Origin of the sequence: Streptomyces sp. NPDC047085 (genome assembly GCF_040643735.1) — a bacterium.
Lineage (GTDB): Bacteria > Actinomycetota > Actinomycetes > Streptomycetales > Streptomycetaceae > Streptomyces.
Genome location: NZ_JBEYUW010000010.1, coordinates 55,704 through 110,197 on the forward strand (window position 1 = coordinate 55,704; position 54,494 = coordinate 110,197).

Sequence of the window (54,494 nt, forward strand, 5' to 3'; positions counted from 1 at the left end):
CCACTTCCCCTTGGAGGTAGTCGGTGAGCCGCCGCATCGCCGCCGCGCCGTCGTCCTCGTCTCCGGGCAGCGGTCCCGAGGTCGGAAAGATGTCGGCGACGAGCTTCGTGACCAGCTCTCGGTCGGTCCGGGGCAGTCCCAGCAGGTGCGTGATCGTGTCGCGGGGGAAGGCCTCGGCGACCGGGGTCAAGTCGACGACGCCGTGGCTCAGCGTTTCGATCACGGGTTCGAGCAGGTGGTCGCAGAGACTGCTGAGCCACGGCTCCCGACGCCGTACGTGCTCGGCGAAGCGCCGGGCCACTGCCGCACGCATTCTCGTGTGCCGGGGAGGATTCTGTGAGCTCATGACGCGGGACAGCACCGGCGCGGCGTGTCCGGCCGTCCCTTGGGAGGGCCGGGGAGCACGCGGCGCGAGGAAGAGCTCGCGTTCGGTCAGGACGCGCCGGCAGTCCGGGTATCGCGTCAGGAGGTAGGCGCCGCTGCGGCACCGATACACCGGTTCACTCTCACGCAGTCGTGCGTAGACGGGGTACGGGTCGCCGGCGTGCACATCCGCAAGGGCATCGACGGAGCCGATGATTCCCATGGCATCAACCCCCTCGGGGTGATGAACGCAGGGCCTCGTGCAAGTCCATCCCCCATTGACCACTCCGAACGGGTGACATGCGACTCGGCGCACGCTGGGGGTACTCCAAATGGGTGATGCGGTGCCGTCCGTCACCCCGTTGAGCTGGGACTACGTGATGCGACACCGCAAGCTTGCATTGATCCAGGACACCCGTTGTCGGTGGTCAGACGTCCGGGTGGGTGCCGCGTGCGGCGCCCGCCGATGCGGCCACCACGCACAGCACCGCGATCCACTGCGACCAGTGCAGCGACTCCTGGAGCACGATGAGGCCGACCAGGGCCGCCATCGCCGGTTCGAGGCTCATCAGGATGCCGAACACGCGTGGTGGGATCCTGCGCAGTGCCTCCAGATCCAGCGAGTACGGGATCACCGACGACAACAGCGCCACGCCGAGCCCTGCGATCAGCACCCACGGCTGAATCAGGGCCGCTCCGCTGTCGGTCACGCCGAACGGCACAGCCACCAGCGCGGCGACGGCCATTCCCAGCGCCAGACCATTGCCTTCCGTGGTGTGCCGGCCCAGCGCCGCGCCGACCAGGATGTACAGGCCCCAGCACGTTCCCGCGGCGAGGGCGAACAGAAAACCGACAAGGTTGAGGTCGCCGCGTCCCTCCATCAGCAGGACCACACCGCCTGCCGCGAGCACGGCCCAGAAGGCGTCCAGCCATCGCCTCGACCCGGCCAGGGCCACCATCAGCGGCCCCAGGAACTCGATGGTGACCGCGATCCCCAGCGGGATCCGAGCCAGCGCCAGGTAGAAGCACAGGTTCATCGAGCCGAGAATCACGCCGTAGCCGACCACCACGGTCCACGTGCGCCGATTCATGCGCAGCGACGGCCGCCACAACAGCATCAGCACCGCCGTCGCGAAGAACAGCCGCAACGCGACGGTCCCGAAGCTGCCCACCGCGCCGAACAGGTGCTTGGCCAACGCCGAGCCCACCTGAACGCTGACAATGCCCAGCAGTACCAGCGCCGTTGGCGGAATCGCACCGAAGGCACGTCCGGCGGACGCGGTCAGGGCGGATCGGGGGTACGGGCCGCGTTCAGCCCTGTCGACGTCCATGGTGGCCACGCGTGGATTGTCGACGATCGGGCGCCGGGCGGCACGTGATTTTCCCGGGCTCCGGCGAGCACGTCCTCGCCTTCGTCAGATCCCCGGCGACGTCCGCGCCTTGGTGACAGCGGGGTGGGACCCCGAGGGGTGGGACCCCGAAACAAATCGATTCTTGCCGGGCCTCCCACACGTGACAATAGGGGACCACTACCAGGAGGAACACATGAGCCAGGCATACCTGACTCTTCACGAGCTGCTGCCCCCGCAGGAGTTGGCCGCGGCCCTCGACGCAGGACACGTCACCCGCAAGGCCCACCCGGAACTGCCGCTGTCCATCTACACGTACACGAGGACGTGCCAGTACGAACGGGTGTGGAACGAGGTGACCACGCGCTGCCGCGGCCTGGTCGCCGACGACGCCACCGGCGAGATAGTCGCCCTGCCGCTGCCGAAGTTCTTCAACGTCGGCGAGCACGAGGCCGGTCAGCCGTACGCCCCGGCTCTCCCGGACGAGCCGTTCGAGGTGTACGACAAGGTCGACGGCAGCCTCGCGGTGGTCTTCCACTACGCCGGCCGGTGGCGGGTCGCCTCCAAGGGGTCGTTCATCAGCACCCAGGCCACCTGGGCCCAGCGCCTGCTCGACGGCAAGGACACCTCCGCCCTGGTTCCCGGAGTGACCTACCTCGCCGAGATCCTCTACCCGCAGAACCGGATCGTGGTCGACTACGGCGACCGCCGGGACCTGGTACTCCTGGCCGCCATCGCCAAGGACGGCACAGAGATCCCGCTGGCCGAGGCAGCGGCCGACTGGCAGGGCATAGGCTCGGTCGTCACGGTCTGGCCCGCCATGCCGCTCACCGAACTGCTCTCCCTGGCCGCGTCCAACCGGATGCCCGACGGCAGCGCCGCCACCGGCACGGACGCGGAGGGCTTCGTGCTGCGCTTCGCCTCGGGGGTACGGGCGAAGGCCAAGCTCTCCGAGTACGTACGGCTCCACAAGGTCCTCACCGGCGTCACCGAGCGGGACATCTGGCGCGGCCACGGCATCCAGCGCTTCGCCGGCCTGCCCGCCAAGCACGTGGCCCAGGCGCTGGGCTGCTCGGCGGCGGACATCGCGGCATCCGGCGGCCGGCCCCTCGACGCGCTGCTGGAGCAGGTGCCCGACGAGTTCGACGCCTGGGTGCGCGAGGTGATCGCCCGCATCGAGAAGGACGTGGCCGACCGCGAGCGCGCGATCGACGAGGCGTACCGCTCCGTCGCCCATCTCGCCGGTGACCGGGGCGCATTCGCCCGCGCAGTGAAGGCGCTGCCCGACGCGGCCGTCCGCCCCGCCATGTTCCTGCGCCTGGACGAGCGCCCCACGGAGCTCGTGACGTACCGTTCCGTCCGGCCGGAGGCGTCCGACCCGTTCAAGACCGACGAGGAGAACTGAGCGTGCCCGTAGTACCGACCGTGCCCGCCGTACACGTCATGACGGGGCTCCCCGCCTCGGGCAAGACGACCGCGGCACGCAGGCTGCAGGAGGAGTCCGAGGGCCGGATGCGCCGGGTGAACCTCGACGACCTGCGGACGATGCTCGACATCCCGGCGCCCGAGCGCGGCCGGTCGCACGCGCACGAGCAGACCGTGCTGGCGATCCAGGACGCCGCGGTACGGGCGGCCGTCGACGACGGATTCGACGTCGTCGTGGACAACACACACCTGACGCCGCACATCCCCAAGCGCCTGAAGGCCGCGGTCGCCGGACGACCGGCCACCTTCGTCGTGCACGACTTCACCGATGTACCGGTGGAGGAGTGCATACGGCGCGACGCCGAGCGGGAGCGATCTGTCGGAGAGGAGATCATCCGGCTGCTCGCCGACAAGCACACGAAGGCCAGACAGGGCGGATGGCAGCTCACCGACGCATGGCTGAACGACCAGCCGTCCGTGGATCCGTACGTCGCGGACACGGCCCTTCCGTCCGCGGTCATGTGCGACATCGACGGCACGCTCGCCCTCAGGGGAGCCCGCGGCCCGTACGACTTCACGCGCTGCGACGAGGACCTGCTCAACGTCTCGGTGCGACAGGCCCTCGACTCCTTCCGGCGCGCGGACAACGACGTCATCGTCCTGCTCTCGGGCCGGGGCGAGGAGCACCGCGAGAAGACCGAGGAGTGGCTCCGGCGACACGAAGTGCCCTACGACGAACTGTGGATGCGGGCTGCCGGCGACAGCCGGCGCGACGACATCGTGAAGGCGGAACTCTTCGACCGGCACGTCCGCCACCGCTTCGCGGTACGGGTGTCCCTGGACGACCGCGACCGCGTGGTCGCCATCTGGCGCCGCATGGGCCTGCCCACCTGGCAGGTCAACTACGGCAACTTCTGATCACGCACACCCGAAGGCGGGGATCCGGACCCGGAAGACCGGCAGCCGCTGGTACCGGGAGCTCCGCGAGCCCCGCCCCACCCCAGGAGAACTCACCTGCCTGCCCGGCGAATTGGCGTCCCCGCGCTCCTGTCGTGGAGAGGAGCCACCATGGATGTAGAGCAAACATGACGTGCGCAGTACCGCCGCCAGTGGGTGGCGGGCGCGCGTCGGTGGGACGCGAGGAGGAACGCCATGATCGTGGACTGCGCACACTACCGCGACGGGCGTCGGCAGCAGAAAGTGGCGATGTCACCGGAGCAGGCGGCCGCGTGCTGCACCGAGGGCGGATTCGTCTGGCTGGGCCTCTTCGAGCCTGGTCCCGAGGAGCTGGACAGAGTGCGCGGGAGCTTCGGGCTGCACGAACTCGCCGTCGAGGACGCCCAGGCCTTCCACCTGCGGCCGAAGGCCGAGCAGTACGAGGACGGCACCGAGCTGATCATCCTGCGCACCGCACGGTACGACGACGAGCGCGAGGAGATCGACACCGGCGAGATCAGCATCTTCCTCGCCGAACACTTCGTGATCACCGTTCGCCAGGGCATCGCCAGCGAGCTGCACGGCGCCCGCAGCCGACTGGAACGCCGGCCCGAGCTGCTACGGACCGGCAGCATCTCGACACTGTGGGCGATCCTCGACCAGGTCGTCGACAGCTACGCCCCGGTCGTCACGGAACTCGAACGCGACATCGAGCAGATCGAGGCCACGGTCTTCGCCGGGGTGGTCGCCCCGACCGAAAGGATCTACTTCCTGCGCCGTGAGGCCACCGACTTCTACCGCGCCGTACACCCGCTGCTCGCCGTACTCGCCCGCCATCTCCAGCCCGGCAAATCACCACCCGAGCTCCTGCCGTACTTCCGCGACGTGCACGACCACCTGCTGCTGGTCAACGAGGAGGTCGCCGCCCAGCGCGACCTGCTGGCCACCGTCCTGGAGGCGAACATCGCGGTGATCTCCGTCGAGCAGAACAAGATCAACCTCCGGCAGAGCGCCACGATGGAGCAGCTCACGATCCTCGCGACCGTGTTTCTGCCGCTGTCCTTCGTGGTCGGCTTCTTCGGGCAGAACTTCCCCTGGCTGGTCGGGCACATCGACGGCTTCACGGCGTTCCTCACCCTCACCGTCATCGGGTTGCTGCTGCCGTGCCTGGCCCTCTACGTCTGGCTGCGCCGACGCCGTCGCCGCCCGACCCCGCCGATGCCGGAGGCGGCGCGGGAGGCGATGCGGGAGGCGATGCGGGAGGCGCGCGATGCCGCCCTGACCAAATGAGAACGGCGAAGGTCTTTCCAGTGGACTGAATGGAGGCGGACGCGATGACTGCCCTCAGCCCTGCTCCCGCCCCGGGCCCAGATCCCGGCATGGTGCGTCACCGGATGCGGATGAGGGCGTGCTTCGCCCGCCTGCATGGGGCCCACGGTTCCCCTCCGGCCGCTTCCACCGGGGATGGCGGCTGACATGGTGGCAGTTCTCGGCGTCGACGCGTGTCCCACCGGATGGGTGGCCATCGAGCTGAAGGATGGGCGCTTCGCCCGGGCGTGGTGGGAAACCGGCCTGCGTTCTCTGCTGCGCGAGGCAGAGCAGGGAGCGGCGCGGACTGGCCTCGAGGTGGTGGCGGTGGACATGCCGTTGGGCCTGCTCGACGAGGGCTGGCGGCAAGCGGACGCGGAGGCGGCCGCTGTGCTGGGGCGGCTGCGGGGGAGCGTCTTTCGGGTGCCGCCGCGGGCCGTGTGGCTGGAGCCCGACTACGTGGCTGCGAGCCGCCGGTGCAGAGAGCTGACGGGAGCCGGGCTGAGCCGGCAGAGCTGGGGTCTGGCGGCCAAACTGCGTGAGGCGAACGCCTGCTTGGCGGACGCGAACGGTGACCGTCTCTTCGAGGTACACCCCGAGGTCTCGTTCTGGGCGTTGGCGGGTGGGATCCCACTGACGCATCGCAAGAAGAGCTGGGCCGGGCAGATGGCGCGGCGTTCACTCCTGGCGACCGCCGGCGTCGACCTCCCTGACGAACTTGGGCCGGCGGGACGCGTACCACCGGACGACATCCTGGACGCAGCGGCCGCGGCCTGGAGCGCACACCGCATCGCACAAGGCCGCGCCGGCTCCTTCCCCGATCCGCCGCAGCGCGATGGGCAAGGCCGACGGCTGGCGATCTGGTACTGACATCGGCGCGCGGAGTGCCGGGCCGGTGACGACCACGGGGTCGCGTACGTCGTTTCCAGACAGCGGAAGCCGAGGCTCGCGGGGGCCCCGAGGGCGGCGGCGAGCAGAGGAGCCAGGACGTGGTCGTGGCGGGCAGCGACGATGTCGTGGGTGCGTCCGGGCCGGGCGGCGGATATCCAGATCAGTCGGCCTCTGTCGTCGGTCAGAGCGAGGAAGCGCAGGCCGTGGTGGCGGTGTTCGCCGTAGGAGTTCCGCCGGTCGGCCTTTCCGGCGCGGCGCTGGGTGGGCTCATCACCACGGCGTTCAACGACCCAGACCCTTACCGTTTCGAATCAATAGGATCCCGCTCCCACGGGTGGGCCACTTCTTGTATCAATGTCGGGGCGGATGATTTCGCTGTGGTGAATTGCCCCTGAATTGGTCAGTGAATTGCTGCGGGTACCCTTTCCGCAGGTATTCGGAAGTCTGGGCGGGTGGCGCGGCCGCTTGGCTTTGCCACCCGGCCAGACCGGGAATCGCGTGGTACTGCCCTGCTCCGATCAGAGCCTAGCCACCAGCCCCGGCCCCGGCACCAGCCCCGGCCCCGGCACCAGCCCCGGCGCCTGCTCCAGCCCCGGCCCCGGCACCAGCCCCGGCCCCGGCACCAGCCCCGGCGCCTGCTCCAGCCCCGGTCCCAGCGCCTGCGCCTGCCCCGGCTCCAGCCCCGGCACCGGCTCCGGCCCCAGCGCCTGCACCGGCTCCGGCCCCAGCACCCGCGCCAGCTCCGGCTCCGGCCCCAGCTCCGGCTCCGGCCCCAGCTCCGGCTCCGGCGCCAGCTCCGGCTCCGGCGCCAGCCCCGGCTCCGGCGCCAGCCCCAGCTCCGGCGCCAGCCCCGGCGCCCGTGCCAGCCCCAGCTCCGGCGCCTGCACCAGCTCCGGCTCCGGCCCCAGCACCCGCGCCTGCACCGGCTCCAGCCCCGGCACCGGCTCCAGCCCCAGCGCCTGCACCGGCTCCAGCCCCAGCACCGGCTCCAGCCCCAGCGCCTGCACCGGCTCCAGCTCCGGCCCCAGCGCCTGCACCGGCCCCAGCACCCGCGCCAGCCCCAGCTCCGGCACCAGCGCCTGCACCAGCGCCCGCCCCGGCTCCGGCACCAGCGCCTGGGGCGTTGTGGTGGTGCGGCTTGTGATGGTCGTGCTTGTGGTTGTTGTTGTGGTTATGAGCCGTCACGAGATGTGACGGTGCCGGCGCCGCGAATGCGCTGGTGGGGAGGAGGACGCCACCTGCGGCAAGGGCGGCCGAGGCTGCCAGCATCGCCAGACGCTTCTTGCGGGAGGTGCGACGTGTGCGAATCATGGGAGTTCTCCTTCGGATGAGAAATGGAAAAGGATGTCGGACGGCCCCGCCCGTTCACGAGCTATTCGGTAACGGGGTGCGTTCCTTGTGATCTGCACTTCCGGATCTCCGGATGGATGGTGCAGATGGGATTCGTGTTCTGCGTGAGTCCCAGGTCCTAATGAAGCTTGTTTTATCGCGTCGCGTCATGCCCCTGGATTACGTGACTTGACAGACGGAAACGGTTCTGCAGGAGGCGGGTGCCGACGTACGGGTTCGTCCGTCGGCGGGCGGCGACAGCAGTACCCGGTCCTCCAGCGGCAGGCTTCAGGGCCGGCCTATGCGTATTGGGTCCGCGTCCTCGCGCCGCGACGCCGTGATCGGCGTGCCGAACTGATCGGTATGTGGCGGGGTTCCTGGCTATCCATCGCCGGCGGCCGGGCCACATGCCGTCGTACGCGGCGTCTAGGAACTGTGCCTGCGGCCCGCGCAGTGCGGACGCGTCGGCTGTCTCGCCCCGGGCCGCTTCGGCAAGGCGGAACCCGTAGCGATAGGCAGCGCCCCGCAGGGTTCACTTCTGGCGGCCAGGCCGGTCTCCGCCTGCCGGTGAGGCGAGGCGGTCGACGAGAGGCCGTGCAGAGGCGGAGGCTGCCCGGTCCGCCTGGAGGCCTCAAGCCGCCCTATGCCTCTAGGACTTCGCGGGCGCGCACAGCCAGGCGAGGCCTGCGGCGATCAGGTAGGCGAGCGCGCCGATGGCCATGCTGGTGCGCAGCCCGGCGGTGTAGTCGGTGGCCGTGGCGAGCAGGCTGCCACCGAGTGCTACCCCGGTGGCACTGCCGATCTGGCGGGTGGTGTTGAACAGGGCGGAGGCGGCGCCCGAGTAGGCCGGGGGAGCGGCACCCATCACCGTGGCCGTTGAACCGGTGAGGGCGAAGGAGGTACCGAACCCCGCCGCCATCATCGGGGCCACCAGCAGCGGGTAAGCAGGGTCAGCTCCAGCCGCGGCCCAGCCGGCCAGCCCCAGGGCGGCCAGGAGCATGCCGGAGGTCACCAGCGGACGATCGCCGGTGCGGCGGGTGAGCCGCCCGGACAGGACGGAGGCGAACGTGGTCATCGCCACCGCCGGGAACAGCGCCAGCCCGGTGCCGAGCGCGCTGAAGCCGCGCTGGTGCTGGAATTCCAGGCTGGCGGTGAACACCATGCCGTAGAAGCCGAAGTTGAACAGCAGGCCGATGACGGCTGCGCCGCTCATCGTACGAGAGCGCAGCAGGCTCAGCGGCAGGGCAGGAGACCGGGCCAGCCGCTCGCGCACCGCGAACGCCGCGGCGGCCAGCACGGCCAGACCCACCCCGGCGAGAACAGCCGGATCGGACCAGCCCCGCCGTCCGGCCTCGTTGAGTGCCGCGGTCAGCAGCGCCACCGCGGCCACGACGGCGCACTGCGCCGGCCAGTCCAGGGCCCGCGCGGCGCGCCGGGGCGAGCGCGCCACATGCCGCAGCGTCAGTACCAGGCAGGCCACACCGACGGGCAGGTTGATGAGGAACACCCAGCGCCAACCCGCCGTGGAGACGAGCAGCCCGCCCAGCAGCGGCCCGGCAGAGGCCGCGATGCCCGCCATCGAACCCCACAGCCCAAAGGCGCGCGAGCGTGCGCCCGGTGCCGGGTAGGCCTGCTGGAGCAGGGCCAGGGAACCGGGCACGATCAGCGCCGCGCCGAGCCCCTCCACCAGCCGGGCCGCAACCAGAATGGGCGCGCTCGGCGCGAGCGCGCACGCGGCCGAGGACACCGTGAACACCGCCACGCCCCAGCAGAAGACCCGACGGTTGCCCAGCCGGTCGCCCAGCGCGCCACCGGTGAGCAGGAACCCGGCGAAGACCAGGGTGTACCCATCAGTGATCCACTGGATGCCGGTGAGCGAGGCCGACAGTTCCCGGCCGATCACCGGCACGGCGACGTTGATCACCGTCACATCCAGGATCACCATGAAATACCCGGCGCACACCGCCAACAGCGGTGCCCATGACCGCCGCTCGGACTTCTGGGCCGCCTCGGAAGAGGGCACGGACTCGCCACTCCCGGCCGGCTCCGCGAACGCCATGCCCCCAACTCCATCCCGGCCGCGAAAGCTCTACGCCAGAGGCTCACAATACAGAACATATAAGGCATATTGCCGAATCCGGGCTGCCCGCATCCCCTGCGGCAAGGAAGCGCGCCCGAGCACGTGCGGACAGCCCGCCGCTGCGCCAGCTCGCCCCGCTTTTCGGGGTGTCCAAGTCGACCCCTGACCGCAACATCGACCACCTCGGGCCGTCTCTCGCGCTCCAGCCCCGCAAGCGGTTCCCAAAGGACCCTGTGCTGACCGTCGACGGCACTCTGGCCCCCACGCGGGTTCACACAGTTGCCGAGCACTCGAAGAACCACCGGTACTGGACCAACCACCACGTCGTCGACGCCGACACCTGATTCACCGTTGCCTTGGCCGGCCGCTCCCAGGCAACCGCAACGAGCGCACAGCGTGGGAACTGACGGGTGCGAAGGCCGCCGTCGACCGGACCACGGTCGTCGCGGACGGCGGCTATGTGCCTGTTTCTTAACGTGGGTGGCCGACTTCGAAGCCATGACAGCGCCGGACTTTTGGGAGACAGGCGCGTCGGGGCGACGCTATAGCCGTGTCCACGTGCTGGACGTCCTTGAGGAGTGCTACAGGGAGCCACCGGTCGAAGAGTGGGAGACGTCCGAATTCCAGTGCCGAGAGTTGGCCACCGACCTGTATCTCCTGACGTACACCTTGGTCCTCAACGGGCGGAGAACACGCCGGGCAACCATCTGGCAGAACGGTGCCGGCGAGTGGAGGTTCCTCTACCACCAGGGCACCCCCGTTCACGAACCGTGAAGATGAGTGCCGGGGACCTGGAAGACGCTTCGCGGCTGCTGCCTGAGGGCGACGGCATTCACGCCGCGATGCTCGGCATCGCCCGGCGTCGCAACCTCGCCCTCACGGGACAACTCCCGGCCCATACGGGACCACACGCAAAAGAGCCCCAAGAGGGACGGCTTCCACCTCTCCGTCTCTCAGGATGCTCAGTCGAGACAGAACTCGTTGCCCTCGATGTCCTGCATCACGATGCACGACTCATTGTCCTCATCGGCAAGCAGCACTTGCACGCATGTCGCGCCGAGCGCGACCAGTCGTGCACACTCGGCTTGGAGCGTGGCGAGGCGCTCTTCCCCCACGAGCCCGGTGCCGACCCGCACGTCAAGATGCACCCGATTCTTGACAACCTTGCCTTCGGGGACGCGCTGGAAGTACAGCCGCGGGCCCACGCCTGAGGGATCACTGCAGGCGAACCACGCCCCCCGCTGCTCTGGTGGCAGCGAGCGATCGAAATCGCCCCACGTGGCAAACCCCTCCGGTGGCGGCGGTGCGACGTACCCCAACACCTCGCACCAAAAGCGAGCGACGCGCTCAGGTTCTGCGCAGTCGAAGGTCACTTGGAACTGCTTGATCGATGACATCGGCGCACCATAGCAGGCGGACTCTGTTGTCCATCTCCCGGTGCGGATCCACATGTTGCAGGAGGATGGCCGCCAGTCGCAGCCGAGCGGCTGGCAGTTGGCGACCGACCCGATTCAGACTGCTTTCGGTACCAGCTTGTGTTGATGAGGATCGGCGGCCGAGGCTGTGCTGCTTCCCGGATCGATGTGCGAGGTCGGCCTGGATGAAAGGCTGTTGGGATCTCGCCAGGTCATAGTCCGGCTACGGGCCCGCCGGTACTTCTGTGACGGACAGCGGCTTCGCGATCTCCCACAGGCCGTCCGGAACTATCCAACTCCACGTACCCCGCCCCCATGAACGTACCAACGTCCGCCCCACCACGTAGGACATGGTCCTAGCGGGTCTGTGAGCTGCGGAGGCGTCTGACCTCTGCGAGGAGACGTGCGATGTCCTGCCGGGCGTGCGCGATGAAGTCCAGGTCGTGGTTGCCGGCGGGGGCAAGCCCTCGGTCAGTGGCTCGGGAGACGTACATGTCGGGCTCGCCGTCGTCGAGTCCTCCGATCCGGATGAAGTTGTCGCCGCCCAGGTGGTCCCTGCCTTCGACGAAGGACTGCCAGGGCCCTGGACTGGCCAGCGTGGAGCGCCTTTCCATCGCGTCGAGCTCGTCGTCGCTGAGGGGATCGGTGTCGCTCATGCTGTCTCCTGGCTCGGGCGTTGCACCATGATGCCGTGTTCGAGGCGGGCTTGGGCCCGAAGCAGGGCGAGGAGGTGAGGTGCATTCACGGCTCGCCACCGCTGTTGGCGGACTCTACGAGCTTGAAGACCGACGCGAGGGCATTCGCTACGCCTAGCGCTCTGACCGGGAAGGTTCGCCGGGTTGGCGGTTGGAACGGTTGGATGGGCGATGACGTCCGTCCCGACCGCTGGAGGTGTGGTGGCTGAGCCTGTGAAGGTGCGCCGACTGACCGATCAGGAGGGGCAGAAGCTGCAGCAGATCGTGCGCCGGGGAAGTACAAGCTCGGTGCGCTATCGGCGGGCGATGATGCTGCTCGCGTCGGCCGGCGGGAACCGTGTTCCGGTGATTGCCCAGCTGGTCCAGGCCGACGAGGACACGGTGCGGGACGTGATCCACCGGTTCAACGAGATCGGCCTGGCCTGTCTGGACCCTCGATGGGCGGGAGGCCGTCCCCGCATGCTCAGCCCTGACGACGAGGACTTCGTCGTCCAGACGGCCACCACCCGCCCCACCAAGCTCGGCCAGCCCTTCACCCGCTGGTCGGTCCGCAAACTCGCCGCCTACCTGCGCCGCGTGCACGGACGCGTCATCCGTATCGGCCGTGAAGCCTTACGGTGCCTGCTGTTGCGCTGCGGCGTCACCTTCCAGCGCACCAAGACATGGAAGGAGTGGCCCGACCCCGAGCGCGACGCCAAGCTCGACCGCATCGATCACGTGCTGGAGCACTTCCCGGACCGGGTCTTCGCCTTCGACGAGTTCGGGCCCCTGGGGATCAGGCCGACCACAGGCTCCTGCTGGGCGAGGCAGGGCAAGCCCGACCGTCTGCCGGCGACCTACCGCCGCACGCACGGCGTGACCTACTTCCACGGCTGCTACTCCGTCGGCGACGACCGGCTGTGGGGCGTCAACCACCGCCGCAAGGACACCGCAACACGCCGGCCGCGCTGAAGTCGATCCGCGCCGCCCGGCCCGACGGCGCCCCGATCTACATCATTTTGGACAACCTCTCCGCCCACACCGGCGCGGACATCCGCCGCTGGGCGAAGAAGAACAAGGTCGAGCTGTGCTTCACCCCGACCTACGCTTCCTGGGTCAACCCGACCGAGGCGCACTTCGGCCCGCTGCGGCAGTTCACCCTGGCCAACTCCAACCATCCGAATCACACGGTGCAGACCCGGGCGCTGCACGCCTACCTGCGCTGGCGCAAGGCCAACGCCCGCCACCCCGACATACTCGCCGCACAACGCCGGGCACGCGCTCGCGTCCGCAGCGAGAAGGGCATTCGCTGGTCGGACGCCCCCTCGCCGCCGCAGCCTGATCAAGTGAGGGATCCCGCCGCGCCCGGATGTGGAGATCAGACGGCGGCCAGGCTCTTCGCCATGACCCGCTCCCTGCCCACGCCATCGGGCAGAAGATCGCCGGGCTCACCCGTGTCCGCGAAACCGTGCCGCTCATAGAGCGCGGTCGCCTTGCGGTTGTCCGGCATGACGGACAACCGCAGCGTCGTGGCACCGCGCTCCGCCGCCCACCGCTCGACCGCCTGGATCAGGTAGTCACCCACGCCCTTGCCTCGAGCCGTGGGATTGACCCACATCGAGATCAGCTCCACGTTCTCTGCTCCCTCGCCCGGCACTCCGCTGGCCATGCCCACTGGGAGGCCGTCGAGGAGCGCGATGAGATCGTGCGCGCCAGGAATCGACAGACGGGCACGCCAGCGTTCCTCTCGGTCGCCGGAGCCCTGCCACTGGGCCAGCGTCGATCCGAACGCGTAGGGCGCGTCAGCAAGCGCGGCCAGTCGCAACTCCCGCCAAAGGGGCCAGTCGTCTGCTTCCAAGGTGCGTAGTTCAAGCATGATCCAGACCCTGCCCGCTCGACCGGGCGGGCAGCAAGTTGATTACAACCACGCAAACGAGGTCGTTCAGCCCTGCGACCAGTCGGAACCGGGGGAGCGGTGGTGCCTCACGTACCCGCAGACCACGAGACCTCGGTGAACCTATCCGGTCACGGCACTAGCATGGGCGTGCCTCCGGGTCCGTTCCGGCTGCCGCTGTCGAACTGATGTGGGCCTTGGAATGTCAGAGGCCTTCCGAGAGCCGTGCCCGGGGCTGAGCAAGCAGTCTTGGCGAGGTTCTGACCCGCGGCCTGTTGACCCGGTGTTCCGCACGGCGTTGGATCTTCCCAGTCCGTGCGGGTGTTCGGGCAGGGGAGGGCTGGGACGATGACTGGGGGCGCCGGACCCGGGCTGGTACGGGTGGTGTACTTCGAGCAGACGTTCGCGCTGATGATGGGCGTGGGCGCGGTGCTGTCCGAAGGATTGCTGCTGGCTGTGATCGGTACGGCTCACCGGTTGGAGACCCTGCTTGTGGGAACAGTTGCGGTCATCCTGGTGTGTCTGGTGCTGCTGCTGTTCGGTTTCCGTCTTCCCGCCCGGCTTCGCCGTAGGTACGAGCATGCCGCGCAGATGGACAGCCTCGACGCACCGCACGCCGACGAGGACCCGGCGCGGCGACAGTTCCTCCGGCGCGCGGCAGGATTCGTCGGCGCGGCAGCCTGCTGGATGATGGTGATCGGTTTGATGTTTCATGAGGTGATGCCCCCCGTCATGCTGGTGCCGGTGGCCATGAGCCATTGGGCGCGGTCCCGGGCCACCGCCGACTGGGAGCAGGCGAACGGGGCAGCCCTGTGGCAAGGCGTACCCGGACTGCTGGGTAATCGAGGACCGGTATTCCGTGTGCCGGCGGACTACGGGAAGTGAAGCCACGGCCTCTTCCTCTTCGTCCCGAGACAACTTGGGCGGCGGGGCCTCTGCGCGACGGCTCCACCGCGGGTGCGTGGAACTGGCTGCATGCGGGGTCGTGACTTCCGCCCGTCTCTCTGGCTAGGATCCGCTGCGACCTGCGGAAAGTCCGTACAGGCGGGCCTGCCGGAGGTGCGGCATGAAGGGAAAGAAGGCGTTGCCGGCCGGGCTCGCCCGATGGACGTGCGGCATGCTCGCCTGTTTCATGGTGATGACGGTGGCCACCGAGGTGGCGGGCTGGCGCAAGTATCGGGTGCTGCTGGCACTACCGCTGAAACGGTTGGACGACGGCGGGGAGCTGGCCAGGGCCGACATGTGGTTCGGGAACCTGACCGGGTGGTTGCAGGCGACGTTCCTCGCAACCATGCTGCTGTTCATCCTCTGGCTCGACAGCATGCGGTCGCTTGCGGACAACGTATGGCCCCAGGGACAGCGCCGACACCGTGCCTGGGTGCTTTTCGGCTGGCTGGTTCCGTTGGCGCAACTGTTCATTCCGAAGATGTTCGTCAACGACCTGTGGGCTGCGGCCCAGCCGGCGGCGCAGCGACGTCGCGGCAACGCCCTGCTTACCGCGTGGTGGCTCACCGTACTCGCCGCAGGCAGGTGGGCCACGCTCGACTACTCGCCACTGAAAGGCGCCGCAACAGCGGAAAAGGCCCGACAAGCGCTGCGACAAGTGACGCTCAGCGGTGGCCTGCACATCGGAGCCGCCGCGTTGACCGTCGCGGTCGTCTGGCGGCTGAGCGGCATGCTGCGCAGCGCAGTTGTCGAGAGGCAGCGAGGCCTGGCGGATGTGAACGCGCCCGCGCAATGACGCCGCTGCTGGTCGGTTCCTCGCACTCACCAGTCAGCCCACAGAGAAGCACCGTTCGTCAGTTACGCCACTCTTCGCGGTAGTCGGCGTGGTTGGCATAAACCGACGCAAGCAGGCGGAGAGCGGTACGAAGTCCCTCGCGGTACGCCGATGGCCCTTCCGTCCCCAGTGCGCCTTCGTAGGCGTCGACGATCGCCCGCTGGGCTTCAACCTCAGCGACCACTCGCCCGGGGTCGAACCGCGCAATGTGATCCGCCGGGCCAAGGAAAACATCCGCGATCTCGGCACCGTTGTCCAGGACGACGACCGTCCGTTCAGCCCTCCACTCCCCGCTGCCCAGCATGGCATCACGGGCATGGTTCCAGTCGTCCTGAAGCCTGGCACGGAGGAAGGCCGACACGTCCGGGGCCGGCGTCGCGTCCGAAAAGTTGTCCCGATCCATCAGTGGATGCTCGCCGCGACTTTCCGGGGCCGTCCAGGGCTACGCCGGAGACCGACGGCACCCCGGTACGGGACACCTCCAGCGACGGGTGGCCAGGCGCGGCTCCGGCGGTGAGGTCGCGCTATTCGCCAGTGGCGCCGTCGATGGCTTCGCGGAGGAGGTCCGCGTGGCCGACGTGGCGGGCATACTCCACGACCACCTCCGTCGGTGGCTCCGCCAGCGTGGTGTCCTCCACGGCATCGCCCGCAAGGGCCTGGAGCCATCGCATCGGCTCGGCCGCCACCGGTGGGTCGTCGAGCGGACCGTGTCTTGGTTCGCCGGCTGCCGTCGATTCCACCGCCGCTACGAACGCAAGGCCGAGCAATTCCTCGCCTTCGTCGGCATCGCCGCCACCCTCATCTGCTGTCGCAGGCTCGGCGACCTCGCACCGCGGTAATTCGATGGCGCGTACGGAACAGTGTGCCCACCCTGGTCCCCGTGGCAGAACCCAAATACCGGATTCGAGCCCTGCACACGGACTCCACGGGCACTGTCTACCAGGCGTACGCCCCGGAGATAGGCCTGCCGGCGGCCGGGGAAGGCCATTTCCCGGCGGTGTGGCAGCGGGACAGGATGACATGGGTCATCTGATCGTTGGTCCGGGGTTGCCGTCTCACCGTCCTTTGACAGGGCGGCCAGTCGGGCTCTCGGTGCACCTGTTCACCAGCGGTCTTCCATTCCGAGGGGCCACCCTCAGGCCGAGTCGTACGCGGTGCCGCTCGCCACGAAAGGTGGCCACTCGCGGTTCCACCGGCCGGGGAAGAGGCCCCGGCCGGGCCGAGTTCAGGAGACCGCAGACGTCAGGTACGTCAGGTAAACCCCTCCCTGGCAGTCGGGCATCTTCCGCAGGGTCCAGCGGCCCCGGACGGTCGTGGAGGAGAAGTTCGACTCGGCGTCGTCGTTCTCGACCTCACCGTCCTTCAGGGCGTATCCGGCCTTGGGGAGCTGCTTCTGCAGAAAGGCCAGGGTGGCGTCGAAGCCGCTCCGTACGACCGCGGCGACGATCAGCCGGCCACCGGTGCGGTGCTCCACCGAGGTCACGACCGCGCCCTCGGGCACCGGCAGATCCGCCGGGAAGTCCTTGGGAAGCGGCAGTGAGGCGGCGGTGGGGCAGCCGCCCGGCGCGGAGGCGGCCGTGTACGGCGTCGCACGCAAGGGCCCGGCGTTCCGGGTTGCGGGCGAGCATCCGGTGACGGCCGCCAGACCGAGGACGGCGCCGACCAGCACGGCAGTCGGGGCGAACGGCTTCACCTAGCGGCCCCCTTGGACTTCTTGTGCTTGCCGGCGACCACGGCGTCGTACGCGCCATACAGCGTGTTGCCGGAGGACTGGCGGGCGATGGAGGCCAGCGCGTCGTAGTTCTGCGCGCCACCGGTGGCGCAGGTGCCGGTGCAGCCGTCGGCGTAGGCGACGAGCACGCGGCCCTGGGCGTCGAGGGTGACGTCGATGAAGTCCAGGAGGTTGCGGTCCTGGCCGCAGGTGGTGCCGCCCGTGCAGATGGACCCCTTCTGTACCGGGTCGGTGGGGGTGGCGTCGACAGTGACCCAGGACTGGCCGCCGTCGTAGGTGGTGGCCACGTACAGGTGCCAGACGCCCTTGAAGTTGGCCGTGTCCTGGTAGTTGCCCCCGGTTGTGGTGCCCAGGAAGGCGAAGGCGGCGCGGTTGTCGTCGCCCGCCGTCACGGCCGGGAAGACGATGTTCTTGATGCCGAGGGACGCGCCGACGTTCTGGTCGTACAGCCACGTCCTGCCCTTGTCGTGGCTGACGGCGATCCGCGCGGTGCCGTCGCTGTTCTGGTAGCCCATGTACACAGTCCCGCCGGCGCCGATTCCGACGCTCGGGTCGGAGTCACCGGGGGTGCTGGACGGGTTCTTGCGGACGGTCCACGTCAGCCCGTTGTCCTCGGAGACGGCCACGGCCTGGTTGCCGCCGCAGCCCTTGTTGGGCACGTACACCGTGCCGTCCGGTGCGACCTTCACATGTCCGTGCAGGCCGCCACAGTCCAGCAGCGAATACATAGGAACGGCGGGCCCGTACGTCAGACCGCCGTCCCGGCTGACCGCGCAGTTAGCGTCGGCAATGTCCTGGGAGCAGTAGTAGACGGCGTTCGGGTACGACGTGACGGCGCCCGGCCCGCCCGTGGTGAAGGGGCCGCCACCGATGGTCTGATGGTCCACCCCGGAGTTGATGCCCGAGCCGCCTGTCGGCGTCCACGTCTCGCCGTCGTCGTCGGTGTAGCAGGTCAGGGCGGTCTTGCCGGCGAGCTGCGACTCGAAGGTGCGGTGGGTCGCCGGGTCGGTGAACAGGATCGGGTCGAGGCTAGTGGTGCTGCCCTGGGGACAGCCGTTGGCCGCGTTGGCGCTCTTGTCCTGCCAGGTGGCGGCGCCGGCGCCGTCGTAGGTGACCTTGAGCGTCGAGGTGTACGCCTGGAACATCGCAGCACCGGTCGCGCGGTCGATGCCGATCGAGGGTTCGCCGGCGTTGTGCGCGTCCTTGATGCCGTCGGGCGCCGAGGAGTTCGTGTACGTCGGAGGGGTCGCCGTACTCGGCGGCGGATCGGCCGGGTTGGTGACCAGGCTCGCGGTGCCGGTGAAGCTGTCGCCGAGCGGGGCGTACGGCACCACGCGCACGGTGTACGACGCCGTCACCGCCGGAAGCAGCACGGTCTCCGGGTCGCTGGAGGACGCGGAGGCGGCCACCTCGCGGCCGTCCGCGTCGAGGACGTACAGGTCGAAGTCGGCGGCGGAGTCCGGCCACTTGACGTCGACGCGCAGGCTGTGTCCGGTGTCGTAGCCCACGGGCACCGACACCTTCAGGGCGTAGTCGTCGCAGGGTTGCGCATTCCCGCAGCTCACCGTCCCGGTAGTGCCGGAGACGTTCGGGACGGCGAAGGGACCGGCGCTCCACGTGGTCGTGGGCGCAGTGTCGCTGACCGATCCGGAGGACGGGGTGGCGGCGTCGGCCGGCACACTCGGCAGGGTTCCGGCGATGAGTGCCAGCAACCCGACGGCGAGACGCCCCTGCGACCGCGGGTGGCGGTGAAGACGGAGTGTCGAGAGGAGAGCCACAGATACCTCGTGGGTTCGCGAGTCGGACCAGGGTTGGCGGTGCGTAGCGGTACAGGTGGTGCCTTCGACTGCTCTACGAGGGGGCATGCGGCGTCCGTCGCGAGAAACCGAACTCTTTTCGAAACGGGCCGGACAGTGCGCACGGGGTACACCGGAAACCGCTGCGGGTGGGGCACCAAAGAAGGACAGGAGACCGTCCTCGCCGTCGAGATCTCCCGTGACGGCTTCGAGTGGGCAATGGGACCCCGAACGCGACCTGCACCTTCAGGCGCTTGCCCACCGGTCGCTCCAGCTCGGCCTCGTCGGCGAAGCCGCGCGCCTCTACGCCGATGAGTGGACCGTCTCCATCACCGACGTCACATCGCTCGCCCACACGATCCACGCGCATGCACGAGACCGAGACCTGGACGCCGCACGGCAACTCCTGCCCCGTGAACGTCCCTACCCCGTGAGCGATGGGGTCCTGGCTCATCTACGCAGAGCACCGTCCCGATCGAGTTCGACATGCAGTGGGACGACGAGCACATCCCGCGCGAGTCCGCTCTGGCGCTGTTCGACGCCTTCGCCTCGAAGGAGGAGACCCTGCACGCCAACGCAGGCAAGCACAAGGAACTGCCCAGGTTCGAGGCCGACAGCGCGGTCCGCTTCTTCGCCCGGCACCTCGGCCCAGCAGCCACTGCGTCGGCCTGACGTGCGCGGTCGCGGCGCCTTGCCTGCCAGCCGGGGCGCCGCTACCGCGGCCCTGGATGGAAACCGCATCCAGATGACTGTTCCGCGTAGTAGTTGGAGTTGGAGCCCACTTGCATACGCACCCTTGTGTTGCCTTGACAACAGTTGTCGCGTCATTCAATGTGGAGGAGTGACAGCTTCCATCAGCGGTTTGCGTGATCATCTCGGCTACTGGCTCCGTCGGCTCTCCGACGAAGTCCACGGCCGGTTCGAACGAGAGCTCGCCGAGCACGGGGTGACCGTCTCCCAGTGGGCGGTTCTCATCACCGTGCACCGTGGCGATGCCGTCACCACCCGGGAGGTGGCCCGGTATCTGGACATCGATGCCGGCGCGGTCTCCCGCCTGGTCGACCGTCTGGCCGCCAAGGGGCTGATGACCCGCGAACCGGATCCTGCCTCCCGCCGCACTCTGCGGCTGGCGCTCACCGACACCGGCCGCGATCTGGTTCCGCGACTGGCCGAGATCGCTGATCGGAACGACGCCCACTTCTTCGCCGGCCTCGACCCGGTCCAGCGGCACCAGCTGGAGGAGTGGATCCGCCGCCTGGTGGGCGAAGCCCACCCGTAACCCCCACACCGGCCACCTCTTGAAAGGCGCCACTGTGAGTACCACCCCCGCCCCCACCGCGCGCTCGGTCACGAAGACCGTCACCATCGAGCGTCCCGTCGCCGACGTCTTCGCCTTTCTCGCCGACGCGGCCAACTGGCCAGCCTGGGCGATCGTCAACGTCAAGGCGATCGAGCCCTCCGACGAGCCGGACTGGTGGCTGATGACCACCCCGCGCGGCTCGGCCCGACTCCGTATCCGCGGCAACGCCGAACTCGGCACCCTCGACCACGACTACGTCGAGGACCAGGCGTCGTGGCACGTACCCGCCCGGGTCGTCGCCAACGGCACCGGTACCGAATTCATGATCACTTTCTTCCAGCCGCCGGCCTTCACCGACGCCTTCTTCGACGATCAGGTCGCCCTGGTCGACACCGAGCTCACGACCCTCAAGCGCATCCTGGAAACCGGCGCGTGAACCCACCTACTCCCTGCTCGCCGAGGCGGCGCCGACCGTCTCTATGAGCGAGCTCGCAGCGAGGCGGGCACCGCCTGGGCCGACCGACGTCGCCGGGGCGCGGCTCTATCCCGACAATCCAGGTACCGGCCGGCGGTGGGTGAGGGTGGTGCACCAGCAGGACACGGGGTGTCGCTGCAGGGCCTGTGCGTCGGTGCTCGTCCCGGTCGGCGCGGTGGGGCGGCCTGTGTGACTGTCAGGCCGTGATGCGGCGGTGGCGCTGGTAGTGGCGGGCGGAGCGGGCGCGGTTGCCGCAGCCCGCGGAGCACCACTCCCTGCGGGGGTGGTTCTTGATGAAGTACAGGACGCATCCCGGTGCCAGGCAGGACCGCAGCTGGTGCCGGGTGTCCTGGCTGAAGAGCGTGATGGATTCCTCGGCGATGGCGGAGACGGCGGCGGATGCCGTCTGCCCGCTGGTACGAGCGTGGCGTGTGGGTGCCTGGCCGGGCGTCCAGGAGAGCGCCGACCAGTGCGGAGTGTCACTGGCGGCCTGGTTGAGCACGGTCACGGCTGCCTCGAGCTCGCGGGTCTCGGACGCGGCTGCCGGGCGCGGGTCCTCGGTGGCCTCCGCGGCGAGGCGGCGCAGTGCGTCACGCAGGCCGATCAGCCGGGCGCCGAGGCGGTCGAGGTCGGACGTGGTGAGCGCGTCGAGGTCGCCCGGGGTCATCAGGTCCATTCGGGGAGAGACGGCGTGCAGCCAGGCCCGGGTGCATTCGGTGTCGCGCAGAGCGTCGTGCACGCCGTCCCGGTCGGCCCAGATGGTGTTCATCAGCTCCACGGGGAGCGGCTCGCCCAGGAGGGGTGCGTTCGTGTCCATGTTGCCGAGGCTACAGCGCTTCTAATGGTTACAGCTGGGCCCATCCGTTGACACGGGCTGCGGCGCATGTGATCGTATTTCTAACGGTTACTGGCGCAGGTAAGCGTCAGACTCGGTGGGTGTCGGTAGGTGAAGGGGTGCTGCTCGCATGGCCGGTTTCGCCCCCGGCCGGCCCGCCACCGCGACCGGCAAGGCCGCCCCGACAACCCGCCGCTGACCCCTGACCGCTGACCGACCACCCCGCCACACAGCGAAGGAGCGCCCCGCCATGACCGATGCCCGCCCGCCCTTCCCTCCGTTCGACCTCGACAGCGCCCTGGCCAAGGTGCAGGCCGCCGAAGACGCCTGGAACACCCGCGACCCGCATCGCGTCGCCCTCGCCTATACCGAGGACTCCGCCTGGCGCAACCGCGACGTCTTCCTGACCGGCCGCGACAAGATCATCGAGTTCCTCACCGCCAAGTGGGAACGCGAGCTCGACTACGTCCTGCGCAAGAGCCTGTGGGGCTTCCGCGGAAACCGCATGGCTGTCCGCTTCCAGTACGAGTGGCACAACACGGAAGGCCGGTGGTTCCGCTCCTACGGCAACGAGCTGTGGGAGTTCGCCGACAACGGCCTGATGCGCCGCCGCGAGGCCAGTATCAACGACGTGCCCATCGACGAAGCGGACCGCCGCTACTTCGGCCCCCGCCCCGAGAGCGAGCGGGGCCCCGGGCACGACATCCCCCTTGCCTGAAACGACAGCACCGTCGAGCGTCCGAGGCTTTGACGGCGGTTCGCATGCTGTCGGGCCGTTGGACTGTCGGACTGTCAGGTCGAGATCGGTCGGTCTTCGTGCGATCCGTGGCCGAAGAAATTCACTTGCGCCCCTCCGATAGCATGATCGGACTCACGACGGGCGCCCTCAGTTCCGGCCTTTCACCGGAAAGCAGTGCAGTCCGGGATGAGGAGTGACCTGTTCCATCAACATCTGACAAATCGGCCTGACAATTGATATCTAGAGCATCGCGGGTGTTTTCGCGAATCAACTACAGAATCGTGTTCGCCGCGTGGCGTCAGCCGCGGGCGGTGCTGTGGACCGCGGCGGGTGTGGTGGTCCTGGGATTCCTCATCGCGATGGAGATCGCCGCGCGCCGATACGGTCTTTCGGGGCCGATGACCAATCAGGTGCGGGAGGTGATTTTCCCTCCTAAGTCGGGTTTTCTGTTGTACGCCGGAATGGCGTTGATGATGGTGGTATTGACCTGGCGGCAGCGATTTGTCGCCTTCGGTATCGCGATCGGCATCGACGCCGTCATCCTGCTGGTGCGGTGGGCGGTCGGCGCCAGCATGACCGACGGACACCCCTTCGGTAACGGCGCGTTGTGGGTGGTGTTGGGATACGGGGTCATCGCCGTCACGCGCCGCACCGGCCCGGACCGTGTCCTGCTGCTGAAGGGTGTCGGGCTGGCCCTGCTGCTGGTGGCCGGCCGCAAGACGGGCGACACCTGGCTCGTCATCACGTCGAAGGCCCGCCCCATGGCGCTCGACCCGTATGTGGCCATGGCCGATCACGCGCTGGGCAACCCGTCGTGGCTGGTGGGCCGAATGGTCAAAGCCACCGGTTCGATCGGCGCAGTCGGTCTCGAGGTCGTCTACGGCCAGCTCGCGGTGGCCGCGGTCGTCGTCGCGCTGTACCAGCTGCGCAACGTGGCGGCCGAGGGCCGCTTCCCGAGCCATCATCTGGTGCGCACCTTTTTGGTGATCGGCCTCCTCGGGCCGGCCGTCTACATGCTCTTCCCCGTGGTCGGACCGGTCTTCGCCTACGGCCCCGGCGCCTCCGGCACCGGCGGCGTGCAGTGGGCGGTGGCCAACCTGTGGCCCGACACGCCGCCGCCTGTCACCACCCCGCACCCGGTGCTCTACGACGGGCTCACCCCCCGCAACTGCATGCCCAGCCTGCACACAGCGTGGGCCACCACGATTTTCGTTCATTCCCGCACGGGCCCACGGCTGCTGCGATACGCGGGCACGTTCTGGCTTGTCGCCACGCTCACCGCCACGCTGGGATTCGGCTACCACTACGGCGTGGATCTCGTTGCCGGCGTGGTGTTCTCGCTCACGATCGAGGCGGCGCTGCGCTCGAACGAACGGGGCTGGGACCGGTCACGAATTCAGCTGGTCACCTACGGCACAGCGGTCTTCGCCGCGCTCCTGATGGCCTACCGCTTTCTGCCGATTCACATGGCCGAACATCCGTGGGTGTTCGGACCACTGCTGATTCTGGCCATGGGTTCGGTGGTCTACGGCTACGTACGGACCACCCAACGGTGGGAACCCACGACCGTACCCGTGCGGCAACCGGAACCGCAGCCCGAACCCGTGTGAGTCCTGTCGCGTCATCCGTCATCCGTCATCCGTTCGGGCCGCCCCGCGCCGCACACGAGTGCCTGCGCATGCGGGGACGCCGAAGCGCGCGGACGCTGGATCCGCGGGCTTCGGGACGAATGGCGAGGGCGATGATCGTAACGGTGGTGTCGATGCCGGAGGTGGCCATCACCCGAACGGATGTGGCGGAGGCACGTGACCGGCTGGCCAATGACCGCTTCGTGATCGTCGACGTCGAACTGCCGGCGGAGGGGCCCGCGGAGGGGCCGGCGGGAGCGCCCTCGGTCGCCGATCAGCTGGGCCTGGACGCCGACGGCCTGGACTGGTTCGGCAGAGCGGATGAGCCCCCTCGGGCCGAGTACCTGGGGGACAGGGCCGCTCTGGTCGTGCCCGTCGTCCACGAGGAGGAGATCGCCCACCTTCACGTAGTGGTGACCGAGCGTTTCCTGGCCACCGCACACCGGGGCCAGGCCGGACTGGCGAAGACCCTCGCCGATGCGGTGTTGCACGAGCGGCCCCCCGACACCGTGGCCGTGCTGTTCCTTCTGCTCGGAGAAGCTCTGGGCACCTTCCGCCGGGCCGCCGTGCAGGCCCTGCTGGAGACCGAGGAGGTGGAGGACAGCATGTTCGAGGGACGGCGCCCCGAGCAGGTCTACCGTCTGGCGCAGCTACGACGCAGCTCCGCCCGCCTGCACCACTTCCTGAGGCCTTTCCTGGAAGTGACCGACGAGGTCCTCACCCGGCGGATGATGAGTCCCACCTTCCCGGAGGAGCGGCAACGGCTCGCCCGGGAGTTCCAGACCAGCGGAAGACTCGTGCTCGCGGACATCGAATCCCTCCAGGAGGCCACGCGCCGGGCGTTCGCCAGCTACTCCTCGCTCGTCGCCGGCGAACAGAACGGCGTGATCAACCGGCTGGCCATCGTTTCGGTGATCTTTCTGCCGCTGTCGTTCCTGACCGGGTTCTTCGGCATGAACTTCACGTTCCTGACGGACAAGCTGGAGAGCCGGGACGAGTTCTGGCTGCTCGCCGTCGGCTTGCAGGTGCTCGTCCTGTTCGTCTCCCTCTACGTGCTCCACCGCACCCGGATCTGGCGCAGGCTGCGCGAGGACGACTAGGGCCTGTCCGACGGATCATGCCGGGCCGGCCCGTCGGCGCTGAATCGCTGTAGCGACCTGCTGGACAAGGGGCTGGGTGGAGCAGGTTGGGTCCGTCGATAAATACCTCGACATCGGTCGCGGTGATCGGGGACGCTTCGCGCGATGACCAGAATCGACGACACCCCTCGCGCGTGGGACGAGCGCACCCAGCTCACCACGTTTCTCGACTACGCACGTGACACCGCCCGCGCCAAGTGCGATGGCGTCTCTGCGGAGAACGCACGCAAGGCGCTCCTGCCGGGCTCACCGCTTATGACCATGAGTGGAGTGATCAACCACCTCCGCTGGGTCGAGTACTACTGGTTCCAAGTGGTCTTCCTCGGCGAGGAAGACCGGGGCCCCTGGACCGAGGAGGACCCCGACCGCGAGATGCGTATCGCCGTCGACTTCCCGCTCACGCAGTTGCTTGACGAATACGCTGAACAGAGCGCCCGCTACCGTGAACTGGTCGCGGGGAACGGCCTGGACAAGCATGCGCAGCGAGCCGTCCGCAACGGCCTCCACGTCGACCTGCGCTGGATCCTCCTCCACCTCACCGAGGAGACGGCCCGCCACAACGGTCACCTGGACATCCTGCGCGAGATGCTCGACGGCACGACCGGCGGCTAGATCCGGCGGAGATCACGGCCGGAGTCAGAGTCGGATTGAGGCGACGGTGACGGTGCCGTGGAAGATGTAGCCGCGCTTGTCGAATCTCGTGGCCACGGCCCGGGAGTTCTTCAGTGCGTTGATTGTCCGCTCGACTTCGTTCCTTCGCTTGTAGATCGTCTTGTCGAAGCCTGCGGGCCGGCCGCCCTTGCTGCCGCGGCGTTGGCGGTTGGCCCGCTGGTTCTTTGGTTCGGGGATGGTGTGCTTGATCTGGCGTCGTCGCAGGTAGCGGCGATTGCGGCGGGAGGAGTACGCCTTGTCGCCGCCGAGATGGTCGGGCCGCGTGCGCGGGTGTCCGCCACCGGGGCGGCCGACACGGATGCGTTCCATGACCGGGATGAGCTGCGGAGCGTCGCCCCATTGGCCCGGAGTGATCAGCAGGGCCAGGGGGCGGCGTCCACCCTCACCGGCGAGGTGGATCTTGCAGGTCAGGCCGCCCCGGGAGCGTCCGAGTCCCTCGTCGGGGCGGTGCTGCCGGGGCGTGCGTCTTTTCCCGGCACTCGTGGCGGTTTCCTATGAGCGCCGGCGGCGTGCTGATGGGCCCGGCAGGAGGTCGAATCGACGCTCACCATCGACCAGTCGATCCGGCCTTCCGCGTCGGCGTCGGCCAGGACGGCCGCGAAGACCCCCTCCCAGGTGCCGTCCGCCGACCAACGTCTGTGCCGTTCGTACACCGTCTTCCAAGGACCGAAACGCGCAGGTAGATCCCGCCATGGCACCCCAGTACGATGATCCTGCGGTGACCGGCCCAACGGCCTCCCCGCTTCCCGGACGTCGGCAGATGCGGCTTCAGCCGGGCCCACTCGTCATGCGTTAAGTCTCCCCGCCCCATGCTCATGCCAACGACCCGAAGCCGCGACGGTCACATGATCCGCCGGACGGACCCTAGGGCCCGTCTTCAAACGGTGGCGCGGTTCACCTGTTGAGGCTTGCCTGGCGCAGGACGCGAGGTGTGGACACGTGGCCATCTCGAAGAACCGAGGCTTCTACAAGCACGGCGACGTCGGCGGTCAGGGAACGACTGGCGCCGTTCTCGGCCAACCAGCGGGCTGCGGCCACGGTGCCATAGGTTGACCAACCGCCGATCAGCACGACGCGAGTCTTCGGGTTGAGGGGGTTCGCAGCTCGGACGATGTAGCCGCAGTCACGTACCACCTCGCCGTCCGCGGCATCGCCTGTGTAGGCCGTCCCCTCCCAGGTGATCGCTCCTGCGCCCAGCCGGAACGGCAACGCCTCCGTCATGGCATCCAGGATGCGGCGGGCTACCTCGTTGTTCTTCGGTCCGCCCAATACGAGCAGGTCGTGCTCCATCTCGCTGCCCGGCAAGTGCGCCGACAGGCGGACCTTCTCCAAATCGAGGTCCCGGTAGGCGTGGGTGAGAGAGGGGACGAGCACGGACAGCGCCCGGACCTGTCCCAGACCGGCTACGGGTCGCTGGTAGCGGCCGGTGTCGACGTAGGAAGTGTCCAGAACGATGGAGAGTTCGCCTGCGTTCAGGTAGCGCCACGTGCGACGTGCGGGCAGCCGCTTGACCACGAACCAGCGCACCAGGGTGCCGATCCCGGTGAGCACGGCGGCCACCCCTGCACTGAGAATCTGCGAGCCCACAGCCCCCGCAATAACATTCATGGCGATCTCCCCCTCCGCGCGCCCAGACCTAGCGTTCGCGGGTTGCCTGGGTCGCTCCTATTGGATCATGGGCCGTGCATCGACATGAACTCACCGACCAGGAGTGGGAATTACTCACGCCGCTGATACCCCGGGCTGGAGCCGGCCGTCCTCGAGTAGACGACCGGCGGATCCTCAACGGCATGGTGTTCAAGATCTGTAGGGGATCGCCTGGCGGGATCTACCCGAACGCTACGGTCCCTGGAAGACCGTCTACACACGCTTCCGGCGGTACGCCCTACGAGGCGTGTTCACCCGCGTCCTACAGCAGCTCCAGACCCGGGCGGATGCGGCCGGGAACATCGACTGGCTGGTACAGATCGACTCCACCATTGTCCGCGCGCACCAGCACGCCGCCGCCACGGGCCGAACGGCCGCTCAGCCACAGCAGGAAGAACGGGACGATCACGCCCTCGGTCGGTCTCGCGGGGGACTGACCACCAAGATCCATCTGGCCTGCGACGGTCGCGGCCGCCCCCTGGCCGTGCTGCTCAGCCCCGGTCAGCGCAATGACAGCCCGTGCGCTCGCCCCTTGCTGGAACGAATCCGCGTACCGCGAGCGCCGTCCGGTCAGGCACGGCAGCGCAGCATCTCCAGCGGTGGGTGCGCGAGGAGGTCCGCCCAGAAGTCCGCGCCGAACTCACGGACGCCGGCTTCGGACACCTGCAGCGGAACCCACTCCACCGCACTGAACCCGGCCGCCCGCAGGCACTTCTCGTAGACCTCGCGGCGCGGGGCTGTGGTGACGATGCTGATCGGCTGCAGGGCGAGGAGAGCCGTGACCCGCACCCGCGGACCCGTGTCGGCTTCCTCGCCGGTCGGCTCACAGCGGAACCCGTACGTGTCCAGGGACGGACAGTCGAACCCGTAGTCGGGCTTCTGGGCGAGCACGAAGAACTCTCCGCCCGGCACCAGGCTCCGGTGGATGTTGCGGCACATCCGCTCCATGTCCGCGATGTCCTCGGCGTAGTTGAGGCACTGCACTCCCACCGCGATGTCGAAGCGCCGGTCGAGAGGCCGCAGTTCGGCCACGTCACCGACCTCGTACCGCACCCCCAGCGGGTCACGCTGCTCGCTCTCCCGCGCGGCGGCAACCATCTCGACGGAGATGTCGACACCGAGCACGTCCGCGGCGCCCCGCCGCTTGAACTCCCTGCTGTAGAAACCGGTGCCGCACGCCAGGTCCAGAATCGACTTGCCGCTCACGTCCCCGACCATGCCCAGGAAGCTCGGAACCTCCCCGTAACGCGTCAGCGGCAGGGACTTGAACCCCTCGAATGCCTCGCCGATCTCGTCGTACTGCTGCACACTCACGTGCCGCCCCCTTCTGTGCCTCGTCCAGTACGTGACCGCGCCGGCCCTCCGGATGCAGAGGGTCGCCGGGGCGCGGTCGCGGCACGAAGTCTCTCCCGATCTTGTCCGGCCGCCGTACTGGCAGATGGCACAAAGAAGTTGGCCGTGTGACCTCCTATCGGCCAACATCACCCGGTCACACACTGCCGGCTGCGGCCCGCTCACTGCTCACCCGTGCAGCAGCCGTTCCCGGCGGCGGAACCCGCGGCGGTTTCCAGACGGCAGAAGCAGGACGCCTCGATCGGCACGTCCGCCGTCGCCGCGGCGAACTTCAGCTGCTGGGCCACGATCCGCGCCTCCCCCTCCTTGCCGAGCCGCACGAGGCATTCGTGGAGGCCGTGCAGGGACCAGACGTTGCCCGGGTGCTGCAGTGGCCGCGGCAGCGTGTCGTCGAGTCCCAGGTCGGCGCGGTAGACGGCCTCGGCTTCCGCGACCAGGCCCTGTTCGAGAAGCAGCGCGCCGTATGCGTGCCGGGTGGGCTGCATCCACCCCCACGGCTCGTCGTAGGGAAGGCCGTCGTCCAGTTCGATCGACCGGCGCAGCGCCGCGAACGCCGTTTCGTACTTCCCCCTGCGGTACTCCAGCTCTCCGTCCAGCATCTGCGCGGCGATCGCCAGGATGTCCGTACAGGTGTTGTTGAACAGCATCCGTGTCTCCGGGACCCGGGCGGCGGCCTCGCGGAAGAGCTCACGTTCCGTGTCGGCCTCGGCGATTCTGCCCGTGGCGGAGAGCGCGACCCCGCGCGCGTAGCGCAGCATGGCCGTGGTCACGCAGTACAGCTGTGCGTCGGCGGGCATCGGAAGGCTCAGGATGTCGTTCCAGCGGCCGAAGCGGATGAGCACGTGCACCCGCATCGCGAGGAAGCCCTCCAGCCAGTCCGCCATGGGTGGGCTGTCCACGCGCAACAGTTCCTCGGGCACGGCCGCTTCGAGCCGGCCCGCCGTGTCGATCGCGTCCTGGAAGCGACCGAGGAACATCGCGCCGTAGATCTTGAAGTGGAGGTTGTGACACCGGTACAGGGTGTAGAAGTTCATCGCCCCGGCCCTGGCGTGGAACTTCTCGTCGGCTGCGATCGCGGCCGTGTTGTCGTCGATCACACGGCGGTAGTCGCCGCACAGCACTTCCAGATGGGACGGCATGTGCTGGAGATGCCCCGCGTCCGGCACCAGACCGCGCAGCCGGTCACCCACCGACAGGGCGGCCTCGGGGGTCGGGGACATCTCCATCAGGTGGATGTACATGTGAAGCAGGCCCGGGTGCCGTGCACCCGCCTCCGTCGCCATCGCCCGCTCGAGCACCGCCTTCGCCTCGGTGGTGCGCGCGCCCGGGGCCGGCCTGCCGGTGCGGATGTCCCACAGCTGCCAAGGCGTGAGGTTCATCAGGGCATCGGCGTACAGGGTGGCCACGTCGAGGTCGTCGGGCGCCAGCCGGTGGACCGCGTGCATGCTGTCGGCGTAGGCGGCGTTCCACACGGAACAGTCCTCGGCGTCCGGAGCCTGGGCCCGCGGATAGCGGGCCTGCAACGCATCGATGAGCGCCTGCTCGATGGGGGTGGCGCGGGCGGCCTTCGCGAGCGCGCGCTGTACGGCGGCGTGCGCACGTTCCACGGTCCGCCCCAGGTCCTGCTCGTCGAAGGACTCCCAGGGCTTGTTGTAGTTGGGGCCGAGTGCGTAGGCCAGGCCCCAGTCCGCCATGGCGCAGTCGGGATCCGCCGCGGCGGCGGCCTCGAAGCAGCGGACGGCCTCCTCGTGATTGAAGGCGTACGTCCAGTTCAGCCCGCGGTCGAACCACGTCTGCGCCTCGGCGGACGAAGTCGTCACGCACCGGCCGTGGCTGCCGAGGTCGTAGTAGTGCACACGAGCTCCTCAAGACCGACGGCCAACCGTCCCGGTTACTGGGATGGCATGACGGTGGCCGGTGCGACGACCCTAGCGACGGCGGGCGGAGATACCGCCCATTCGCGCAGGAAAACACCCGGACGCGGCGTCCCGGGCCTCGGAGCAATGGATTGTCCCGCGAACAATCTCTGGTGTGCCGGCTCACGGCTCCAGCTACCCTCCGTTCATGGAGCAGGACCATCCCCTCGTCCGCGATGTCTTCCCGGATCTCGTCGCAGAGCTGATCACTCTCCTGGAGGACGAAGGAGAACGTGAACTGGCCAGCTGCGCCTGGGACCTTCGCCTGGTCGAAGAGTGCCGCTGCGGCGACGAGTTCTGCCAGAGCTTCCAGACCACACCGCATCCGCAGGGCCAGCCGTACGGTCCCGGCCACCGGTGCGTGCCGCTCTTGTCCTCACGAGGCATGCTGTGCCTGGACGTCGTGGATGGCCGGATCATGTACGTCGAAGTCCTCGATCGGCCACCCTTGTTCCGCCTGAGTCGTTGAGTGATGAGAGGACGATAGGGCGTGGATGTGTACGAAGCCGTGGACAGTCGCCGGGCTGTACGGGCGTTCAGCGATGAGCCGGTGTCCAAGGAGATCCTCGAACGAGTGCTGACCGCGGCGACGCGGGCTCCGTCGAGCGGGAACCTCCAGCCGTGGCATGTGTATGTCGTCACCGGCGAGCCCTTGGCCGAACTGAAGCGGCGGGCAACAGCCCGGGCCCTGGCGGGCGACCCGGGTGACGAGCGGGAGTATCCGATGTACCCGGCCGAGCTGACCTCGCCGTATCTGGACCGCTTTTCCGCCGCGGCCGCCCAGCGTTACAAGGCGCTGGGCATCGAGCGCGACGACCCCGACAGGCCCAAGAAGATCGCTGCCTTGAACTCGGAGGCGTTCGGGGCGCCGGTCGTCCTGTTCTGCTACCTCGACCGGGCGATGGGGCCCGGACAGTGGGGGGACGCGGGGATGTACCTGCAGACGGTCATGCTGCTGCTCAGGGCGGAGGGGCTGCACAGCTGCCCCCAGGTGATGTGGACGATGTATCGCAAGACCGTCAGCCGGACAGTCGGAGCCGATGACGGGCTCGTACTCTTCTGCGGTGTTGCGGTGGGATACGCGAAGGCAGGCACGCCGCGGCTGCGTACCGGGCGGGCGGACCTGACGGAAACAGTGAGCTTCATCGGAGTGTGACCGCCAGGCGGTCAAGATCCGCAACAGGCCGAGTTGGTAGACGCGAACGCGCCGGCGGGAGCAACCGGCCACCTGAGGCGCTCAGCTCCACCGGGCCCGGCACCGATCGCGGTGCCGGGCCTGCGACGTCGTACGGGGCGTTCACCTGCCGTTCACCGCACAACCATCGGCCGTTGCCGTGTGTCTCACAGTCGAATCTCACCCGCCGGCGCTCGCGCTTCGACACCGCGCGCGCTTCAAGGAGGATCCGTGGGCATCCGCAGACCGGCCGTCACCACCGCCGCGGTCGCCGCGCTGATAGGGGCGCTCACCGTGCCGCTCGCCGAGGGTACGGCGTCCGCCGCCGAGGTCAATGCCACCGTGCGCGAGGACTTCAACGGCGACGGCTACCAGGACCTCGCCATCGCCGCCCCCGCCGCCACGGTGGGCGGCCACTCCTGGGCCGGCTACGTCGCGATCAGCTATGGCTCGGCGAAGGGCCTCAGCCAGGCTCGTACCGCGATCATCACTCAGGACACCCCGGGCGTGCCCGGCACCTCCGGCGACAACGACGGCTTCGGCTACGAGTTGATCCCCCGCGACCTGGACGGCGACGGCCTGACCGACCTGGCCCTGCTGACGCACGAGTACCTGCCGGCGAACAACAACGGCGGTTCCGTGATCATCCTTTGGGGCCGCCGCACAGGCATGTCCGGCAAGGACGCCGTCCGAATCCCGGCACCTGTGAACGCGTTCGTCGGCGATGACATCACCACGGGCGACTTCGACGGCGACGGGCATACGGACCTGTTCATGCAGAACGCCGAGGACTACGACGTCCGCGCAGTGCTGTACGGCCCGTTCGGCCGGAACGGGTCACCGGCGCGCGAGCAGCAACTGACCGTGTTCAGTACCGATAACACGATCTGCACCACCGCGGCAGGCGACTTCAACGGCGACGGCATCGACGACCTCGCGACCTTCTACGTCTACGAGGACCACGCCGAGGGCGGCAAGCTGTGGCTCGGCACGCGAACGGGCCTGTCCACCGTCCCAGGACGGCTGCCCTCCGCGAACACCACCGCCGTCGGTGACTTTGACAAGGACGGCTACGTCGATCTCGCCACCCGTGTCTTCCCGAACGGCGAGACGTACCTGGAGGACGATCCGGGGACGATCAAGATCTACTACGGCTCGTCGGCCGGGCCCAGCACCACTCGTACGAAGACGATCACGCAGGAGACCGCGGGCGTGCCCGGAGTGAGCGAGAAGGGTGACCAGTTCGGGGCACGGCTGAGCGCGGGCGACGTGAACGGCGACGGATACGCGGACCTTGCCGTGGGCGACCCGGGCGAGGCGATCGGCTCGGTGGCGAAGGCCGGCTCGGTGGTGGTGCTCAAGGGAGGCAAGGGCGGACTCACCGGCACGGGCGCGCAGTCGTTCCACCAGGACACACCGGGTGTACCGGGGAGCGTGGAGAAGGGCGACCTGTTCGGCGGCTCGGTACGGCTGCTGGACGTGACGGGGGACGGGAAGGCGGACCTCGCCGCGGGCGCGCCGGGGGAGAACCTGGGCACGATCGCGAACGGCGGCGCGGTGTGGCTGCTGCGCGGCACGGTCACGGGCCCGACGGCTTCGCAGGCCTTCGCGGAGAACCCGGTGGATCTGCGGGCGCCGGCGTCGAGAGCGGAGTTCGGGGAGAACCTGGGCGGGGACAACGGACCATTGCTGCTCATCCCGTAGGTCGACAAAGGTGGGCCGCTTCGGTGAGCAGAGCGCCATTACCTGGGCGGTAATCGCGTGGCCGGGCGGGGCGCGGCATGGTGAGGACATCGGGTTTCGGGCCGGCGCACTCCGGCCCGGAGCCCGCTCCAACCGACCTGCACGCCAGGCCACTTCACGGAACGGGAGTCCCCCATGTCGAACTACGCTGCTGCCGTCGCCCGCTACTTCGAGGCGTGGAACGCCACCGACGCCGACGCGCTCGCCAAGGCGGTCGCCGCGGCGTGGTCCGAGGACGGCACCTACACCGACCCGCTGGCCGACGTGCGCGGCCACGACCAGATCGCCGCGGTCGTCCGGGCCGTGCACGAGCAGTTCCCCGGCTTCGAGTTCAGGCCGGCCGGTGACGTGGACGGCAACCATCACATCGCCCGCTTCAGCTGGGAGCTGGTGTCCACCGCGGACGGCTCCGCCCCGGTCGCCGGCTCGGACGTGATCACCCTGGCCGAGGACGGCCGGATCACCTCCGTCCTCGGCTTCCTCGACCGGCTCCCTCAGGGATGAATCGTCGCCGGGCCGTAGCACCTGGAGCGTGCGCTGAAGGCCCGGCTTCGATCAGGGCAGCGGCTGCGAGCCGGACTTGCCTGCCGTCAGTCGATCAGGACCCCTGGGTTGAGGATGCGGTGGGGGTCCAGGGCGTTCTTGGCGGCGCGCAGCGCCAGCGCGAAGGGTTCCGGGCGCTGGAGGTCGTAGCCGGGGCGGTGGTCGCGGCCGACGGCGTGGTGGTGGGTGATGGTGGCCTGGTGGCGGTGGAGGACGTCGCTCGCGGCGGCTTTGATGTCGTCCCAGATCTCGAGCTCGTCGCCCGGTCGACCTGCGACGGCCACGGTGAAGTAGGGGGCAGCCCCGTCGGGGTAGACGTGGGTGAGGCGGCAGTTGATGGTGGCCGGGTGTCCGGTGGCCTTCAGTGCGGCGGCGCCGACCTGGCTGCGGACGGCGTCGATCAGGGCGGGAATCCTGTCCCAGGTGGCGGCGGTCTCGAAGGTCTCGACGACGGCGCCCATGCGGGCCAGACCGTCGCGCAGATAGGGCATGCGCAGGAACGCCGAACGCCAGGCGCTCACAGCCGCGTCGGCCGTGTCGGCCAGACCGTCGCGGTCGGCCGTCGGCGTCTTGCCGCGGCCGCCGTGGGCGCGGGCCAGATCCAGGGCGTCGGTGAGGCGGTCGTCGACGCGGGTGGTGGCGGACTCGAAGCCCAGGACCAGGACGGTGGAGCCGTCGTGCGAGGCGCCGGACAGCAGTGCCTCGCCGGGATCGAGCAGGCGGCAGTTGGCCGGGGCGAGATCTGACTGCGCGATGGCACGCACCGCGTCCAGCGCCCGGTGGAAGTCGGCGAAGGCCACGGATGTCGAGGCCTTGTACCGCGGACGCTCCTGCAAGCGCATCCATGCCTCGGTGATGACGCCGAGCGCGCCCTCGGAGCCGAGGAACAGGCGGTCGGGGGAGGGGCCCGCGCCCGACGCGGGCAGGCGCCAGGATGTGCCGGCGCCGGCGGGCGTGACCACGCGCAGGGACTGCACGAAGTCGTCGATGTGGGTGTGGCCGGTGGCGTAGTGGCCGCCGGCCCGGGTGGCCAGCCAGCCGCCGAGGGTGGAGAACTCGAAGCTCTGGGGGAAGTGGCGCAGGGTGAGGCCGTGCGGCCGCAGCTGGTCTTCCAGCACGGGACCGAGCGCGCCGGCCTGGATGCGGGCCGAACGGCTTGCGGTGTCGATCTCCAGGACCCGGTTCATCGAGGTCAGGTCGAGCGAGAGTACGGCGCGGTGGGTGTCGCCGCGGTACTCCACGCCGCCGACGACCGAGGAGCCGCCGCCGAAGGGGATGACGGCCACGCCGTGTTCGCCGGCCCAGTCGAGCAGGTCGGCCACCTGCTGGTCGTCGGTCGGCCGGGCGACGAGGTCGGGGATCCGGCCGGGCCGGCCGCGCAGGGCCCGGATGACGTCGCGGTAGGCCTTGCCCATGGCGTGCGCGGCGCGTACTTCGGGATCGGCGGTGACCAGGTGCGCCAGTGCGGGCGGGGGCGTCACGGCAGGGAGGGCGATGGGCAGGTCGGTGACCCGGGGTATCGGCAGCGGGCGGGTCAGGGTGCCCGGCAGCAGGGCGCCCATGGCGGTGCATTCGGCGTCGTCGGGGTGGGCGTCGGTATATCCCCAGCCCCACCAGGAGCGTGTGCGGGAGGCGCCGGGGTCGGACGGGATGGCAGGCATGAGTGTGCTCCCAGCGAGGTCCAGGTAATTTACCCAACGGAAAATTACCCTAGGGTAATATTGGGTCCATGACAACGCTCCCCTCCAGGGCCGGGACCAAGGGCGTGCCCAGGGCCGCGCGCGAACGACAGGTTCTGGCCGCGGCCACCGAGGAGTTCGGCCGCCATGGATACGAGGCCACCACCATGGCCGCCATCGCCACCCGCGTGGGCGTCACCAAACCACTGCTGCACCACTACTTCGGCAGCAAGCAGGACCTCTACCTCGCCTGCCTGAACCCGGTCGGCGACCGGCTGCTGGACGCCATCCGCACCGCCATGGCCGCACCCGACACCGGCGCACCGCCCACCCCCCTGCGCGTGCTGAACGCGCTGTTCACCACCCTGGACGGGCAGCGCGAGGCGTGGTTCGTCCTCTACGACGCCACGCTGCCGCCCGACAGCGACGCCGCCCGACGCGCGGCCTCCTACCGCGGCGCCATCGACGACCTCGCCGCGGCCGGCACCGCCGACCTCCTGCACGCGGCCGGATCAGGCGACCCGCTCGACGCCGACGCCCTCAAGTACGCCTGGCGCGGCCTGTGCACCGCCCTGGTCCGCTGGTGGGTCAACCACCCCGACCAGTCACCCGAAGCCATGACGCAGCGCTGCGCACGGCTCTTCGAGGCCGGCCGCATCATCCTCTCCACCGGCGACCGAAGTACGTGAGCCAGGCCGACGCCCCACCCCTTCACGCCGGCGTGGTGCCGGCACCCGGGGGCCGGCGGAGCCGGTGCAGACAGATGACCGAGGCGACGACGGTCCGCCGTTCGGAGGCGTCCAGGCGGGGGTCCGTTTCGACGACGTACTGCTGCAACCCGATCCACGAGTCGATGGTGCTCACCGTGACCCGGCCGAGTATCTCCGGCGCCGGGTCCTCTTCCGGATCGGTCTGCGTGAGATGCCATTCGGTGTTCAGGAGACTCGGTCGCGTGAGGAGGAGCCGGCGTCCCCGCTCCGTCTGGAGGCTCAGCTGCAGGGTCTTGAGGAGTCCGCGGGCACCGGCGGTGCCGACCTCCCGGTCGGCGGCGTCGGTGAAGCGGAACTCCGCGGGCCCGAACTGCTCGATACGGACGATGAGCCCGCCGGACGTCTTCGTGACGACGGAGAATGTGTCGTCGGTGTAGGTGACCCAGGCGAGCGGGGTCCCCTCCACGGTGGACACGGCCAGGGCGGGGCCCACGTATCGGCGCCACCGTGAACGCTTCGGCTGCCCCACCACGACGGCTTCCAGCGCGAACGGACCGGGTTCCGTCATCGGTCTTCCTTCCCCCGCCACGGCTTCCCCTCGACCGAGTACGTCCACTGTGACCGAGAACCGGCCCGACTCCCACCCCTCGGGCGACGGAATCGGGCCGGTTGCCGGTTGCCGGTCGCTGGTGGGCGTCTTATGGACGCCAGTCCGCTTCCAGGTCGTGGGAGTCGGTTTTGGTGAGCTTGGTCAGTCCGGTGCCGTCGGCCCGTACCAGGTAGAGGTGTTCGGGGTCCGCGTCGTCGCTGCCGCCCCTGGTGAAGACCAGGCGGCTGCCGTCCGGGGACCACGAGGGGTTCTTGTCGTTGAGGCGGGCCCCGGTGATGCGGTGCAGTCCGGTGCCGTCGGGCCGGACGACGTAGAGGTGGGCGAAACCCGAGGAGTCCAGGCGGCTGAAGGCGATGCGGTTGTTGTGCGACCAGTCGGGCGTCCAGTCGTGGGAGCTGGATGCCGTGATGGCGGTCTGGGCCAGGGTGGACAGCCGGATCCGCATCACCCTGCTGTGTCCGCCCGCGTCCGCGCGATTGAATGCCAGGTACTTGCCGTCCGGGGACCACGTCGGATGGAGGTCGTCCGCCGCGTTGTGGGTGAGCCGGGTGGCGGGGGAGCCGTCGATGTCGGCCACGTAGATCTCGCGCTGGGTGCCGACCGGCTTGGCGTAGGCGATCCGCTTGCCGTCGGGTGACCACGCCGGGTCGGAGGCGCCCTTGGTGCCGGGAACGGCCTTCAGGTCGGCGCCCGTGGTCTTCATGGTCCAGATGCCGTCGATGGCGCCCCCGGATCCGTAGCGGACGAAGGCCACCCGCTTGCCGTCCGGGGACCAGCTGGGCATCACGTCGCTGATGGTGGGAGTGTTCGTGAGCTTGACGGGCGTGCCGCCAGTGGGGGAGATCGCGTAGAGGTCTTCGATGGGCGCGGCCGCCGTATAGCGTGCGAAGACGATCGGGTGGTCACCCGCGGCCCCCGCGTTTCCTGCCGCGCCCAGGGTCAACGGTACGGTCACGGCGAGCGCGGTGGCGGCCACCGCCGCCCGGAGGCGCCCCGGTGTGCCCATTGCGCTGGTCCTGCCGGTTCTTCGAGTGTCTGCGGCGGTTCTGCCGTAGCCGCTGCTGGTGCGGTGTTGATGGCGTGTCAAGGTATCCACCCCGTTCCCTCCCTGCGGCCCGATACAGGCCGCTCCGGCCGGTAAACATCCCACCCGGCGGGGAGTTGGGGGAAGCGACGGCACGCGGCGGTACGAGGCCTGTGACATGTTCCGTACCTTGCTGTCACATGCGACGGGGGTACGCACGCGCGCCGGCGCCGACGGCAGGCCCGCGGCGCGCGGCCAGGGTTCGTCCGGCGCCGCCGCGTCAGCCGGCCGCGCCGGTGAGGGTGAGGAATTCGCTGCGGGAGCGGGCGTCGGAGCGCAGCAGGCCGAGCAGGGTGGAGGTCATGGTGCTGGATCCGGTGGCCTGCACGCCCCGCAGGGTCATGCAGGCGTGTTCGGCGTCGATGACCACGCCGACGCCCTTGGGTTCCAGGTGGGTCTGCAGCCAGTCGGCGACCTGTTTGGTCAGGCGTTCCTGGACCTGGGGGCGGCACGCGAAGTGCTCGACGATGCGGGCCAGCTTGGACAGTCCCAGGATCCGGGCGCCGGGCAGGTACCCGACGTGGGCGGTGCCGACGATCGGCAGCAGGTGGTGCTCGCAGACGGTCCGGACCGGTATGCGACGGGCCAGGACGAGTTCGTCGTAGCCCTCGTCGTTGGGGAAGGTGGTGAGGTCGAAGGGGCGCGGACTGAACAGTTCTGCGTACGCGCGGGCCATCCGCCCCGGTGTGCCGCGCAGGCTCTCCGAGGCGGTGGAGATGCCGAGGGCGTTGAGGAACTGGCCGGCCGCGGCTTCCGCGGCGGCCAGGTCGATGCCTTCGGGTTCGTGCACGACCCGCAGGGCGGGCCGTGCGGGTACTGCGTCCTCGTCGTCGTGGAGGTCTGTCCGGGCGGCGGTGGGGTGGGAACGCTCGGTCATGTCAGCTGCCTCCGATGCCCAGGGCGGTGAGCAGGACCAGGACGAGGGTGGCTACGGCGAACAGGCCGTGTGCCAGCACGACCGGGACCGGGAAGTGCCGTTCGGCGGGCACGGACTCCTCGGTGCCCCGCGCCGTCGCGGCGGCTGGTACGGCCCCCGCGGCGGCGCGGTCCCGGTGGACGGGGATCCAGCGGGCCAGCATCACGAATCCGAGCAGGGCGACCGGCAGGAGCAGGCCGAAGGAGGTCCAGGCCAGGGCGGTCTTGTCGGCCACGACGTAGATGATCCACACGACCAGCCCGATCGCGGCCAGGGCGAAGTGGCCGAAGACGACGGGTGCGGGCAGGCGGCTGGCACCGGTCTGCTGCTGCCGGATTCCGCCGCGTTGGATCCAGGTGCCGAGCATGTAGAAGCCGCCCAGAGCGGTGATCAGCCAGGCGATCAGTGCGGCGATGTCCATGGTGAACTCCGAGGTGAGGTTGTGTCGAAGACGGCCGGAACGGACCGGCCGCCGTGGCGGGGGCCAAGGGCGGGTCACGCGCGGGTGCGCGTGCTCGTGCGGCTGTGGTCGGGTGTGTATCCCTCGGCCTGGGTGCTCTCGTCGGCGACGCGCACGCCGTAGCGGTAGGCGAGCTTGCCGCCGAGAAATCCCGAGACGGCCAGGACCGCCACGCTGAGCGCGGACAGGACGAGGGGTCCGATCCCGACACGTCCACCAGCGGTGTAGTCGCCGTGGCGCCACAGGAAGTTGACGACGTAGGCGGCGGTCACCAGCAGGTTCAGCGTCATGTGCACCAGGGCGGTACGAAACGCCGGGGTGCCGGCCGGAATCGCGAACAGGTCGAGGAATCCGACCATGGCGGCCAGCAGGGCACCGATCACCCCGACCGCGATCAGCCACTCCGAGGACTGAGTCAGGAATCCGGGACGGTGCACGACATGGGAAGCGATGTCGAACACCAGGCTGGTCACCCAGGCACCGATCGGCACCGTCACCAGGATCGGGTGGAACGGGTGACCGTACGGGCCGGCGAGCAGGGCGCTGACCGGACGCTTCGCCTGAAGCTGTGGTTCATGGGCCATCGCTACCTCCCGATGAGTTTCACCAACAAATCTTGGTCTTATTACGGGAGGGCGTCAAGATGCGCAGCCGAGGGGGCGAGAAGAGTGCTTGTGCCCACGCGGGTGGGAGTTACCGTGGTCGTGTGGCTTCCGACCCGACTCCGCAGGCCGACACGGCCGATACCGCGGCCGATACCGCGGCCGATACCGTGACTGATGCCGCGGTCGAGACTGCGCCCAGGACTGTGCCCGCGACCGCGACCGACAACGCGATCGACTCCGTCAGCGTCCTGAGCGAGGACTCGCGACGGCGCATGTTCACCTTCATCCGGCGTGCCCGGCGTGCCGTCACCCGTGACGAGGCCGCCGCCAGTGTCGGCATCTCCCGCAAACTCGCCGCCTTCCACCTCGACAAGCTCGTCGACGCCGGCCTGCTGCGCGCCCGCTACGAGACGCCCGGCGGGATCCGCAAGGTCGGCAGGCAGCCGAAGGTGTACGAGCCCACCGACGCCCAGATCATCGTGAGCATCCCCGACCGTCGCCACGAGCTCCTGGCGGACCTGCTCCTGGACGCCGTCCTGACCGAGGGCGCCGACGAAAACGCCGCGCAGGCAGCCATGCGCACCGCCGAGCAGCGCGGTCGGCTGCTGGGCGAGGCCGCCCGCGTCGAGACCCGCCCGGGCCGCCTGGGCCCCGAGCGGGGACTGACCGCCTGCGAGCGCCTGCTGGACCGGTACGGCTACGAGCCCGTCCGGGAGACTCCCACCCGGCTGCGGCTGCGCAACTGCCCCTTCCACCCGCTGGCCGCGAAGGCCCCCGACCTGGTCTGCGGCATGAACCAGGCGTTCCTCAGCGGCTACCTCAGCGGCCTGCAGGTCAACGGAGTCCAGGCCGTCCTGGCCCCCGAGCCCGGCGAGTGCTGCGTCCGGCTGGGCCCGAGCGACACCGACCGCGAGGAGCAGAACCACTCCCACTGACACGGCACTGTCCGCCCTGGCGCTCGGGATACCTCGGTCGGTGCGCATCTCTCCGCCGCGGCAGCGCGGGAATCGCCGGCGTGTCAAACCGCCGCCTGCCCCTCCGTCTCATCCCTTGCCTTCATCTATCGAATCTCGATAGATTCCCATCGCAATTCGATGGAGGGGTGGGTCATGGGAAAGCTGACAGTGCGTGCGCTGCGTGCCGTGCTCGCGGTGGTGTTCGCCGGCACCGTGTTCGTACAGGCAGGGATGGTGTGGGTGTTGGCCACCGGGAACGACCCGGAGGACGGATCGCTCCCGCTGACCCCGCTGCGCGTGATCACGATCCTGGGCATGGTGTCGGCCCAGGTCGCCCTGGTCTGCGTATGGCGGCTGGTGGCGATGGTGCGACGCGGAACCGTGTTCTCGCATGCCGCCTTCCTGTACGTGGACGGGATCATCGGCGCGATCGTGGCGGCATCCCTCTTGTGGTTCACGGTCACGGCCATCAATGCGCCGGGTCAGCGGGATGATCCGGGCGTCACCGTCATCATGGGCGGGATCGGCCTGGCCATCCTGGGGGTCGCGCTCATCGTGCTCGTGCTGCGGATGCTGCTCGCCCAGGCCGTCGCGCGCGACGTCGAAGCGGCGCGGATGCAGGCCGAGTTGGACGAGGTGATCTGATGCCGATCGTGGTCGACATCGACGTGATGCTGGCCAGGCGGAAGATGTCCGTGGGCGAGCTCGCGGACCGCGTGGGGATCACGCCCGCCAATCTGGCGGTGCTCAAGAACGGCCGCGCCAAGGCGGTGCGCTTCACGACGCTCGCCGCGCTCTGCGAGGTGCTCGAGTGTCAGCCGGGCGACCTGCTGCGCTGGGAGGTCGAGGACGCCGCGGGCGGATGACGTGCCCCAGGGTGGACGGGAAACCGCCTGGCACCACCGGTGGCGACCTGACCAGGTCGGCTGGCGCGCACCTGTCGCGGCCGATGGGTGAGCGAAACCGGCCCCGCGCTGAGCAAGCGCTTAGTAATATCGGGCGCGAGTGGTCCGCCTAGCAGGGAGGTCAAACATGCCCATATCCGAAGCCGAGGCCTTCTTCGATCGGGAGGCACACGACCGGTTCCTCCCCACCGCGTACACCCGAGGGCCCTGGGACGCCGACTCCCAGCACGCCGGACCGCCGGCCGCGCTGCTCGCCCTGGCCCTCGAGCAACGGCCGGGCGGACGGCCGGACATGCGGATCACCCGGCTCACGTACGAGATCATGCGCCCGGTCCCGATACGGCCGCTGACCGTGACCACGCGCGTGTTGCGCGCCGGGCGCAACGTCGAGCTCCTGACAGCCGCTCTGACACCCGACGGCGGCCAGGAAGTGATGCGGGTGACCGCCTTGCTGATGAAGACCGCGCCGGGCTTGGTGCCGGAGGTGTCGCCGGGCCGACAGGTGCCCGGGCCCGGGGACGTACCCGCGAAAGCGTTCTTCCCCGTCCCGTGGGACCAGGGCTACCACACGGCCATGGAAGTGCGCTTCGCTGCCGGATCCTTCCTCGAGCCCGGCCCGGCCACGGCGTGGATGCGGATGACAGTCCCCTTGGTCGCGGATGAGGAGATCACGCCGCTGACCCGGGTGTTGACGGCCGCGGACTCGGGCAACGGGGTGAGCGCTGCGCTGGACTTCCATCGCTACGTCTTCGTCAACGCCGACCTCACCGTCAGCCTGCACCGCCATCCGGAGGGCGAGTGGGTTTGCCTGGACGCCCGGACGATGGTGGACGGCGCGGGCATCGGTCTCGCCGAGTCCGCCCTGCACGACGAGAAGGGCCCACTCGGCCGCAGTACCCAGAGCTTGTACGTGGCCGCGCGCGGCTGAGGTCGCGGGCGCGGCCCGCTCGCGGTGGCGGCCGGAGTCGGCGACGACACGTCAGGAAGGCGGCTGAACACGGCTTTACTCCGCTACGGATCATGGACGAGACTGGTGCGCCGCACGGCCATTGGCTCGCCACGTGCCTTCTGCGCACAAGCCCGGGCGGCCTTCGGTCGGTGTGCATCCAGCCTCGTGAGACGGTGCCCCCCACCCCGGCTCCACACCTCCGGTGAAGGACGCCCATGCGACGCTCGACCCTGATCACACGTGTCTTCGGCAGCGCTGCCCTGGCCTGTGCCGCCGTGGCGTTGTCCCTGGTCTTCATACGCTACGACGCCCCCGCCCCGCGCTGGGACATACTGTCGGCCCTCGGGGCGGCCGCTGTCGCCGCCGGCGGATGGGCGCTCGCCTGCCGTGCGGCGCCACCGCTCGGCCCAGCACCCTCGGCGGCTGCGCCGGAGCAGACCGTACCGCCGCTGCCGCGCCGACTCCCGCTTCCCGCGCGTGACGTGGGCCGTACGACGGGGACCGTTCTCCTCATGCTGACTCCCCTCGTGCTCACCCGCCTGGCTGCCGGCTCGGGCGGTGTGCTGTCCGGAGTGGCGATCATCCTTGTCTTTGTGGTGACGGTGAAGACGCTTCTGTTCGCGCGCCGCCAGGTCAGCCAGGCCGACGTACACAGCAAGCTGCGGGTTCTGTCGACCGACGCCGGCCAGGGCACGCTGCACGCCGTACGTGTCCGGGTGGGCGAGCCCGTCCGGATGCGTTACGCCCGACGTGGCGACAAGCCGGGCGAGTTGAGCGTCACGCAGTACCACTGGCTCGTCCTGCGGGCCGACGGACGCGAACTCAAACTCGCCGTCCCGCCCAAGGAGGTGGGCACGGCGGCCCTGTACCTGGGTGGCCAGGAAGGCTGGCTGTGCTGGCCGGAGCGGTGGAAGCTGATCGAGAACGAGTTGCCCGCGGCCTTCGTCGCCGACACCGGCGAGGTGGTCGCGGGACTCACGGACCCGGACGACGCACGGCCGTACCTCGACGGCACCAACCGTCCGGCCGCCTCCGACCGCGCCGTGCGGCGTCTTCCCCGCCTCGCCAAGTTCTCCGCACCCGTGCACGCCCGCATCCTGGGCGGAGCCCTGCTGGCCGCCCTGATCACCACTCCCGTTCTCTACGTCGGCCCCGACCGGATGCCCTGGGTACTCGACTGGCTTCTCTGCGCCCTGGCCGCGGTCTCGGTCGTCGTCTTGCCGGTGCGCGGAATGGCAGAGGCGAGTCAGGCGCTCCCGGACGGTGTGCCGTGGACGGTGCAGGAGGAGTCCGACCCGTCGATCGCCTGAGGCGGACGGACCGGGACACGTGGTTGTCGATGCGTGGTGCCCGGGCCGGTGGAGGGCCTGACCGTTGCGTCGAGGCCGCTCACCGTAGGCGGCGGGCACTGACCTCTTGGACGAGGCGCCAGGCGTGTCCGCCGTCGGCCGATCGTTCGTTGCGCCAGCGGAAGGTGTCGGCGGTGATGTCGCTGAAGGTCCAGCGCACGAGTTCGCCGACGGCGGCGCGTTCCATGACGATCTCGTCGTCGATCTGGCGGGCGTACATGTGCACCAGGTCGCCGCGGGCGGTGCCGTGGAAGGTGAACCGCCACAGTTGCAGGCGCGGATCCCAGATGCGCACGCACAGGCCGCACTCCTGGTCCGGAGCACGCCCCGCGGCCGGGAGTTCCTCGCGCCCGGGCCATCGCCAGACGTCCAGGACCGCTCTGCCCTCCAGGGCGTAGCCGAACTCCCATTCGCCGCTCACGAGGCGGGCCGGTGAGCCGTCGGCGTCGTAGTAGGTGATCTGGGTCGCCCAGTGCCCGGTCAGGCGTCCGAACTGCTCCATCTCGGTCGCGTACAGGTGGCTGGGACCGTCGGCGAGCAGCGTCTTCATGCGTGCGCCCCCAGAGTCGCGAGCGGGGTCAGGGCGGAGGCGAGGCAGTCGACGAGGGGAGCGGCGTACGCGCCGTCCGGGTCGAGTTCCGGATCGTAGATGGCGACGTCGAGCCCCACCACCCGGCCCGTGCCGGCCAAGGTCGAGACGAGTTCCGTGAGTTGGGCGAAGTCCAGGCCGGGACGGCCCGGGGAGTCCACCGCGGGCAGGACGCGTTCGTCGAGCACATCGAGGTCGAGGTGGAGCCAGACGCGGTCCAACTCGCGCCGTTCCAGACGGCGGATGACCCGCTCGCCCAGACCGGCGATGCCGAACTGCTGGACCTCCTGGGCCGTGAACCGGGTGACCGGGGGAGTCGCCTCGTCCTCCCGGTCACCGATCTGGATCACGTCCTCGTCGGCGACCAACGGTCGGCCCACCACCGGCCAGTGGGTGAGCAGCAGCTCACCACGGCCGGTGGCCAGGGCCAGGTCCATTCCCGCCGCCGAGCCGAGGGACGAACCGGCGTCGTAGTTGCCGGGGTGCCGGAAGTCGCTGTGCCCGTCGAGGTGAACCAGGCCGCAGCGTCCGTGACGTCGGGCCCCCAAGAGGCACCCCAGCAGGACGCTGCAGTCGCCGCCCAGCACGACCGGGAACCGGGAGGTGGCGAGCGCGGCCTGGACCGCCTCGCCGAGCCGCAGCGCGTGTTCGCGGATGGTCACCCCGTTGCGGATGCGGGTCGCCGGCTGCGCGTCGAACTCGTAGGGCGGACGGTCGAGTTCTACGACTCGGTCGGGCCGCAGACGTGCTTCCAGCCCCGCCGCCAACAGCGCTTGCGGGGCTCGCCACGTGCCGGGCTCGCGCCCCGGCGCGGGCGGCCGCAGGCCGAGATTCCAAGGGGCCGCGATGAGCTCGACGGCACCGGCCATGGGCGTCTCCTGTCCACTCAACTGGTAGGAATTCCAACCGGATAACATCAGTACACTGGTTGGATAGAGTGAGGCAAGCGCTCATGAAAGGCGGTCACGCGTGACGGGAACCATCCAGCCCCACACCTTCAGGCGCCGTGACCTGGTCGGTGGGCACATCGTCATCGACCTGGTGAACACCGTGACGGCGCGTGACGCGGAGCCGGTCGACTGGCTCGACGGTTACCCGCGCCTGCTGGAATGGGCTGCCCTCACCGGTCACTTCGCCCCCGCCGACCTCACCGACCTGCGACAACTGGCCGACACCGAGCCTGGCAGGGCCGAGCTGGCCCTGGACCGCACCCGCGAGCTGCGCGAGGCTCTGCACGATCTGATCACGGCACTGATCCACCAGGGCGCTCCAGCTCCCGCGGAGGCGGTCGACCAGGTCGAGAAGCACTGGAAGCACGCGGTCGCCCGCACGCGCCTCACCGTCCGCGGGAACACGCCACAGCTCCAAGTCGGCGTCGAGACATCGGGGCTTGACTACCTCAACCACGAACTCGCCCTGCAGGCAGGCGACCTGCTGCGGGCGCTGCCGCTGGAACGCACCCGCAGCTGCCCCGGATCGCGCTGCGGCTGGCTGTTCATCGACAGCTCCCGGGGCGGCCGTCGCCGCTGGTGCGACATGGCCACCTGCGGGAACTCCGCCAAAGGCCGAACCCACTACCAGCGGAAACGAGCCAACGGCAGCACGGACCCGGGCGCGCCGTGAGGACACTCTCCGGGAATCGGTTCGCGTCGGGGCTCAACCCGGGCCGGGGTGAGTGTCGTCGAGTTACTCGTGGAGCTGGGCGTTCACTGGGGAATGTGCGTCATCGCTGTCCGCGCCCAGGCTCGCGAGCAGGCGCAGTCCGTCCTCGGCGGGGCTGCCGGGGGCCGCGGACAGCACCAGCAGCTCCATGCCTGATTCATCTGGTAGCGCGAAGTTCTCCTGGTGCAGCTCCAGCAGTCCGACCAGCGGGTGCTGGTACGCCTTGCGCCCATGGGTGCGGGCGCGCACGTCCGCGCGGGCCCAGAGTCGGCGGAAGCGCTCGCTGCCCATCGCCAGCTCGCCGATGAGCGAGGCCAGGCGGGGGTCCTCGGGGTACTTGCCGGCGGCCAGGCGCAGGTGCCCGACCACATCGAGGGTGCAGTTCTCCCAGTCCCCGTAGAGACCGCGCTCGGCCTCCTCTAGGAAGATGTGCCGGGCGGTGTTCAGGCCCGGCATCGGCCGTCCGAAGAGGAGCCCGGCGAGGCGGTTCCCCGCGAGCACGTCCAGACGGTGGTTCATGATCAGCGCGGGCGCGTCGGCGACCAGGTCCAGGACACGCAGCACCTCCGGCCGGACCCGCCCACCCGGCGCCTTCGCGCGGCGGCGGTGCTGCCTGGCAAGGCGGTAGAGGTGCCCGCGTTCGGTCTCGTCGAGGCCGAGGACGCGGGCGAGCGCGTCGAGGACCTGCTCGGAGGGCTGGGTCGCGCGGCCCTGCTCCAGGCGCACGTAGTAGTCGACGCTGACTCCGGACAGATGCGCGACCTCTTCGCGGCGCAGCCCTTCGACCCGGCGGCGGCTGTCGGTGGGGATGCCGACGGCCGCCGGGTCGACCCGGGAACGCCGGGTCCGCAGAAAGCCCGCAAGATCGTCCATGCCTCCAGTATGGCCTTGGTGGCGCCCCTGAGGGTGGTACTGCCGTTACCAGGAAGTCCCGTCCGACGGAAGAAGCGCCCCTGAACGCCGGGCGCCGCGGAGCCCAGGATCGAAGACATCCGATCCGAAGGAGTTCCCATGAAGACGCTGATCGTCTACGCCCACCCGGAGCCCAAGTCGCTCAACAGCTCGCTGAAGGACCTCGCGGTGTCCACACTGGAGAGCGCCGGGCACGAGGTACGGGTCAGCGATCTGTACGCGATGAACTGGAAGGCGGTCGTGGACGCCGCCGACTACGGCCCCCACGCCTCAAGTCCGCTGAAGGTCGCCCTGGACTCGGGCCGGGCCTTCGACGCCGGGACGCTCTCCCCGGACGTGCTCGCCGAGCAGGAGAAGCTCCTGTGGGCCGACACGATCATCTTCCAGTTCCCGCTGTGGTGGTACACGATGCCCGCGATCCTCAAGGGCTGGGTGGACCGGGTGTTCACCTACCACTTCGCGTACGGCGTCGGCGAGCACAGCGACTCCAAGTACGGCGAGCGCTTCGGCGAAGGCACCCTCGCGGGCCGCAAGGCCCTGCTGTCGGTGACCGCCGGCGGCCCGCAGTCGCACTACGCCGCTCGCGGGATCAACGGCCCCATCGACGACCTGCTGTTCCCGATCCACCACGGCATCCTCTACTACCCGGGCATCGAGGTGCTGCCGCCGTTCGTGCTGTACGGCACCGACCGGATGACTGACGACGACTACGCGGACGTCGCCAAGGCCTGGGAGCAGCGCCTGCTCACCCTGGAGTCGACCGAGCCGATCGCGTTCCGGCGGCAGAACTTCGGCGACTACGAGATCCCCTCGCTCAACCTGAAGGAGGGACTGGAGCCTACGGGCCGTACGGGCTTCGGACTGCACGTACGCGGCTGACCGCCGACGACGGCCAGGACGAACCGGGGGCGCGAACCCGAGGAGCAGCCCGAGGGCCGCGGCAGCGGTGGGCGTGAGTGCCACCGGTCAGGGTGTACGGTCGGGTCCTTCGGGCGCGCGTCGCTTGCCGTCGCGTAGGCGGACGGCGGCAAAGCGTACGAAGCAGACGAGTGCGGGCGTCGTCGGCGTCCCGCTCGGTCTCGCGGGGGGAGGGTCAGCTCTCGGACTCGTCGGCCGATACTTCTACTACTTCGACGTGGACACACCGTGCCGGCGACGCGGTCACGCGGGCGGCAGCGGCTTGGCCTTCGATTGCTCCACCGCCGTGGCGCGGGCTGCGTGGAACGCCTCTGTCGGATCGCCGTCCTTGGACCACACCTCGGCGCCGCACCAGGGGCCCGATGAGCCGGAACTGCTCCAGCGCCGCCTCGTACATCCCGGCCTCGCCGAGGTAGTAGGCCAGCAGATGCCGGAGTACGGGGAGTCTGTCGTCGTCGGCCCGGACTGCCGCCAACGCGTCGGCGACAGCCGTGAGCCGCTTCTTCGCCGCAGCACCGGACGGCAGCGCGGCGCGGCGCTCCTCCAGACCGACCTGCATGCAACCCCGGCAGTCGCCACTGCGCCGAGTTGCAGGCCCAACGCCCAGGCGGCCTCGGCTGCACCCGCCCGGCACCGCCGCCCGAAAACGCCGTGTCCGCAGCCGTCGATCGGGTGGTGAGGTGCCGGGACGACGAGATCTCCGGGACCCTGCCGGGTTTTCCAAGGCGTCTCGAGGTGTCTCGAGGTGTCAGAGCATGAGCAAGAGGCGCGTGTTCGGGACGAGTTTGCGGTTCACGCTGGTGCTCTGGACGAAGATCGTGAAGTCGTCGTTGTGGTCCGGCTTGACGCGAATTTCGACGTTCGGTAGGCCAAGCAGGGCTCGGGCCTCGGGTCCCGTGTACACCCGGTCGGTCTTCTTCTCCAGAACCGCGATCTGCTTCTGTGCCTGGATCTTCTCCGACTTGCTCAGCTGGTAGAACGCACCACCGGTACGGTAGGTGTGCCCGCATTCGATGACCCAGTCCCGTATCGCCGCGTCACGCGTCACCGGGATCAGCCGGTACTGCGACGGGTCCGCCGGGGTGAGGCCGGCGGCCTTGATGGTGTCCTTGTTGACCGCCTCGGCACCCGTGGAGAACACCGCCCGCGATCCCCGGATGCCCTGGGTGCGGCCCACCATGAATTTCTCGGTGGCCTGCCGGATGACCTGCCCGGCCTCCTCCAGACCCTGCGTGCTCGTGGCGTCCCAGATGGCGATGTTGTCCTTCGGGAAACCGCACTGCATGGCCTCGCGCTTGCCCATCTGGTCCGGCACGAGGACGGCAAGCGTCCAGTTGTCATCCTGCGTCTTGATCATCTCGGCCACAGCCGCCACCAGTTCACGCGGATCCCTCGCAGGGGCATCCGGGCAGCGATGGCTGGCGTTCTCCTGCCCGTCGGTGAGTACGAACGTCAGGAAGCTGTGGTCGCCGTACAGTTGAGCTGTCTGCGCCAGCTCCTGTTGTGACTTCAGGGCGGCCGCCAGCAGAGCCGTCATTCCGCCGACCCGGTACAGCTGCTTCAGCGACGGCATCCTCAGCACGTCCTTGTCGTAGATGACGCACTCCACCTTGTCTGCGAAGACGTACACCGTGACGCGGGTTTCCTGGTCCAGTTCCCTCGACCGGCGGGCAAGGTAGGCAATCTGCTGGTCGGCGACCTCGACGACCTTGCGGCTGAGATGCGACATGGACGAACTGGCATCCAGCACAAGAGCAACGTGATTGATGTAGTTCTGGTTTCCGGACATCACAGCTCCCCCTCGTTCCGACTTGATGCTCCTACCGTCTCACGCACCACTGACAATCGATCTTGGCTCCAGCCGAGTTCTACGGCTGCTCGGCCCATGCCTGGAGGAAGCTGGCCTTGGGGGACGAGCTCATGGTCCCGCGATGGCCTCGGAGGGCGTGGCCGCCTCGGTGATGGGTGCGGAGCTGCGGTACAAGTCCCGGCGGGCGGGCGGGCGGGCAGGCAGGCAGACGCGCGGGCGGGCCAGGGCCAAGGGCTTGAGTCGGCAAGGGCTTGAGCCGGTCAGGGTTTGAGCAGCGCGGCCATCACGGCAGCCAGGTATGCGGGGTCGGTCGGTACGGAACCCGGGACGGCGTGGGCCAGTTGGGCGTGGCCCACGTAGCTGGTGTAGGCGAGGACGCCACGCCGACGCGCTTCGGACGGTGGGAAGCCGAGCAGTTCGAAGAGGTGGGCGAGGTAGCCGACCCGGCGCTCGGTGACGCGGGCGAGGGCCGCCGCGACCTCGGGGTGGTCGGCGGCTGCGAGCAGCCGTACCTCCAGGGGATCCTCCGTGGCAGAGGCGGTCGCCCCGCGCAGGAGCGCGCCGAGCCGGGCGGCGGGGTCGGGCTCGGCAGCCTCCATGCCCTGGATGATCCGCTCGGTGGACAACTCCTCCCAGCGGGCGAGGGCCGCCGCGACGAGCGCGTCCCGGTTGGTGAAGTGCCAGTAGAAGCTGCCCTTGGTGGTGCCGAGGCGGGCCGCGAGCGGTTCCACGGCCACCCCGGCGAGGCCGCGCTCGGCGAGTGCGGCCAGGGCCGCGTCCGCCCAGTCGTCGGCGGAGAGGCGCTTGCGGGTGGGCCGCCTCGAAGGGGCCTGCTGCTCGTGCATGCTTCCATACGCTACCGTACGGTTGAACATACGCTCCCGTATGGAGGTGGGGTATGCGCGGAACGCGCACGCTACGCAATGTTCATGAGCGGATCGTCCAGGCCCCGGCCGAGACCGTCGGCGCCCTCGTCGACCGGCTCTCCGCGCCGGACGACCCCTTGTTCCCCACGCCGGTCTGGCCCGCGATGGTCCTCGACCGACCCCTCGGTGTCGGCGCCGACGGCGGCCACGGCCGGATCCACTACAGGGTCACCGCCTACGAGCCCGGGCGGTCCGTCCGCTTCGACATGGCCGAGGACGGCCTCGGCACCGGCTATCACCGGCTCGATGTCGAGCCCCTCGGTCCTGACCGCTGCCGGATCTCCCACGTCCTCGAAGTGACCATGACTGTGGGCAAGTTCGCCTTCTTCAAACTCGCGATCGAGCCGGTGCACGACACGATGGTCGAGGAGATCTTCGACAATGCCGAGCGGGCCGCCCTCGGTTCCCTGCCGCACCCGCCGGCCCGCCGTCCGCGGCGCGCCCTGCTGGTCAACCGGCTCCTGTGGGTCCGGCCGGCCGGGGTGCCGGTCCCGCCGAACGCCCGGCTGCTCCACGGCGCCTTCGAGCGGCCCGACTTCACCGACGCCTGGCGCCTGCCGCTCGCCCCTGGCATGCCCCGCGACCCGCGGGCCTGGCGGCATGTCCTGCCCTTCACCGAGCGGGGTGCCGACGGCCACGAGCTCATGCTCGGCGAGGACGCGTCCCATCTGGACTTCCGCGCCTCGGTCCTGGTCGACGACGACTCCGTGACGCTGGCCACCGCAGTACGGCTGCACAACACGCGCGGTCGGCTCTACTTGGCGATGGCGCGCCGCGTCCACCCGTACATGGCCCGCCGCGCGCTCCGCCGGGCCCACCGCCGCATCGCGTTCGCGGCCCGGCCCGCCGGGGAGCGGAACGCGCGAACCGCCGTCTAGTGCTCCAGCCGAACTTCTGTGTCTGTCCCGGTCAATGGCCCGACGGTGGGGGAGTGGAACGCGGTGACGTGGAGGACGCGATCGCTGTGTACCGGCAGGCCGGCGACTCATCCGTTCGCGGGGGCGATATGGCCCTCCGTGGAGCACTCAAACGAGTACGCCGACAGCTGCCCGGGAGCGGATGTCCTACCGGTACTTCCTCGCCGAACCGATGGCGGCCGGCTGAAAGCGGCTGCATCGGCGGAGGTTCCGGCCTGTCCCTACGCAGATGGGTCGGCGAGGAATTGGGAGATCAGGCCGTACACGATGTCGGGATGCTCCAGGTGCAGGTCATGATGGGTCCCGCGGATGCTGACGGACATGGCCGGGACGCGGCGGCGCATCAGTTCATCGACTCGTGCGGGCGGGATGAAGCTCGACTGGGCGAGGATGAGCAGAGTGGGGCAGGTGATGCGCTCCCACTCGTGCGTGAAGGAGTGCTGGGCGGCGTCCGCCACGGACTGGACCATCACGTCCCGGTCGAAGCGGGGCCACCACTGCCCTCCGCGTTCCTCCAGGCCATCCGCCCAGCCCATACCGATCGCCCCGCCGCCGAAGAACTGGACCGCGGCATCGCGCGAGGGAAAGGGGTCGGCCACGAGTCGAACCACCGGCGGATATGAGTCGGCCATTCGGGGTCGGGACCGCTCACGTCGGCTTCGATGGCCACCAACGCGCGGACCACCTCAGGATGCCTCGCGGCGGCCAGGATGGCCGCGTGTCCGCCCAACGACTGTCCGACAAGAACAACGCGCTCCAGGCCCAACTGTTCCGCCACGGCGACGACGTCTTCAACGAAGGCGTCCCTGGAAACGTCGGAAGGGAAGCGGTCGCTGGCGCCTTGACCGCGTTGGTCGACTGCGACCACCCGATATGCCGAGCTCAGCCGTCCTGCCAGCGCGTCCCACTCGCCCGCATGACCGGCCAGTCCATGCAACAGCACCAATGCCGGTCCGTCTCCGCCCCAGTCCCGGCAGACAAGCCGCACGCCTTCCCGCTCGACCACACGCTCGGTCCACGTCACCTCGGCACCCTAGCCCGCAAGATCTCCTCACGACACCATCGGCAAGCCTCACTCCTACCGGTGACGCTCTGCCATCCCTCGACATCGAACAGCGGGATGGACGGTGGTGGCGGGGCAAGGACGGTGCGAAGGCGGTTGAGGTTGGCTCGCCACTGCTTCCAGTCTGCCGGGTCGACCCAGTTCGACGCCGGCCCGGCCTCGTCGCTGACGACCCGGGCGAGGGCCTCGTCCGCGAACATGGTCGGCCGCTGTGTCGTCGTCGAAGGCGCCAGTGTCCCAGGTGCCCATGCTGATCTCCTCGTATGGCTGCGCCGGGATCCTCGCATCAGCCGCTGACATCGCGATCACTGTCCGAGCAGTACGTGCCTACGCCGAAGGTCGAACCCGGCGCGGCGGTTCAGGCGCCGCAGCTTCTCGCGCGCGACGGCGGGTGGACACGCCGCCCGCCGTCCGACCCGGGTACGCCGGGACGCCGGGACGTTCAGCGGGGGTCCGTGCCGCTGCGTTCGGTGCGGACCCGCGCCGGCTCAGCCGATGAACTCCGCCAACTCGCCAGCCGACTCGGGGGTCAGTCGGTAGAAGCCCTGGAGGCTCACCGAGCGCTCGAGCCGGCCGTCGACCACGTACTTCAAACCGCGGGTCTGGCCCCGGCGGTTACGCCAGGTGAGCCTGGTCAGAAGATCACCAGGTATCGGCACGTCGAAGCGTACTGGCGTCGCGTCCACGTGCACTGCCGCGGCGCCGCAGCCACCGGCACCGAGCATCGACCAGTCGTCGTGCCCGGGAAACGCCGGGTCCTGCCACGTCGTGGGCGCGACGCCGCAGCATGCGCGCCGCTCCATGTCGATCACCCTCATCCGGCTCACGACATGTACGACGCACCGGTTGACGTGCAGCGCGTACACCTCGTCGTCGGCTCGGGCACCCGACCAGGCGGGCAGGGAGGAATGGACGCCGCTGAAGGCGACGGGCGGCCGCTCTCCCACGCGACCCGCTTTACGCAGGGCACGGCACGTGTCATGGGTCCACAGGACGGTGAAGGCATCAGGCATGCCGTGATCGTATGAGCGAGCACTGACAGCCTCCTGGGGCAGCGCTCCTCTCCTCCGACCTCGCTCGGAGGGAAGCCCCATCGGGAATCCCGGGATGTCGGCGCGGAGTGGTTGTTCCTGGCATGCGTCAATCCCCGTCGCCCGATGGTGGCCGGTCGGCGAAGGCTCGCAGCCTGCGGCCTGATGCCGTCTCCGCGAGCCGGAGGATTCCGGGTTCCTGGGCCGCGAGGGCCTCCCTGGCCACCTGGCACCAGTCCTCGCGGTCGAGAAGCGCGAGATAGCGTTCCCGATGGGAGCGCCAACGCTCGGCGGGACCGATCGAGCC

56 protein-coding genes and 10 pseudogenes (2 of these 66 cut by a window edge) are annotated in these 54,494 nt (G+C 69.4%); 33 read left to right on the forward strand and 33 right to left on the reverse strand.

The window, feature by feature from the left end; all coding sequences use genetic code 11:
* Both ABZ865_RS28960 and ABZ865_RS28965 read right to left on the reverse strand, forming a co-directional pair.
* On the reverse strand, window positions 1-223 hold the 5' end (the start) of the coding sequence (locus ABZ865_RS28960) for a cytochrome P450 (protein WP_361236559.1). 608 nt of this gene lie to the left of the window's left edge; only the first 223 of its 831 coding nucleotides appear in the window; the start codon lies at window positions 221-223; its stop codon lies beyond the left edge, outside the window.
* 568 nt (window positions 224-791) lie between these two features.
* Window positions 792-1,694, reverse strand: a complete 903-nt coding sequence (locus ABZ865_RS28965; protein ID WP_361237283.1) for a DMT family transporter — start codon at window positions 1,692-1,694, stop codon at window positions 792-794.
* A gap of 214 nt (window positions 1,695-1,908) precedes the next feature.
* Here ABZ865_RS28965 and ABZ865_RS28970 point away from each other — a divergent pair, with 214 nt between their 5' ends.
* The 4 genes from ABZ865_RS28970 (at window position 1,909) to ABZ865_RS28985 (ending at window position 6,251) form a co-directional block, all read left to right on the forward strand.
* Window positions 1,909-3,117, forward strand: coding sequence for a T4 RnlA family RNA ligase (locus ABZ865_RS28970; RefSeq protein WP_361236562.1), 1,209 nt, complete (start codon window positions 1,909-1,911; stop codon window positions 3,115-3,117).
* A gap of 2 nt (window positions 3,118-3,119) precedes the next feature.
* Window positions 3,120-4,055 (forward strand): AAA family ATPase, encoded by a 936-nt coding sequence (locus tag ABZ865_RS28975; RefSeq protein WP_361236564.1) that lies wholly within the window; start codon window positions 3,120-3,122, stop codon window positions 4,053-4,055.
* 234 nt (window positions 4,056-4,289) lie between these two features.
* The gene (locus tag ABZ865_RS28980) at window positions 4,290-5,363 is read left to right on the forward strand and encodes a magnesium and cobalt transport protein CorA (RefSeq protein WP_361236567.1); all 1,074 of its coding nucleotides are present in this window, start codon (window positions 4,290-4,292) and stop codon (window positions 5,361-5,363) included.
* 186 nt (window positions 5,364-5,549) lie between these two features.
* Window positions 5,550-6,251 (forward strand): DUF429 domain-containing protein, encoded by a 702-nt coding sequence (locus tag ABZ865_RS28985; protein WP_361236570.1) that lies wholly within the window; start codon window positions 5,550-5,552, stop codon window positions 6,249-6,251.
* 161 nt (window positions 6,252-6,412) lie between these two features.
* On the opposite strand, the pseudogene ABZ865_RS28990 reads toward ABZ865_RS28985, so the two are convergent.
* From ABZ865_RS28990 to ABZ865_RS29000, 3 genes and pseudogenes are all read right to left on the reverse strand, one after another.
* Window positions 6,413-6,472: pseudogene (locus ABZ865_RS28990) on the reverse strand (hypothetical protein); the annotation flags it as partial.
* A gap of 318 nt (window positions 6,473-6,790) precedes the next feature.
* Entirely contained in the window at window positions 6,791-7,381 is a 591-nt protein-coding gene (locus ABZ865_RS28995) for a hypothetical protein (RefSeq protein WP_361236573.1), read from the reverse strand.
* 869 nt (window positions 7,382-8,250) lie between these two features.
* Window positions 8,251-9,660 carry an MFS transporter gene (locus ABZ865_RS29000; RefSeq protein WP_361236576.1) on the reverse strand — a complete coding sequence of 470 codons (1,410 nt, stop codon included), beginning with the start codon at window positions 9,658-9,660 and terminating at the stop codon, window positions 8,251-8,253.
* Between the two features lie 140 nt (window positions 9,661-9,800).
* Between ABZ865_RS29000 and ABZ865_RS29005 the strand changes: the two are divergent.
* Together ABZ865_RS29005 and ABZ865_RS29010 are read left to right on the forward strand one after the other, a co-directional pair.
* A pseudogene (locus ABZ865_RS29005) lies at window positions 9,801-10,141 on the forward strand (IS5/IS1182 family transposase); the annotation flags it as partial.
* Window positions 10,142-10,161: 20 nt separating this feature from the next.
* Window positions 10,162-10,455, forward strand: coding sequence for a DUF4440 domain-containing protein (locus ABZ865_RS29010; protein ID WP_361236579.1), 294 nt, complete (start codon window positions 10,162-10,164; stop codon window positions 10,453-10,455).
* A 188-nt stretch (window positions 10,456-10,643) separates the two neighbouring features.
* On the opposite strand, the gene ABZ865_RS29015 is transcribed toward ABZ865_RS29010, so the two are convergent.
* Together ABZ865_RS29015 and ABZ865_RS29020 are read right to left on the reverse strand one after the other, a co-directional pair.
* Entirely contained in the window at window positions 10,644-11,078 is a 435-nt protein-coding gene (locus ABZ865_RS29015; protein ID WP_361236581.1) for a VOC family protein, read from the reverse strand.
* A 374-nt stretch (window positions 11,079-11,452) separates the two neighbouring features.
* A complete protein-coding gene (locus ABZ865_RS29020) occupies window positions 11,453-11,752 on the reverse strand; it encodes a hypothetical protein (RefSeq protein WP_361236584.1) in 300 nt (99 codons plus the stop codon).
* 240 nt (window positions 11,753-11,992) lie between these two features.
* Between ABZ865_RS29020 and ABZ865_RS29025 the strand changes: the two are divergent.
* Window positions 11,993-13,112 (forward strand): annotated as a pseudogene (locus tag ABZ865_RS29025) (IS630 family transposase).
* A 36-nt stretch (window positions 13,113-13,148) separates the two neighbouring features.
* Here the strand turns inward: ABZ865_RS29025 and ABZ865_RS29030 are convergent.
* Complete coding sequence (locus ABZ865_RS29030) at window positions 13,149-13,646, reverse strand: GNAT family N-acetyltransferase (protein WP_361236587.1); 498 nt, start codon at window positions 13,644-13,646, stop codon at window positions 13,149-13,151.
* Between the two features lie 402 nt (window positions 13,647-14,048).
* On the opposite strand from ABZ865_RS29030, the gene ABZ865_RS29035 reads away from it, so the two are divergent.
* Window positions 14,049-14,549 (forward strand): hypothetical protein, encoded by a 501-nt coding sequence (locus ABZ865_RS29035; protein WP_361236590.1) that lies wholly within the window; start codon window positions 14,049-14,051, stop codon window positions 14,547-14,549.
* Window positions 14,550-14,730: 181 nt separating this feature from the next.
* A complete protein-coding gene (locus ABZ865_RS29040; protein ID WP_361236593.1) occupies window positions 14,731-15,405 on the forward strand; it encodes a DUF4328 domain-containing protein in 675 nt (224 codons plus the stop codon).
* 58 nt (window positions 15,406-15,463) lie between these two features.
* Here the strand turns inward: ABZ865_RS29040 and ABZ865_RS29045 are convergent, their stop codons facing one another.
* Window positions 15,464-15,847: a DUF6221 family protein gene (locus ABZ865_RS29045; RefSeq protein WP_361236596.1), complete on the reverse strand. Its 384-nt coding sequence runs from the start codon at window positions 15,845-15,847 to the stop codon at window positions 15,464-15,466.
* A 121-nt stretch (window positions 15,848-15,968) separates the two neighbouring features.
* Window positions 15,969-16,052 (reverse strand): annotated as a pseudogene (locus tag ABZ865_RS29050) (DUF664 domain-containing protein); the annotation flags it as partial.
* Between ABZ865_RS29050 and ABZ865_RS29055 the strand changes: the two are divergent.
* Window positions 16,044-16,283 (forward strand): annotated as a pseudogene (locus tag ABZ865_RS29055) (transposase); the annotation flags it as partial. The pseudogenes ABZ865_RS29050 and ABZ865_RS29055 overlap by 9 nt on opposite strands.
* Window positions 16,284-16,324: 41 nt before the next feature.
* Window positions 16,325-16,477: a DUF4291 family protein gene (locus ABZ865_RS29060; RefSeq protein WP_361236599.1), complete on the forward strand. Its 153-nt coding sequence runs from the start codon at window positions 16,325-16,327 to the stop codon at window positions 16,475-16,477.
* Between the two features lie 192 nt (window positions 16,478-16,669).
* Here the strand turns inward: ABZ865_RS29060 and ABZ865_RS29065 are convergent, their stop codons facing one another.
* Both ABZ865_RS29065 and ABZ865_RS29070 read right to left on the reverse strand, forming a co-directional pair.
* The gene (locus ABZ865_RS29065) at window positions 16,670-17,137 is read right to left on the reverse strand and encodes a hypothetical protein (RefSeq protein WP_361236602.1); all 468 of its coding nucleotides are present in this window, start codon (window positions 17,135-17,137) and stop codon (window positions 16,670-16,672) included.
* Entirely contained in the window at window positions 17,134-18,855 is a 1,722-nt protein-coding gene (locus tag ABZ865_RS29070; RefSeq protein ID WP_361236605.1) for a sialidase family protein, read from the reverse strand. The genes ABZ865_RS29065 and ABZ865_RS29070 overlap by 4 nt, the downstream gene beginning before the upstream one ends.
* 258 nt (window positions 18,856-19,113) lie before the next feature.
* On the opposite strand from ABZ865_RS29070, the pseudogene ABZ865_RS29075 reads away from it, so the two are divergent.
* The 4 genes and pseudogenes from ABZ865_RS29075 to ABZ865_RS29090 form a co-directional block, all read left to right on the forward strand.
* Window positions 19,114-19,432 (forward strand): annotated as a pseudogene (locus ABZ865_RS29075) (DUF4291 family protein); the annotation flags it as partial.
* A gap of 5 nt (window positions 19,433-19,437) precedes the next feature.
* A pseudogene (locus ABZ865_RS29080) lies at window positions 19,438-19,644 on the forward strand (alpha/beta hydrolase); the annotation flags it as partial.
* Between the two features lie 169 nt (window positions 19,645-19,813).
* Window positions 19,814-20,251, forward strand: coding sequence for a MarR family transcriptional regulator (locus tag ABZ865_RS29085; protein ID WP_361237286.1), 438 nt, complete (start codon window positions 19,814-19,816; stop codon window positions 20,249-20,251).
* Between the two features lie 34 nt (window positions 20,252-20,285).
* On the forward strand, window positions 20,286-20,708 hold the full coding sequence (locus tag ABZ865_RS29090) for a hypothetical protein (protein WP_361236607.1): 423 nt from the start codon (window positions 20,286-20,288) through the stop codon (window positions 20,706-20,708).
* 235 nt (window positions 20,709-20,943) lie between these two features.
* Here the strand turns inward: ABZ865_RS29090 and ABZ865_RS29095 are convergent, their stop codons facing one another.
* A complete protein-coding gene (locus ABZ865_RS29095) occupies window positions 20,944-21,564 on the reverse strand; it encodes an ABATE domain-containing protein (protein ID WP_361236610.1) in 621 nt (206 codons plus the stop codon).
* 268 nt (window positions 21,565-21,832) lie between these two features.
* Here ABZ865_RS29095 and ABZ865_RS29100 point away from each other — a divergent pair, with 268 nt between their 5' ends.
* From ABZ865_RS29100 to ABZ865_RS29115, 4 genes are all read left to right on the forward strand, one after another.
* The gene (locus ABZ865_RS29100) at window positions 21,833-22,300 is read left to right on the forward strand and encodes a nuclear transport factor 2 family protein (RefSeq protein WP_361236613.1); all 468 of its coding nucleotides are present in this window, start codon (window positions 21,833-21,835) and stop codon (window positions 22,298-22,300) included.
* A 254-nt stretch (window positions 22,301-22,554) separates the two neighbouring features.
* The gene (locus ABZ865_RS29105) at window positions 22,555-23,931 is read left to right on the forward strand and encodes a phosphatase PAP2 family protein (RefSeq protein ID WP_361236616.1); all 1,377 of its coding nucleotides are present in this window, start codon (window positions 22,555-22,557) and stop codon (window positions 23,929-23,931) included.
* Window positions 23,932-24,062: 131 nt separating this feature from the next.
* Window positions 24,063-25,049, forward strand: a complete 987-nt coding sequence (locus ABZ865_RS29110) for a CorA family divalent cation transporter (protein WP_361236619.1) — start codon at window positions 24,063-24,065, stop codon at window positions 25,047-25,049.
* A 144-nt stretch (window positions 25,050-25,193) separates the two neighbouring features.
* Window positions 25,194-25,700, forward strand: coding sequence for a DinB family protein (locus ABZ865_RS29115; protein ID WP_361236622.1), 507 nt, complete (start codon window positions 25,194-25,196; stop codon window positions 25,698-25,700).
* Between the two features lie 24 nt (window positions 25,701-25,724).
* Here the strand turns inward: ABZ865_RS29115 and ABZ865_RS29120 are convergent.
* Window positions 25,725-26,571, reverse strand: a pseudogene (locus tag ABZ865_RS29120) (IS5 family transposase).
* Between the two features lie 83 nt (window positions 26,572-26,654).
* Entirely contained in the window at window positions 26,655-27,368 is a 714-nt protein-coding gene (locus tag ABZ865_RS29125; protein WP_361236625.1) for a hypothetical protein, read from the reverse strand.
* A 74-nt stretch (window positions 27,369-27,442) separates the two neighbouring features.
* On the opposite strand from ABZ865_RS29125, the pseudogene ABZ865_RS29130 reads away from it, so the two are divergent.
* Window positions 27,443-27,909, forward strand: a pseudogene (locus ABZ865_RS29130) (IS5 family transposase); the annotation flags it as partial.
* Window positions 27,910-27,977: 68 nt separating this feature from the next.
* On the opposite strand, the gene ABZ865_RS29135 reads toward ABZ865_RS29130, so the two are convergent.
* Entirely contained in the window at window positions 27,978-28,721 is a 744-nt protein-coding gene (locus ABZ865_RS29135) for a class I SAM-dependent methyltransferase (RefSeq protein ID WP_361236627.1), read from the reverse strand.
* Window positions 28,722-28,921: 200 nt separating this feature from the next.
* On the reverse strand, window positions 28,922-30,616 hold the full coding sequence (locus ABZ865_RS29140) for a hypothetical protein (protein WP_361236630.1): 1,695 nt from the start codon (window positions 30,614-30,616) through the stop codon (window positions 28,922-28,924).
* A 208-nt stretch (window positions 30,617-30,824) separates the two neighbouring features.
* Between ABZ865_RS29140 and ABZ865_RS29145 the strand changes: the two genes are divergently transcribed.
* The 4 genes from ABZ865_RS29145 to ABZ865_RS29160 all read left to right on the forward strand — a co-directional run bounded on the left by ABZ865_RS29145 (window position 30,825) and on the right by ABZ865_RS29160 (window position 34,097).
* Window positions 30,825-31,145: a hypothetical protein gene (locus tag ABZ865_RS29145; RefSeq protein ID WP_361236633.1), complete on the forward strand. Its 321-nt coding sequence runs from the start codon at window positions 30,825-30,827 to the stop codon at window positions 31,143-31,145.
* 21 nt (window positions 31,146-31,166) lie between these two features.
* Window positions 31,167-31,832: a nitroreductase gene (locus ABZ865_RS29150; RefSeq protein ID WP_361236636.1), complete on the forward strand. Its 666-nt coding sequence runs from the start codon at window positions 31,167-31,169 to the stop codon at window positions 31,830-31,832.
* Between the two features lie 249 nt (window positions 31,833-32,081).
* Entirely contained in the window at window positions 32,082-33,554 is a 1,473-nt protein-coding gene (locus tag ABZ865_RS29155) for an FG-GAP-like repeat-containing protein (protein ID WP_361236639.1), read from the forward strand.
* 174 nt (window positions 33,555-33,728) lie between these two features.
* A complete protein-coding gene (locus tag ABZ865_RS29160; protein WP_361236642.1) occupies window positions 33,729-34,097 on the forward strand; it encodes a nuclear transport factor 2 family protein in 369 nt (122 codons plus the stop codon).
* A gap of 86 nt (window positions 34,098-34,183) precedes the next feature.
* Here the strand turns inward: ABZ865_RS29160 and ABZ865_RS29165 are convergent, their stop codons facing one another.
* A complete protein-coding gene (locus ABZ865_RS29165) occupies window positions 34,184-35,797 on the reverse strand; it encodes an FAD-binding oxidoreductase (RefSeq protein ID WP_361236645.1) in 1,614 nt (537 codons plus the stop codon).
* Window positions 35,798-35,865: 68 nt separating this feature from the next.
* Here ABZ865_RS29165 and ABZ865_RS29170 point away from each other — a divergent pair, with 68 nt between their 5' ends.
* A complete protein-coding gene (locus tag ABZ865_RS29170) occupies window positions 35,866-36,504 on the forward strand; it encodes a helix-turn-helix domain-containing protein (RefSeq protein ID WP_361236648.1) in 639 nt (212 codons plus the stop codon).
* A 22-nt stretch (window positions 36,505-36,526) separates the two neighbouring features.
* Here the strand turns inward: ABZ865_RS29170 and ABZ865_RS29175 are convergent, their stop codons facing one another.
* From ABZ865_RS29175 to ABZ865_RS29195, 5 genes are all read right to left on the reverse strand, one after another.
* Window positions 36,527-37,093, reverse strand: coding sequence for a hypothetical protein (locus ABZ865_RS29175; RefSeq protein WP_361236651.1), 567 nt, complete (start codon window positions 37,091-37,093; stop codon window positions 36,527-36,529).
* A gap of 130 nt (window positions 37,094-37,223) precedes the next feature.
* A complete protein-coding gene (locus ABZ865_RS29180) occupies window positions 37,224-38,141 on the reverse strand; it encodes a hypothetical protein (RefSeq protein WP_361236654.1) in 918 nt (305 codons plus the stop codon).
* A 298-nt stretch (window positions 38,142-38,439) separates the two neighbouring features.
* Complete coding sequence (folE, locus tag ABZ865_RS29185) at window positions 38,440-39,096, reverse strand: GTP cyclohydrolase I FolE (protein ID WP_361236657.1); 657 nt, start codon at window positions 39,094-39,096, stop codon at window positions 38,440-38,442.
* A gap of 1 nt (window position 39,097) precedes the next feature.
* Window positions 39,098-39,556, reverse strand: coding sequence for a hypothetical protein (locus ABZ865_RS29190; RefSeq protein ID WP_361236659.1), 459 nt, complete (start codon window positions 39,554-39,556; stop codon window positions 39,098-39,100).
* Between the two features lie 74 nt (window positions 39,557-39,630).
* Window positions 39,631-40,179: a DUF2231 domain-containing protein gene (locus ABZ865_RS29195; RefSeq protein WP_361236662.1), complete on the reverse strand. Its 549-nt coding sequence runs from the start codon at window positions 40,177-40,179 to the stop codon at window positions 39,631-39,633.
* 224 nt (window positions 40,180-40,403) lie between these two features.
* On the opposite strand from ABZ865_RS29195, the gene ABZ865_RS29200 reads away from it, so the two are divergent.
* From ABZ865_RS29200 to ABZ865_RS29220, 5 genes are all read left to right on the forward strand, one after another.
* Window positions 40,404-41,135, forward strand: coding sequence for a helix-turn-helix domain-containing protein (locus tag ABZ865_RS29200; protein ID WP_361236665.1), 732 nt, complete (start codon window positions 40,404-40,406; stop codon window positions 41,133-41,135).
* 174 nt (window positions 41,136-41,309) lie between these two features.
* The gene (locus tag ABZ865_RS29205) at window positions 41,310-41,801 is read left to right on the forward strand and encodes a DUF2975 domain-containing protein (protein WP_361237289.1); all 492 of its coding nucleotides are present in this window, start codon (window positions 41,310-41,312) and stop codon (window positions 41,799-41,801) included.
* Entirely contained in the window at window positions 41,801-42,022 is a 222-nt protein-coding gene (locus ABZ865_RS29210) for a helix-turn-helix transcriptional regulator (protein ID WP_361236668.1), read from the forward strand. Before ABZ865_RS29205 ends, ABZ865_RS29210 begins: the two co-directional genes overlap by 1 nt.
* Before the next feature lie 166 nt (window positions 42,023-42,188).
* Window positions 42,189-42,989, forward strand: a complete 801-nt coding sequence (locus tag ABZ865_RS29215) for a thioesterase family protein (protein ID WP_361236671.1) — start codon at window positions 42,189-42,191, stop codon at window positions 42,987-42,989.
* A 236-nt stretch (window positions 42,990-43,225) separates the two neighbouring features.
* Window positions 43,226-44,320 (forward strand): hypothetical protein, encoded by a 1,095-nt coding sequence (locus tag ABZ865_RS29220; RefSeq protein WP_361236674.1) that lies wholly within the window; start codon window positions 43,226-43,228, stop codon window positions 44,318-44,320.
* A gap of 79 nt (window positions 44,321-44,399) precedes the next feature.
* On the opposite strand, the gene ABZ865_RS29225 is transcribed toward ABZ865_RS29220, so the two are convergent.
* Window positions 44,400-44,909, reverse strand: coding sequence for a hypothetical protein (locus tag ABZ865_RS29225; RefSeq protein WP_361236677.1), 510 nt, complete (start codon window positions 44,907-44,909; stop codon window positions 44,400-44,402).
* On the reverse strand, window positions 44,906-45,817 hold the full coding sequence (locus tag ABZ865_RS29230) for an arginase family protein (RefSeq protein WP_361236681.1): 912 nt from the start codon (window positions 45,815-45,817) through the stop codon (window positions 44,906-44,908). Before ABZ865_RS29230 ends, ABZ865_RS29225 begins: the two co-directional genes overlap by 4 nt.
* 100 nt (window positions 45,818-45,917) lie before the next feature.
* Here ABZ865_RS29230 and ABZ865_RS29235 point away from each other — a divergent pair, with 100 nt between their 5' ends.
* The gene (locus ABZ865_RS29235; protein ID WP_361236684.1) at window positions 45,918-46,571 is read left to right on the forward strand and encodes a CGNR zinc finger domain-containing protein; all 654 of its coding nucleotides are present in this window, start codon (window positions 45,918-45,920) and stop codon (window positions 46,569-46,571) included.
* Between the two features lie 63 nt (window positions 46,572-46,634).
* Here the strand turns inward: ABZ865_RS29235 and ABZ865_RS29240 are convergent, their stop codons facing one another.
* Window positions 46,635-47,483: a helix-turn-helix transcriptional regulator gene (locus ABZ865_RS29240; protein ID WP_361236686.1), complete on the reverse strand. Its 849-nt coding sequence runs from the start codon at window positions 47,481-47,483 to the stop codon at window positions 46,635-46,637.
* 138 nt (window positions 47,484-47,621) lie between these two features.
* Between ABZ865_RS29240 and ABZ865_RS29245 the strand changes: the two genes are divergently transcribed.
* Entirely contained in the window at window positions 47,622-48,401 is a 780-nt protein-coding gene (locus ABZ865_RS29245) for an NAD(P)H-dependent oxidoreductase (RefSeq protein ID WP_361236689.1), read from the forward strand.
* Window positions 48,402-48,615: 214 nt separating this feature from the next.
* Here the strand turns inward: ABZ865_RS29245 and ABZ865_RS29250 are convergent, their stop codons facing one another.
* From ABZ865_RS29250 to ABZ865_RS29260, 3 genes are all read right to left on the reverse strand, one after another.
* Window positions 48,616-48,999: a hypothetical protein gene (locus tag ABZ865_RS29250; RefSeq protein WP_361236692.1), complete on the reverse strand. Its 384-nt coding sequence runs from the start codon at window positions 48,997-48,999 to the stop codon at window positions 48,616-48,618.
* Between the two features lie 189 nt (window positions 49,000-49,188).
* Window positions 49,189-50,229 (reverse strand): vWA domain-containing protein, encoded by a 1,041-nt coding sequence (locus ABZ865_RS29255; protein ID WP_361236695.1) that lies wholly within the window; start codon window positions 50,227-50,229, stop codon window positions 49,189-49,191.
* Window positions 50,230-50,510: 281 nt separating this feature from the next.
* A complete protein-coding gene (locus ABZ865_RS29260) occupies window positions 50,511-51,095 on the reverse strand; it encodes a TetR/AcrR family transcriptional regulator (RefSeq protein ID WP_361236698.1) in 585 nt (194 codons plus the stop codon).
* A gap of 53 nt (window positions 51,096-51,148) precedes the next feature.
* On the opposite strand from ABZ865_RS29260, the gene ABZ865_RS29265 reads away from it, so the two are divergent.
* Window positions 51,149-52,054 (forward strand): DUF2867 domain-containing protein, encoded by a 906-nt coding sequence (locus ABZ865_RS29265; RefSeq protein WP_361236701.1) that lies wholly within the window; start codon window positions 51,149-51,151, stop codon window positions 52,052-52,054.
* Window positions 52,055-52,314: 260 nt separating this feature from the next.
* Here the strand turns inward: ABZ865_RS29265 and ABZ865_RS29270 are convergent, their stop codons facing one another.
* The 4 genes and pseudogenes from ABZ865_RS29270 to ABZ865_RS29285 all read right to left on the reverse strand — a co-directional run.
* A complete protein-coding gene (locus ABZ865_RS29270; RefSeq protein ID WP_361237318.1) occupies window positions 52,315-52,692 on the reverse strand; it encodes an alpha/beta hydrolase in 378 nt (125 codons plus the stop codon).
* 29 nt (window positions 52,693-52,721) lie between these two features.
* A pseudogene (locus ABZ865_RS29275) lies at window positions 52,722-53,117 on the reverse strand (alpha/beta fold hydrolase); the annotation flags it as partial.
* 527 nt (window positions 53,118-53,644) lie between these two features.
* Entirely contained in the window at window positions 53,645-54,169 is a 525-nt protein-coding gene (locus tag ABZ865_RS29280; RefSeq protein ID WP_361236704.1) for a hypothetical protein, read from the reverse strand.
* Between the two features lie 127 nt (window positions 54,170-54,296).
* Window positions 54,297-54,494, reverse strand: the 3' portion of a protein-coding gene (locus ABZ865_RS29285; RefSeq protein ID WP_361236707.1) for a hypothetical protein. Its footprint extends 234 nt past the window's final position; only the last 198 of its 432 coding nucleotides appear in the window; its start codon lies off the right edge, out of view; its stop codon occupies window positions 54,297-54,299.

Coding starts and splice junctions, on each gene's coding strand:
- ABZ865_RS28980 (WP_361236567.1), top strand. CDS start 4,290: ATGATCGTGGACTGCGCACACTACCGCGACGGGCGTCGGCAGCAGAAA.
- ABZ865_RS29015 (WP_361236581.1), bottom strand. CDS start 11,078: ATGTCATCGATCAAGCAGTTCCAAGTGACCTTCGACTGCGCAGAACCT.
- folE (WP_361236657.1), bottom strand. CDS start 39,096: ATGACCGAGCGTTCCCACCCCACCGCCGCCCGGACAGACCTCCACGAC.
- ABZ865_RS29180 (WP_361236654.1), bottom strand. CDS start 38,141: ATGGGCACACCGGGGCGCCTCCGGGCGGCGGTGGCCGCCACCGCGCTC.
- ABZ865_RS29210 (WP_361236668.1), top strand. CDS start 41,801: ATGCCGATCGTGGTCGACATCGACGTGATGCTGGCCAGGCGGAAGATG.
- ABZ865_RS28965 (WP_361237283.1), bottom strand. CDS start 1,694: ATGGACGTCGACAGGGCTGAACGCGGCCCGTACCCCCGATCCGCCCTG.
- ABZ865_RS29000 (WP_361236576.1), bottom strand. CDS start 9,660: ATGGCGTTCGCGGAGCCGGCCGGGAGTGGCGAGTCCGTGCCCTCTTCC.
- ABZ865_RS29225 (WP_361236677.1), bottom strand. CDS start 44,909: ATGAAGACGCTGCTCGCCGACGGTCCCAGCCACCTGTACGCGACCGAG.
- ABZ865_RS29240 (WP_361236686.1), bottom strand. CDS start 47,483: ATGGACGATCTTGCGGGCTTTCTGCGGACCCGGCGTTCCCGGGTCGAC.
- ABZ865_RS29030 (WP_361236587.1), bottom strand. CDS start 13,646: ATGCTTGAACTACGCACCTTGGAAGCAGACGACTGGCCCCTTTGGCGG.
- ABZ865_RS29045 (WP_361236596.1), bottom strand. CDS start 15,847: ATGGATCGGGACAACTTTTCGGACGCGACGCCGGCCCCGGACGTGTCG.
- ABZ865_RS29095 (WP_361236610.1), bottom strand. CDS start 21,564: ATGGACACGAACGCACCCCTCCTGGGCGAGCCGCTCCCCGTGGAGCTG.
- ABZ865_RS29125 (WP_361236625.1), bottom strand. CDS start 27,368: ATGAATGTTATTGCGGGGGCTGTGGGCTCGCAGATTCTCAGTGCAGGG.
- ABZ865_RS29215 (WP_361236671.1), top strand. CDS start 42,189: ATGCCCATATCCGAAGCCGAGGCCTTCTTCGATCGGGAGGCACACGAC.
- ABZ865_RS28985 (WP_361236570.1), top strand. CDS start 5,550: ATGGTGGCAGTTCTCGGCGTCGACGCGTGTCCCACCGGATGGGTGGCC.
- ABZ865_RS29170 (WP_361236648.1), top strand. CDS start 35,866: ATGACAACGCTCCCCTCCAGGGCCGGGACCAAGGGCGTGCCCAGGGCC.
- ABZ865_RS29250 (WP_361236692.1), bottom strand. CDS start 48,999: ATGCAGGTCGGTCTGGAGGAGCGCCGCGCCGCGCTGCCGTCCGGTGCT.
- ABZ865_RS29195 (WP_361236662.1), bottom strand. CDS start 40,179: ATGGCCCATGAACCACAGCTTCAGGCGAAGCGTCCGGTCAGCGCCCTG.
- ABZ865_RS29160 (WP_361236642.1), top strand. CDS start 33,729: ATGTCGAACTACGCTGCTGCCGTCGCCCGCTACTTCGAGGCGTGGAAC.
- ABZ865_RS29265 (WP_361236701.1), top strand. CDS start 51,149: ATGCGCGGAACGCGCACGCTACGCAATGTTCATGAGCGGATCGTCCAG.
- ABZ865_RS29190 (WP_361236659.1), bottom strand. CDS start 39,556: ATGGACATCGCCGCACTGATCGCCTGGCTGATCACCGCTCTGGGCGGC.
- ABZ865_RS29165 (WP_361236645.1), bottom strand. CDS start 35,797: ATGCCTGCCATCCCGTCCGACCCCGGCGCCTCCCGCACACGCTCCTGG.
- ABZ865_RS29205 (WP_361237289.1), top strand. CDS start 41,310: ATGGGAAAGCTGACAGTGCGTGCGCTGCGTGCCGTGCTCGCGGTGGTG.
- ABZ865_RS29175 (WP_361236651.1), bottom strand. CDS start 37,093: ATGACGGAACCCGGTCCGTTCGCGCTGGAAGCCGTCGTGGTGGGGCAG.
- ABZ865_RS29020 (WP_361236584.1), bottom strand. CDS start 11,752: ATGAGCGACACCGATCCCCTCAGCGACGACGAGCTCGACGCGATGGAA.
- ABZ865_RS29245 (WP_361236689.1), top strand. CDS start 47,622: ATGAAGACGCTGATCGTCTACGCCCACCCGGAGCCCAAGTCGCTCAAC.
- ABZ865_RS29115 (WP_361236622.1), top strand. CDS start 25,194: ATGACCAGAATCGACGACACCCCTCGCGCGTGGGACGAGCGCACCCAG.
- ABZ865_RS29040 (WP_361236593.1), top strand. CDS start 14,731: ATGAAGGGAAAGAAGGCGTTGCCGGCCGGGCTCGCCCGATGGACGTGC.
- ABZ865_RS29260 (WP_361236698.1), bottom strand. CDS start 51,095: ATGCACGAGCAGCAGGCCCCTTCGAGGCGGCCCACCCGCAAGCGCCTC.
- ABZ865_RS29100 (WP_361236613.1), top strand. CDS start 21,833: ATGACCGATGCCCGCCCGCCCTTCCCTCCGTTCGACCTCGACAGCGCC.
- ABZ865_RS29145 (WP_361236633.1), top strand. CDS start 30,825: ATGGAGCAGGACCATCCCCTCGTCCGCGATGTCTTCCCGGATCTCGTC.
- ABZ865_RS29220 (WP_361236674.1), top strand. CDS start 43,226: ATGCGACGCTCGACCCTGATCACACGTGTCTTCGGCAGCGCTGCCCTG.
- ABZ865_RS29280 (WP_361236704.1), bottom strand. CDS start 54,169: ATGCCTGATGCCTTCACCGTCCTGTGGACCCATGACACGTGCCGTGCC.
- ABZ865_RS29255 (WP_361236695.1), bottom strand. CDS start 50,229: ATGTCCGGAAACCAGAACTACATCAATCACGTTGCTCTTGTGCTGGAT.
- ABZ865_RS28970 (WP_361236562.1), top strand. CDS start 1,909: ATGAGCCAGGCATACCTGACTCTTCACGAGCTGCTGCCCCCGCAGGAG.
- ABZ865_RS29230 (WP_361236681.1), bottom strand. CDS start 45,817: ATGGCCGGTGCCGTCGAGCTCATCGCGGCCCCTTGGAATCTCGGCCTG.
- ABZ865_RS29110 (WP_361236619.1), top strand. CDS start 24,063: ATGATCGTAACGGTGGTGTCGATGCCGGAGGTGGCCATCACCCGAACG.